Consider the following 55,387-nt stretch of genomic DNA (forward strand, 5'->3'; position numbering starts at 1 on the left):
GGCGCTGCGGGACGTCGCCGCTCGATGGGGCGAGCTCAACGGGCTCACGCCGGAGTTCACGGTCACCGGCCAGGAACGTCCCCTGCACCCCGAGGTCGAGGAGACGCTGCTCCGCACCGCCCAGGAGGCGCTGGCGAACGTCGCCAAGCACGCGCACGCCTCCCGGGTCGGGCTCACCCTGTCGTACATGGAGGATGTGGTCACCCTGGACGTACGCGACGACGGCATCGGATTCGACCCCCAGCTCACCGCGTTCGGGCTGACCGCGATGCGCAAGCGCGTGGACCGGCTGGCCGGCACGCTGGAGGTCGAGTCGGAGAGCGGCGCGGGCACCGCGATCTCCGCCAGCCTGCCGGCGGTGGCGCGTGGCTGAGCGACCGATCCGGCTGCTGATCGCCGACGACCACCCCATCGTCCGCGACGGCATCCGCGGCATGTTCGCCGGCGATCCCGGCTTCGAGGTGCTCGGCGAGGCCGGGGACGGCGCGCAGGCCGTCGAGCTGGCGCGGGCGCTGGACCCCGACGTGATCCTCATGGATCTGCGCATGCCGGGCACGGACGGCGTCACGGCCATCAAACGGCTCGCCGAGCTGGGGATCGGGGCTCGGGTGCTGGTGCTCACGACGTACGACACCGACCGGGACGTCCTGCCGGCCATCGAGGCCGGCGCGACCGGCTACCTGCTCAAGGACACCGGCCGTGACGAGCTGACGCGGGCGGTCCGCACCGCGGCGCGCGGGGAGGCCGTGCTGTCGCCGTCGGTCGCCACCCGCCTGCTCGGGCAGGTGCGTACGCCCGCCGACCCGCTGAGCGCCAGGGAGCTGGAGATCCTGCGGCTCATCGCGGACGGCGCCACGAACCGGGAGGCGGCGGCCCGCCTGTTCATCAGCGAGGCCACGGTCAAGAGCCACGTGCTGCACATCTACGCCAAGCTCGGCGTCAACGACCGCGCCGCCGCCGTCGCGACCGCCTTCCGCCGCGGCCTGCTGACCCTCGACGACGGCCGCTGAGCGCGCGTCCAGCAGAATGTGGCGCATGCATGCTCACGGGGGTGAGCGGGTGCGGGCGCGCTCGCTCGGGGTCGTCGTCGGCGCGCTGCCGACCGGCCCGCTGAACGCGATCACCGACGTCCCTGGCGTCCTGGTGGGGCACACGACCGTGGACGACGGGGCGGACCTGCACACCGGGGTCACCGCGATCGTCCCCGAGTCCCTGGCCGGGGGCGGGCTGCCGGCGGCGGTCCACACCGGCAACGGGTACGGCAAGCTGGTCGGCTCCACCCAGGTGGACGAGCTCGGCGTGCTGGAGTCGCCGGTCGTGCTGACCGCCACGCTGTCGGTGTTCCGCGCGGCCGACGCGGTCCTGACCTACCTGATGGGCCGCCGCCCGGACGGGGTGTCGTTCAACCCGCTGGTGGGGGAGACGAACGACGGCTTCCTGTCCGACATCCGGCGCCGGCCGATCACCGAGCGGCACGTGCTCGACGCGCTGGAAGGGGCGGCCGGCGGGCTGCCCGCGGAGGGGTGCGTGGGCGCGGGCACCGGGACGACGGCGCTCGGCTTCAAGGCGGGCATCGGCACCTCCTCGCGCCGCGTGACGGTGGGCGGGAACGTGGCGGCAGGCGGGAGCGGGGGGACGGGCGGGAGCGAGGTGACGGTCGGTGCGCTGGCGCAGGCCAACTTCGGCGGCCTGCTGACCGTGCGGGGCGTTCCCGTGCCGGTCGAGGAGGTCGTCCCCGGGGCCCGGCGGCCGGAGCCTCCGGGGAACTCGTGCATGATCGTGGTGGCGACCGACGCGCCGCTCGACGCGCGCCGGCTCGGCCGGCTCGCCCGCCGGGCCGTCTTCGCCATGGGACGGGTGGGGGCGTCGTACGCGCAGGGGAGCGGCGACTACGCGATCGCCTTCAGCACCGCGCCGCCCGGCGCCCCGGCGGTGCCGGACCCGGCGCTCGACCCCTTGTTCGCCGCCGTCATGGACGCGGTCGAGGAGGCGCTGCTCAACTCGCTGTTCATGGCGACGACGACCACGGGGTTCGCCGGCCGTACGGCGCACGCGGTGCCGTACGACCGGCGTTACCTGGGCTGAGTCACTCGGTGCGGCAGACGGTGCCGTTCAGGGTGAAGACGGCTGGCAGGACGTTCGGGCCGCTGTAGTTGCCGACGTACCCGACCGTGACCGTGGCGCCGGTCGCGAGCGTGGGGCTGGCCGGGTCGTTGACGACCTTGACCTGCGAGCCGGTCTCGGTCCATCCGGCGCCCCAGCCGCTGCCGAGGCTCTGCCACGGCCGGGGCCAGGCGAAGCTGAGCGTCCAGCCGTTGAGCTGGGCGCCGCGGTTGGTGATGTCGAGGCTGCCGACGTATCCGCTCGCCCAGTCGGTCTGGTTCGTCAGGCGGACCGAGCAGGAGCTGGTCGCGGGCGTCCCGGTGGTGAACGTCAGCGGCGGCGAGGACCAGGACAGGCCGCCGCCGGTGTCGCGGGCGATCACGTTGACCGTGTAGCGGGTGCCGGGGGTGAGGTTGCCGACGGTGAACGAGGTGCCGGGCGTCTCGCCGAGCTGCTCGGTGATGGCGCCGTTCTGGCGGTGGACCTCGTACTTGGCGATCGGGCGGGTCCCGGGGGAGGCGGCGGGCCAGGTGATCGTCGCGGCCTGGTCCGTGACGTTCGTGGCCTTGGGCCGGCCTGGCGCGCCGGGGAGGCCCGCCTGCGAGGTGGCCGGGCGCAGCACGAGCGTGGTGAGGGAGAGCGGCGGCAGGGTCTGTGCCGTCGCCGTCCCCGACGTGGCGGTGGTGATGGCGGTCGCGCCGTTGGTGTGCGTCAGCACGGTCGGCGCGCCGGAGGCCGGGCGGTAGCCCGCGTAGCCGATCGTGACCGGGTACGAGGTGTCCGACGAGGCGTTGACGAGCATGACCGCGAGGTCGCCGTTGGGGCGTCGGGCGGCGTGCGCGGTGACCTTCGGCTGGTCGGTGGCCGCCCTGACGAACTGGTCGCCTGGCCGGGCGAACTTGCTCACCATCTGCAGCGCGTAGTAGGGCGCGAACGGGGTGTTCAGCGCCGGCTCGCACACCGAGCCGTCGGCGGTGCACGTGCCGCTCGACAGCAGGCCGAAGTCGCCGTAGTCGGTGTGGCCCTCGACCTCGGTGACCGTGCCGATGCCGTTGTGGACGTTCCACCAGTCGACCGTGAACACGCCGTTCGCCAGCAGCGTGGCGTAGGCGTCGGCGGCGGCCAGCGCGCCGGGCTGGGTGTTGGTGCCGTTGCTGCTGGTGCCGGTGTTGAACTCGGTCATCGCGATGCCGATCCGGTCGGCGCCCGCTCCGGCGTACTTGGCGAGCTGCTCGCGGGTGAGCCGGATCATGTCGGGAACGTGGCCCGCTCGGTCGAGCGCGCCCGGATACCAGTGCAGGATGACGAAGTCGATCTTGGAGCCGGCGGCGGACAGGACGACCTTGTTCCAGCTCCCGTCGTCGCCCTCGCCCACGATGGCGTCGGGCCAGTTCGCGGGGGTGGTCAGCACGGCGCCGATCTTGATGGTGGGGTCGACGGCCTTCATCGCGTCGGCGTAGGCGACGACGTGGCGGGCGTACTCGGCCGGGCTCTTGTCGGCGTGGTCGTCGGCCTCCCAGGCGCTGCCGTAGTGGCCGTTGCCGTAGTTCTCGTTGCCGATCTCCCAGTACTTGATGCCGTAGCCCTTGGTGACGTTGGCCTGGCGGACCCAGGCGGCGGCCTCGGCGGCGGTGCCGGTGCCGTAGTTGGCGGTCACCATCGCCTGCGCGCCGGTGCGGCGCACGCCGCGCATGAACGTGTCGAAGTCGGTGTTCGGGGCGACGTACCCGCCGGGGGCGGTGTGCGTCTCCCAGTGGTAGATGTCGGAGTAGGAGCCGCCGGGGTAGCGCAGCAGCTTCACGCCCGCGGCCTTCAGCGTGTCGGCGGTGGCGTCGGTGCCCAGGTTCGAGTCCCAGATCGCGTGGTTGGTGCCGATGCCGGTCTCGGGGACGGTGGCGAGGGCGGCCCGCGCGTTGACGGTCACGGCGACGGGGGACGGATCGGCGGCGGTCGCGGACGGTTCGGCCCGCGCGGGGGGCGCGTTGAGCACGGTCAGCGCCAGCAGGACTGCGGACGCGGCCGGTAACAGGGATCTCGGCATCGAAGCACCTCGCCACGGATAGCGGTCATCACTCGACGCCCCCTCCTGACCAGGAGGCATGAGGATCATGTGGCGCGGCGTCCGGCCCGGTCAACCGGACGTGAAACTTTCACGGCCCCCCTACGATCACGTTCATGCCCTTCGACCACAACGATCACTATCACCGGACGTTGCTGCGTCGGGTGCCGCCGGGCTGCGCGCGGGCGCTCGACGTCGGCTGCGGCGCCGGGCGGTTCGCCCGGCGGCTGGCGGCGCGCGGCATCGAGGTCGACGCCGTGGACCCGGCGGCGGAGGTGATCGAGGCGGCGCGGGCGGCCGGCGGCGGGCCCCGGTTCCTGCACGCGGACATCACGGACATGGAGCTGCCCGAGGGGCACTACGACTTCGTCTCGTGCCTGGCGAGCATCCATCACGTGCCGTTCGCGACGGTCTCCCGGCTGCGGCGCGCGCTGGCGCCCGGCGGCGTCCTCGCCGTCCTGGGCTGCTACCGGGAGACGTCGGCGGCGGACCTCGCGTGGAGCCTGGCCGCCGTCCCGGTGAACGCGGTGGCGCGGGCCGCCGTGACGGTGCGCGAGCGCGGAGGCGAGTCCGGTGTGCGGGCTCCGGTGCGGCAGCCGGAGATGTCGCTGGCGGAGATCCGGGGGGAGGCGGCCGGGCTGCTGCCCGGGGCGCGGATCAGGCGGCTGCTGTTCTGGCGCTACCTGCTGGTCCACCGCGAGCCCGCCTAGCCGCTCCCCGCGGGGCTCAGTTGTACCTGTAGAGCTGGTCGGCGACCCGGTGGCCGCCGTTGAAGACGGCGGCCCGGTACATGCTGATGGCGAGCTCGCCGTGCTCGGCCTTGCCGCACGTATCGGTGCCCGCGAGCTGGCGGATCTCGAAGCGGGCCGTCGGGTCGCCGCCCACGAAGTACTCGGCGCGGGCCTGGTACTTGTCGGCCCGTACGTCACAGGCGAGCACGTACGCGGACCCGCGCTCGGCGAAGCAGGTCATGGCGGCGCCGCGGGTGGTGGTGCAGAGCTTGGCGCGGGCGCGGGCGGTGGCCGGGGTGATCCGGGTGTCCCGCTTAATTGGATATTTGGCGATATTCTGCACGGTCTTCCAGCGGCCGTGCTTGACCAGGCGGTCGCCACGGTAGAGCGCGACCCGGAAGGTGACGACCTTGCCGATCTCCCGGTTGCCGCGCACCTGGCCCTTGCCCGCGAGATTGTGGATGACGTACTGGGTGCCGAGGTAGCCGTGCTGGTAGTACTCGACGGCGGCGTGCAGCCGGTCGCCGGCGGTGTCCTCGACGGTGATGCCCGGCCGGTCGCTGCCGTCCGGGCCGACGCACGCCTTCGCGCCCCTGATCCGTACGCACGACGGCTCGTCGGTGGCGCTCTCGTACGCTCCCGGGGTGACCCGGGTCTCGGCGACCGGTTGCCGGGGTTCGGCCGCAGCCGAGGACGCGGCGGTGGCGGCCACGTCGGTGCCGAGCGCGAGGGCCGCCGCAGCGGCTACCGCGATGAAGATGCGACCTAATGTCACTTATCTCACCAGCCTCACATATGCGCTTGTTGCACCATGTGACGCTGATCACGGATCAGAAGTTCGCCGCCGGTCCCAGAAGGTCAGGAGACCGGGCTCTTCTTCCTCGTGGTCAGGCTGGCCAGCAGGAGCAGCAGCGAGCTCTGGGCGAGCATGCCGGGCGCGAGCGGCGGGGCCGTGCCGACCGTCTTGGTGAGCGCGTACCACCACTGGGAGAGCGGCGAGAGCGTGTCCCACCCGGCGGACGTCGCGCCCATGCCGTGGTTGACCGACACGTGCATGAACACGCCGTACGCCGAGGCGAGCAGCACCACCCCGGCGAGCACCCGCACCGCGGTGACCGCCCGCGGGGACTCGCTCAGGGCGAGCAGCACCAGCGCGACCGCGAGAAGGGCCAGCGCGACCCAGGGGATGAGCTGGACGGGGGAGCGCCAGTGGCGTTCGAAGGCCAGCTCGGACGCGGCTCCCACGATGCCGATCGCGACCAGCGCCAGAAGACCGAGGCGCAGCGAGATCGGGCCTGCTTGAGCGAACCGGCGGCGGTGCGCCGCCCTCTCCGCGGTTGAGGTCATAGTCAGGACCCTGGCCTCGGACGGTCAAAGGAGCCTGTGGAGAATCTGAAGATTAGATGAAAATGTGATTGTCGGCACGTAGAACAATTGTCGGCTCAACTACTGTCAGAACTCGCGCCAGTCCCCGAACCACGCCTCCGCCTCCGACGGCGGGACCCCGGCCCGCTCCGCCAGCACGAAGAACACCTCGCCCGCCTCCTCCCGTCGCAGGGTGTCGATGATCTCGTAGCGCTCCTCGATGCCATTGAGCGTCTCGACGAAGCTCCGCAGGATCGGGCGCGCGTCGGCCACCGCCCCCGGATCGCCGACGTCCAGGGCCGCGATCGCGCGGGACGCCGCCGCGTAGGCCCGGCAGGCGGCCTCGCCGGCCCGCTTGTGGTCGTCCACCCAGTCGCGGAGCGGGTTGTCCAGGTTGGTCGCGAGCCAGCGGTCCGGCTTGGCGCCCCGGATCTCGACGAACACGCCGGCGTCCTCGTAGCGCTGCCGGACGGCGCCGGCCCGGCTGCTCCTGAACCCGTCGACGCGCAGGAGCCGCAGCGGCCCGCCGGGTGCGGGCAGCATCGACGCCTCGACCCCGTAGGCGTCGGCCAGCTCCAGCGTGTGCAGCCGGGGATGGGCGTCGAGCCCGGCCAGGCCGCCGTGCGGCCGGCCCCACCGGACGGACAACCGCTCAAGCCACTCCAGGTCGCCCAAGGACGCGCCGGTGACGTCGCCCGACGCCTCCACCGTCAGCTCGCGAACGCCGCGCAACCCCCGCGGCACCCCCGAGCGGGTGGTGAGCCTGATCCACCGGCCCTCGGCGGCCGCCTCCACCGCCTCAGGAGGCTCGCCTTCCAGCCAGAGCGCCATCAGCCCCGGCGGCAGAGCCACCCGGCGCGGCCCCGCGCCCACGAGGGCCAGCCCGTGGAGGCCGGTCCGGCTCAGGTCGACGCCCTCGGGCGGATCCTCCCAGCGCAGGGCGGTGATCAGCGGCCTGGCCTCCAGCGCCGCCACCAGGCCGCGCTCCGGGCCGCGCCAGGTGAGCTGCGTCAGGCGGGGCAGCGCGTCCAGCCCCGCCCAACGCACGTCTCCCGCGTGGTCACGCAGGTCGAGCGCGGACAGGGCGGCCGGCCTGGTCATCGCCCCGCGCCCCAGGTCGACCTGGACCCTGCCGTGCCCGGCCCGTGCGTACGCCTCCCTGACCGCGCCGGGCACCTCCAGCTCCCAGCGCCGTTGCAGCACCACCTGCAGCCCCATGCCCGACCAGGAGCCGTACGCGGCGGACGTCTCCGGCAGCTCGGACCGGACCGGAAGGCGGCCGAGGTGCACGGCGTCGGCGGGCAGGTGCTCGGCGGCGGGGACGTTGACCACCTCGGGGTCGCCGGACCAGGAGTGGTGGTCGACGCGGAGCGGCCCGGCCGAGCGCAGGTCGTCGAGCGTGGGCACCGCGTCGGAGCGCCAGTCGAGCACGCACACCGTCAGGTGCTCGCCCGCCGCGGTCACCTGACAGGCGCCGTAGCCGCCCAGCGGCAGTGGGACGGCCACCACATCGCCGATCTCCAGCATGTCCGGCACGCTAGCAACCGGCGATGACATTCCCGCCCGCTTCCGGAGGTCAGGGCGCGGGGTCGCCGTGGTGCGCCGGGTCGCCGTGGTGCGCGGGGTCGCCGTGAGGCGCCGCGGCGATCTCGCGCTCCGCGGCCTCCTTGGTGACGCCGAGGTCCGCCAGCGCCCGCGTCAGCGGCCCGTCCTCCAGCCCCAGCACCCCCAGCAGCAGGTGCTCGGTGCCCAGGTGCTCGTGCCCCAGCCGCAGCCCTTCCCGCAGGGTCAGCTCCAGCGCCTTCCTGCTCTGCGCGGCGAACGGCACCTCCCGGGGCCCGGCCGGCTCGGTGCCGGGCCCGAGCACGCGGGTCGCGGCGTCCCTGACCGCCTCGGGCGAGGCGCCGAGCGCGGCCATCGTCCTCGCCCCGAGCCCTTCGGGCTCGGCGGCCAGGCCGAGCACCAGGTGGCCGGGCTCGATGTGGCGGTGCCCGCCGCTCAGCGCGGCGCGCTGCGCCTTCACCACGACGGCCCGCGCCCGATCGGTGTAGCGGGCGAAGACACGCAGGTCGCCGGCCATCGACGGCCCGCCCTCCTTGGGCACGAACCGTTTCTGCGCGGCCTGCTTGGTGACGCCCATGCTGCGCCCGATGTCCGTCCAGGACGCGCCCGAGCGCCTGGCCTGGTCCACGAAGTGCCCGATGAGGTGGTCGGCCACCTCGCCCATGTGCTCGCCGAGCGCGACGGCGTCGGTCAGCTCGCCCAGCGGGTCCCCGTCGGGGTGCCGTTTCCTGATCACGGAGATGAGGTCGTCGAGTCGTACGGTTCCTTCCATGCGTCAACCTTAGGTTGACGCAAGGTGAGCGTCAACCCGGTGTTGACGCTAGAGTGGCCTGTGAACCGGCTCACACCATGTCACTGGCGGAAAGGTCATCTCGTCTCAGAGGGCATGACGAACGCAGAAAAGACTTCAGTGCTCATCACCGGCGCCAACAAGGGACTCGGCCTGGAGACCGCCCGGCGGCTCGGCGCGGAAGGGTGGAAGGTGTTCCTCGGCTCGCGCGACGAGGCCCGCGGGCGGGCGGCGGCCGACAAGCTCGCCGCGGCCGGCGCCGACGTGGTCATGGTCCCGCTCGACGTCACCTCGGACGCGTCCGTGGCCGCGGCCGTCCGGCTCGTCCGCGAGCACACCGACCGCCTGGACGTGCTGGTCAACAACGCCGGCGCGGCCGGCAACGTCACCCCGCCCGCGCAGGCGACCGCAGAGGAGGTGCACGCCGTCTACGACACCAACGTCTACGGGCCGATCCGGGTCACGAACGCGTTCCTGCCCCTGCTCCAGGCGGCGGACAACCCGCGCGTGGTGATGGTCTCCAGCGGTGGCGGCTCCTTCGCGGTCATGGCCGACCCCACCCAGCAGGTCACGAAGATGCACGAGCTCGCCTACAGCTCGTCGAAGGCGGCACTCAACATGATCACCGTCCGGTACGCCCAGGCGCTCCCGCACGTCAAGGTCAACGCCCTCACCCCGGGGGAGGTCGTGAACCACAAGTTCACCGCCACCGACATGAACCACCACACCGGCCAGCTCACCGTCACCGAGGGCAGCGACCCGATCATCGAGCTCGCGACGCTGGGGGAGGACGGGCCGAGCGGGATCTTCATCGACCGCCTCGGCCCCATCGGATGGTGAGCAGGGTCCAGGGCTTCGAGCAGTTCCGTCCACTGCTGTTCTCGATCGCCTACCGGCTGCTCGGCAGCGTGGACGACGCCGAGGACGCGGTCCAGGAGACCTGGCTGCGGTACGCCGACGCCGGCACCGAGCCCGACTCGGTCAAGGCGTACCTGTCGACCGTGGTCACCCGGGTGGCGATCGACCAGCTCCGCTCGGCCCGGGTGCGGCGGGAGTCGTACGTCGGGGAGTGGCTGCCCGAGCCGCTGCTCGAGGATCCCTACCAGGATCCTGAGCGTTCGGCGGAGCTGGCCGAGTCGGTCTCCACGACGGCGCTGCTGATGCTCGAACGGCTGAGCCCGCCCGAGCGGGCGGTCTTCGTGCTGCGTGACGTGTTCGGCTTCGAGTTCCCCGAGATCGCGGCGGCGGTGGGCCGGTCGGAGGCGGCCTGCCGCCAGCTCGCCGTACGGGCCCGCCGGCACATGCACGAGGGCCGTCCCCGGTTCGCGGCAGACCGGAGGGAGCGCGCGGAGCTCGCCGGGCGCTTCTTCGACGCGATCCGCGGCGGCGACGTCGAGGCGCTGCGCGAGGTGCTCGCCGCCGACGTGCGGACGGTCGGCGACGGCGGCGGCAAGGCGCCGGCGATCGCCCGCGTCCTCGTCGGCGCGGACAACGTCGCCCGGGTGTTCGCCCGGCTGGTCCCCTCGCTCCTCGCGATCGGCGGCTCGATCGAGCCGCGCGAGGTGAACGGCGAGCCGGGGGCCGTCTTCCGCGACGCGGAGGGCAAGGTGCTCAACACGGTGTCGCTGGACATCCGCGACGGCAGGATCGCGACGATCCGCGCGGTCGCGAACCCGGACAAGCTACGGCACCTGGGTCCGGTGGCGGACGCTTACAAGGTCAGCCGCGAGGCCCGCGAGGCGATGCGCCCCTGATGCGCCGAGGCAACGTGACCCGATGGCGGGCATCTGGGTCACGTTGCGCGCGTACGACCTCCGTCGCCGCGATCACATGTTGATCATGTGCCCCGCGAGCCCGTGGATGGCCTCCTTGACCGCCTCGCCGAGCGTCGGGTGCGCGTGCACGTTGCGCGCGACCTCGTGCACGGTCAGGTCCCACTGCTGGGCCAGCGTCAGCTCCGGCAGCAGCTCGGTGACCTCGGGGCCGATCAGGTGGGCGCCCAGCAGCTCGCCGTGCGTGTCATCGCTGATGATCTTGACGAAGCCGGCGCTGTCGCCGAGGCCGTGCGCCTTGCCGTTCGCCGTGAACGGGAACTTCGCCACCTTCACGTCGTAGCCCAGGTCGCGCGCCTGCGCCTCGGTGTAGCCGAAGCTCGCCACCTGAGGCTGGCAGTAGGTCGCCCGCGGGATCATGACGTAGTCGAGCTCCATGGTCTCGGCCCCGCCGATCGTCTCGGCCGCGATGATGCCCATGGACTCGGCGGCGTGCGCCAGCATCAGCTTGGCCGTGACGTCGCCGATGGCGAAGATGTGCGGCACGTTCGTACGGCAGCGGCCGTCCACGGCGATCGCGCCCCGGTCGGTCAGGGCCACGCCGGTCTTCTCCAGGCCGTAGCCGTCGACGCGCGGCTGGAAGCCGATCGCCTGCAGGACCTTGTCGGCCTCCAGCACCTGCTGCCGGCCGTCCTTGGTGACGGTGACCTTGACGGAGGAGCCGGTGTCCTCGATGCCGTCCACGCGGGTCGAGGTCAGCACCTCGATGCCGAGCCGCTTGTAGCGCTTGGCCAGCTCGGCCGAGACCTCCTCGTCCTCCAGCGGCACGACGCGGTCGAGGAACTCGACGATCGTCACCTTGACGCCGTAGTTGTGCATCACGTACGCGAACTCCACGCCGATGGCGCCGGCGCCCGCGATGATGACGCTGCCCGGCAACTCCTCGGTGAGGATCTGCTCCTCGTACGTCACCACCCGCTCCGACAACTGCGTGCCCGGGATCAGCCTGGTGGTGGCCCCGGCCGCGATGATGCAGTGGGAGAAGGTGATGGTCTCGCCGTTCACCTGGAGCGTGTTGGCGTCGAGGAAGGTGCCCCGGCCGTCGTACTCGGTGATGGCGTTCTTCTTCATCAGGTAGTGAACGCCCTTGACCCGGCCGTCGGCCACCTTGCGGCTGCGCTGGAAGGCCGCGCCGTAGTCGAAGGTGACCTCGCCGCTGATGCCGAAGGTCTTGGCCTCTTTGGTGAAGATGTGGGCCAGCTCGGCGTTGCGCAGCAGCGCCTTCGACGGGATGCAGCCCACGTTCAGGCAGACGCCTCCCCAGTATTTCTCCTCGACGACCGCGGTGCGCAGCCCGAGCTGGGCGGCGCGGACCGCGGCCGTGTATCCTCCCGGACCCGCGCCGAGAACGACGACGTCATAGTGAGTGCTCATGAGTCGGACCATACCGCTCGCCCGGAACCACCCCTGACGCTAGACCTCCACCTGGTAAGGAAGGCTCAGCTCATCGGCGGGCACCCCGCGAATCCCCCAGTTGACTTGCGGCATCTCGATGATCGTCAGCTCGATGTCCTCGGGGTCGTGCGGCCAGCGGGCGTAGAGCTCCCGGATGAGCGCCCGCTTGGCGTGGTCGCTGCGGCCGGTGAAGCAGACGACCTCCACGATGAGGTAGCGCTCGCTGCGCTGAGGGCAGACGAAGTCGTCGGGGTCGAGCAGCAGGAAACGGTGGAACCGCTTGTCCTCCGGCAGGCCCCACGCGCTCACCAGGCACTCCTGCAACAGGTCGGAGACCTCCCGCTGCCGCCCGGCCCACACGTCCCTGCGTCCGTACACCTTCACCTGCGCCATACGCGCCACTATAGAAGGCGTGATCCGCATTCTCCTCGCCGACGACGAGGCCATGATGCGCGCCGGGGTGCGCGCCATCCTCGCCTCCGACCCCGAGCTCGACGTGGTGGCCGAGGCGGGCGACGGGCGGCAGGCCGTCGACCTGGCCATCAGTCACCACCCGGACGTCGCGCTGCTCGACATCCGCATGCCCCTGCTCGACGGGCTGGCCGCCGCCGCCGAGATCCGCAGGGCCGCGCCGGGCACCGCCGTGGTGATGCTGACCACGTTCGGCGAGGACGACTACATCGCCAAGGCGCTCGACGTCGGCGCGGCCGGGTTCCTGCTGAAGTCGGGCGACCCGCGCGAGCTGATCGCCGGGATCCACGCCGTGGCCGAGGGCGCCGCCTACCTGGCGCCCCGAGTCGCCCAGCGGGTCATCGCGCAGCTGTCAGGCGGGCGCATGGCGCGCGGCGCGCGGGCGCGCGACCGCATCGAGGCGCTGACCGAGCGCGAGCGGGAGGTGCTGGCCCTGGTCGGGGCGGGACTGTCCAACGCGGAGATCGCGGGCAGGCTCCACATCGTCGAGGGCACGGTCAAGGCGTACGTGAGCGCCATCCTGACCCGGCTCGACGTACGCAACCGCGTACAGGCCGCGATCATCGCCCACGAGGCCGGGTTGGTAGCCTGACCCGTGATGTATCGCCTCGTGTTCACGCAGGTCTTGCGGCGTTTCGACGCCGAGGCCGTGCACCGTCTGACCGTGAGCGCCCTCGCGCTCCTCGCCCGCCTGCCGCTGCTCAAGCGGCTCCTGCACCGGGCGTTCGCGCCGCACGACCCGGTCCTGCGGATCACCGCGTTCGGCGTGCACTTCCCCGGCCCGCTGGGGCTGGCCGCGGGCTTCGACAAGGACGCCGCCTGCGCGGAGGCCGTCGCGGCGCTCGGCTTCGGCCACGTCGAGGTCGGCACCATCACCGCGCACGCCCAGCCGGGCAACCCGCGCCCGCGGCTGTTCCGGCTGGTGCCGCAGCACGCGGTGATCAACCGGATGGGCTTCAACAACGACGGCGCCGCGGCCGCCGCCCGCCGGCTGCGCCGCCCGCGCGGCGTGCCGGTCGTGGTCGGGGTGAACATCGGCAAGACCAAAGTCGTCCCCGAGTCCGGGGCCGTCGCCGACTACGTCGCCGGCGCGAAGAAGCTGGCGCCGCTGGCCGACTACCTGGTGGTCAACGTCAGCTCGCCCAACACCCCGGGGCTGCGCGACCTGCAGGCGGTCGAGCTGCTGCGCCCGCTGCTCACGGCGGTCAAGGAGGTCGCCGACGCCACGCCGCGCCGCACGCCGCTGCTGGTCAAGATCGCGCCCGACCTCGCCGACGAGGACGTCGACGCGGTCGCCGACCTGGCCCTGGAGCTGGGCCTGGACGGCATCGTCGCGACCAACACCACGATCAGGCACGGCGGCGAGACCGGCGGGCTGTCCGGCCGTCCGCTGAAGGAGCGCTCGCTGGAGGTGCTGCGCCGGCTGCGCGCCCGCGTCGGCGACCGGCTCGTGCTGGTGTCGGTGGGCGGCGTCGAGGACGCCGACGACGTCTGGGAGCGCGTGCTCGCCGGCGCGACCCTGGTGCAGGGCTACACCGGCTGGATCTACGGCGGCCCGCTGTGGGCGGCCGGCATCCATCGGCAACTCGCCCGCCGGGTCCGCCGCCACGGCATGAAGAGCATCACGGAGGCCATCGGCCGCACCGCCTAGGCCGCTCGCCGTAATGGGAGTCGCCGGGGCCGTCGGTCGCGCCGCCTAGGACGCTCGCCCTCCAGGTCGGCCTCGCGGGAGTCGCCGGGGCCGTCGGTCGTAGGGTGGGGGAGTGATCGAGACGGTAGCACTCCCCGACGGCGTCGTCCTGCGCCCGCTCACCGAGCAGGACGACGAGGCCCTGCTCCGTGCCTACATCCGCAACCGCGACCACCTGCGCCGCTGGGAGCCGCGGCGCCCCGCCGAGTTCTACACCCTCCCCGGCCAGTCGCTCCGGCTGAAGGACCTGCTGCGGCAGCGGGCCGAGGGCCGGACCGTGCCCTGGGTGCTGGCGGACGGCGACGAGATCGTGGGCGCCATGACGCTCAACAACGTCGTCCGCGGCCCGTGGCTCAACGCCGACCTCGGCTACTGGACCGACGCCCGCTACACCGGCCGCGGCCTGACCACCACGGCCGTGCTGGAGGTGTGCCGGCTGGCCGACCAGGTGCTCGGCCTGCACCGGATCGCGGCGGCGACCCTGCTCGACAACGCGGCCTCGCAGAGCGTGCTCCGCAAGGCCGGTTTCGAGCAGTTCGGCACCGCGCCCCGCTACCTGGAGATCGACGGCCGCTGGCAGGACCACCGGCTGTTCCAGCGGATACTCAACGACCGCCCCGCCTTCACGTTCTGAGCCGGCTCACGACACGCTCGGCCTGGTGGACTCCGGGTCGTGGGTCAGGGCCTCGATGCGGGCCATGAGCTCGGTGACCGGCACGGGGCTCGCCCGGTGCGGGCGGCGCCGCTGCCACGGATGCGGCCCGGCGAGCGGCCGGTACTCCACTCCGAGCGCGTCCAGCCGCCCCAGGTGCTCGGCCAGCCGCCTGTCGAAGCCGTCCTGCGCGGTGCCGGACCAGGCGACCTCGGCCAGCGCGCAGGCCCGGGGCCACAATTTGTAGTCGGCGGTGCGGGCGTCGGGGACGCGCTCGGTCCAGAGCTGCGCCTGCGCGCCCAGCACGCGGGCGCGCTCCTCGTCCGTCCACTCCTCCGGGGCGGGCACGAACGCGGCCACGTCCGCCACGGTGATCGCATCGGCGATCGCCTGCGGCTCGTCCGGCGAGGACGTCTCAGCGTAGTCGAAGTAGAGCGGGAACACCGGCGTCGCCACCACGTCGTGCCCGGCCGCCGCCGCGCGCCGGCCCACGCCCATGCCGCGCCACGGCATGACCACCGTGTCCTGCCGCAGGCCGCCGCTGACGAACGCCTCGTCCCACACCACGGCCCGCGTCCCCCGCTCGGCCAGCGCGTCGGCCAGCCGGCGCAGGAACCACGCCTGCAGCTCGTTGACGGTGGCGAGGCCCAGGGACTCCCGGTACGCGGTGATCTCCGGGGAGGCCGCCCAGTGGTCGAGCACGACCTCGTCGCCGCCGATGTGCACGTACGGGGTCTCGCCGAGCGCGCCGATCACCTCGTCGAAGACCGTGGTCAGGAACTCCACGGTCGGCGGCAGCGGTGACAGGATCGCGGGGGAGATGCCCCACCGGTCCAGCACCTCGTACGGCTCCCCGGTCGCCCCCAACGCCGGATAGGCGGCGAGGATCGCCGAGGCGTGCCCCGGCACGTCGATCTCCGGCACGACCGTCACGCAGCGCGCCCGTGCGTACGCCCCGATCTCGGCCAGGTCGTCCAGCGTGTAGTAGCCGCCGTGCGGCACCTCGTCGTAGGCCACGGGCTCCCCGTGGGGGTGGACGGCGGTGCGCGGCCGGTGCGAGGAGACCTCGTGCAGCAGCGGGTACGCCCGGCTCTCCACCCGCCACCCCTGGTCGTCCACCAGGTGCAGGTGGAGCCGGTTGAGCTTGTGGAGCGCCATGAGGTCGATGAGGCGCAGCACCTCGCGCTTGGGGAAGAAGTGCCTGGCCACGTCCAGGTGCAGGCCGCGCCACGGGAAGCGGGGCGCGTCCTCCACGCGCACGCCGGGCACGGGCCAGGACGCCCGCTCGGTGTGCCGGTAGGAGGCGGCCGGCAGGAGCTGGTGCAGCGTCTGCGCCGCGTAGAACGCCCCCGCCCGCCCGCCGGCCACGATCTCCACGCCCCGCGAGCCCACCGTCAGCCGGTACGCCTCCGCGCCCAGCTCAGGATCGCGCCGTACGTCGATCTCGCCGGTGTCGCCGGGACGCGGGTCCAGGCGGGGAAGGGCGAGACGGACGGCGTCCACGAAGTCGCCGGAGACGGTCGCGCCGATGGTCAGCTCGTACGAACCGGACAGGTGGGAAGAAAGTACGGGACGAGGGATCATGTCCCCAAATAGTGCTGCAATCCGTTCGCGAGCGCCACCGCGATCCGCTGCCGGAACGCCGGGCTCGACAGCTTGGCCGCGTCGCCCGCGTTGCGCATGTTGCCGGTCTCGATGAAGATCTTCGGCACCGTGGACAGGTTGAGCCCGCCGAGGTCCTTGCGGTAGTCGAGCGCGTTCTTGCCGATGTAGGTGGAGTAGGGGATGCCGGTGCCCTTGCGGTAGGCGTCCCGTACGTCGATGCCCAGCCTGGACGACTTGTCCACGACCTTGTCCACCGGGCCGTTGATCTTCTTCGGCATGATGACGTGGAAGCCGTGGTCCCTCGGGCCCGCGCCGTCGGCGTGGATGGAGATTGCGGCGTCCGCGCCCGCCTTGTTGCCGATCGCGGCCCGCTCGGTGATGCAGGGGCCGACGCCGGTGTTGTTGCTCCTGGTGAGCTTGACGGTCGCGCCGCGCTCACGCAGGATCTTGGCCAGCCGGGTGGAGACGTCCCAGGTGAAGGCGGCCTCGCTGAAGCCGTTGTTGGTCGAGGTGCCGGTGGTGTCGCACGCCTTCTTCTCGGTCAGCACGTCGACCGGGCGGTTGATGATCTCCGGGTGGCGGTAGTTGTTGCCGTTGTGGCCCGGGTCGAGGACGATCACCTTGCCCTCCAGCGGCTTGGCCTTCGGCGGCGACTGCTTGCCGGGGCTCTGCTCGGCCGGCGTGGTCTCCTGCCGCGCGGGCCCCTGCGCCGTGTCGGCGGTCGCGGGAGCGGCCTGACCGGTCGCGGCGCCGTTGCCGGAACCGGCGCCGCCGCACGCGGAGGCGATCAGGCCGCAAGCGGCGAGGACTGAGGCTGCTAGAGCACGCATGGCGTCCAACTTACGTCAATGAGCGTGCTCAAACCCCGCATACGGCGTGTCCGGCGCGTTACCAGACGTGCTCGCCGACCTCCTGGCGCTCCAGCAGGGCGGCCAGCTCCCGCGCGTCCTCGGCGTCCAGGCCGAGCACGACGCGGGGACGGCCCCACGGGTGGTCGAGGGAGTGGGCGACGTAGCTGGCGACGGATTCCGCACCGCCGTCGGCGCCCCGCCCCCTGTTCGTGCGCCAGTGCCCCCAGGCGCGCTCGAGCTCGGCAGCCGCGCGCTGGGCGCAGGACACCAGTTCCGGATCACGCATGACTGTTCCCCCGGATCAGATCGTGGCCGGAACGGATCCGGCCACCAATAGCATGACGCTGCCGAGTTAACCGCCGTGCGGCCGCGCCGCCGCACGGCTTGACCCAGCCTTGGTGCTTTTCAGACGCGACCCGTGCTCCGCCTCACGATCAGCTCCGGCCGCACCTCGCGCAGCCGCGCGCCCTTGCCGGGATCGCCGATCCGGTCGCTCAGCAGCGCCGCCGCCGACCGCCCCATGGCCCGCCTGGCCTGGTCGACGGAGGTCAGCGAGACGTGGCTGGAGGCCGACATCTGGGTGTTGTCGTAGCCGACCACGGACAGGTCCTCGGGGACGCGCAGGCCCAGGTCGGCGGCGGCGGACAGCACGCCCAGCGCGACCACGTCGTTGGCGGCGAAGATCGCCGTGGGCCTGGGGTCGCGGGTCAGCAGCGCCGTCGCCGCCTCCCGGCCGCCCTCCTCCGAGGCGTCCGCCGCCTCGACCATGATGTACGGCGCCAGCGAGTGCCTGCGCATCGCCACGAGGTATCCCTCGCACCGTGACGAACGCGGCCCCTCGATGTGCGCGATGCGCTTGTGCCCCAGCCCGACCAGGTGGTCGATGGCCAGGCGGGCGCCGAGCTGGTCGTCGTCGACCACGATGTCGACGCCGTCGAGCTCGATGTCACGTTCCCCGACGACCACCGTCGGCGTGTACGCGGTCGCCTCGATCAGCGTCTCGCTGGTCGGGGCGATGCCCAGCAGCACCAGCCCGTCGACCCGCAGCTCCAGGAACGCCTCGACGGCCTCGTCCTCGAAGGCGGGGTCCCACTGGCTGTTGCCGATGAGCATGCGTAAGCCGTCGCCGTGCAGGCTCTCCTGCAGGCCGTCGAGGAACTCGGCGTAGAACGGGTTATGCAGGTCGGCGACGAGCGCGCCGACGAGGTGGGTACGTCCCTCGACCAGGCTGCGCGCGACCGCGTTCGGGCGGTAGCCCAGCTCGCGGGCGGCCTGCAGCACGGCCTGGCGCCGGTGCTCGCTCACGTGCGGTGAACCACGCAGCACGAGTGAGACCAGCGATTTGGAGACGCCGGCTCGCTCGGCGACGTTCCTGATGGTCGGTCTGGGCCGAGGCAAGGCATCTACCTCTCTCAGCTCAGTGATCGTTGAAGTTTTGACGGGCGGTCCTGACATGTGTCTCCCCCGCGATGCGGATATGGGCACCTGTCTCACAAAACGATCGAGTTCCCCGCAGGGTACGGCCTCCATCGCGGTTTGACGGACAGAAGTGGACCTTGACCGGAAACGCACAGGCCAAGGGGTCGGCTACCGTACAGGGGTGACATCCGGGAAGTCAGCCGAGACGGCACGGCCGGCACGGCGCAGGCTGAGCGTGGACCGTCGTCGCGAAGAGCTGATGGCGGCGGCTCTGGAGCTGTTCAGCACCCGCGACGCGGAGGATGTCTCGATCGACGACGTGGCGTCGGCGGCGGGCGCCTCGCGCGCCCTGGTCTACCACTACTTCGGCGGCAAGCAGGAGCTCTACGTGGCCGCGCTGAAGAGCGCGGCGGAGCAACTGGAGTCGCGGCTCCGGCCGCAGGACGGCGGCCGGCCGCTGGACGACCTGGCCTCCGGGCTCGGCCGCTATTTCGACTTCGTCGAGGAGCACGCGGCCGGCTTCGCGGCGCTGCTGCGCGGCGGCCCCGCCAATCGTTCCGGCGAGGTCGGCGAGATCGTCGACGGCGTGCGGCGCCGGTTGTTCCGCCTCATCCAGGAGCAGATGGGGGTCGAGGAGCCCGGCCCGGTGCTGCGCGCGACCCTGCGCTCGTGGATCGCATCCGTGGAGACGGCCGGCCTCGACTGGCTGGAGCACCGCGATCTCGAACGCCCCGCGCTCGAACGCATGCTCGTGGACCAGATGGTGGCGCTGCTCGGGGTCGCGGCCGCCTACGACGCCGACGTGGCCGCCCTGCTGGAGCGGCTGACGTAGGACGCCGGCGGCCCGGCGGGCCGGGCAGGCCGGACGAGAAGGGCGGCGCCGGACGCGCGGCGCCTCCTCGTCGAGGTGGACCGGGCCCCAGTGCCGGCCTGGCCCACCCTTCACCCCCCTGAGGTTCGTGAGTGCGTGACGACCCCTCGGTTACTCGGAACGCTGCTGCGGAATCCCCGCGAGCAGTGCCCGGACCTCCGTCTCCCGGTAACGCCGATGGCCACCGAGCGTGCGGATGGACGTCAACTTGCCCGCCTTGGCCCACCGCGTGACGGTCTTGGGGTCGACCCTGAACATGGTGGCGACCTCAGCGGGCGTAAGCAGTGGCTCGGCCTCGGGTGTACGAGCTGACATTTGTGCGGCCTCTCCTCCGTGTGGACCGGCTTCGCGATCCTGTGACTGCCGTTTGCGCGTGTCACGGATGTCCGCCTATGGCGCAGAGCGTGCGGCTTTTCTAAGCCATATGCGGCATCACCCGATGTGACCATACCGCCACGCAGAGCGATTGGCGAGCCCTTCTTTGACCCAACTGCCCGCCCCCCGTGGCCATGTCACGCTCGGTGATTCTAGCGACACGTTTCGTGGTATCGCAGTGAAAACGGCAAACTACTCAGTTCGCAGAAGAGAGCAGCCGCGAGCCGTGACCTACTCATGCAGGTCAGACGGCCGTATTGGGGCTCAGTTGGCAGATTCCAGCTGTTGCATTGACTTCCACCGCAGGATGACCCGCTGATACATGGCGTAGGCAAGTTCTTCTTGACCCGTGTCCAGGCCCGTCAGGGCCGCCGCCATCTCCGCGACCGACTGGTCGGCCTGCAGCGCGTCGTCGTCCATGAGGTGCACCAGCCCGCCGTAGTCCAGCTCGACGAGGGAGTGCGGATGGAACTCCTCCAGCCACCGGGCGATCTCCTCCACCTCGAAGCCGGCCGCGAGGTCGCCGAGGTGCTTGCGCAGGACGTTGAGCGCCCGCGCCGCCCGCCTCCTGGCCTGCGCCATGGAGGTGACGTAGATGAGGTTGCGCCCCGTAGCGGTCGTCTTCACATCCTGTCCAGGAACGGAGGAGCCGAGCACCAGCCAGCGCTCGTTCCCATCAAACGGCACGAACCACGACGGCGGGACGTGCCACGCCGTGGTGCGGATGTGCGTACGCAACGCCGACGATCCGGCCTTCCGTTTGAACCGGTCGAAGTCGTCGGCGACGCGGTCGGCGACGTTGCGCGGGACGAGGTGGTCCATCAGCTTCTGCGGAGTGGCCCCACGCCGCCGTGAGAAGGCCAGCCAGGAGCGCAACCGGGTCTGCCAGGGGCAGACGTACAGGCGGTCCTCAACGCGCCGTAGATAGGCGTTGGGGCTCTCCTGGGCGGGAACGGGTTGAGGGGGCATGCCGAGCAGGCGCATCACCGACTCGTCGTGCTCCGCACTGAGCGCGTTGGCTCGGCGCGGGCGGTCACGTGAGTCGGCGTAGTCGGCCCACACCTTGCGCTCGGACTCGGCGAACGCGGTCAGTGGCTCATAGACGCGGAGGTAGGCGGCATAGGGCAGCACGGAGGAATCGTGTCACGAAGCGAACCTCCATCGCATCGTTGTGCCGTCACTACAGTGTCAGTGTGATCTCCGTCGCGAAGAAGCGGCGGACCGGACAGGGAGTCACCACCGTGACCGACGTCTTCGGCTCGTCCCACAAGGACGTGCATGAGCAGGTCGTCTTCTGCGCCGACGAGCAGAGCGGCCTGCGCGCCATCATCGCCATCCACAACACCGCGCTCGGGCCGGCGCTGGGTGGCACACGTTTCTATCCCTACGACAGCGAGCAGGCGGCCCTCACCGACGTGCTCAACCTGGCCAAGGGCATGGCCTACAAGAACGCCCTCGCCGGCCTCGACCACGGCGGCGGCAAGGCCGTCATCATCGGCGACCCAGCCAAGGACAAGAGCGAGGCGCTGCTGCGCGCGTACGGCAGGTTCGTCGAGTCGCTGGGCGGGCGCTACTACACCGCCTGCGACGTCGGCACCTACAGCGAGGACATGGACGTCGTCGCCCGCGAGTCGCGCTTCGTGACCGGCCGGACCGTCGCGCACGGCGGCGCCGGCGACTCCTCCATCCTCACCGCTTACGGCGTCTTCCAGGGCATGCGCGCCTCCGCCGAGCTCGTCTACGGCACGCCGTCCCTGCGCGGCCGGCGGGTGGGCGTCGAGGGCGTGGGCAAGGTCGGCCACCGCCTGGTCGAGCTGCTGCGCGAGGACGGCGCCGAGGTCGTGGTCTGCGACGTCAACCCCGAGGCCGTCGAGCGGGTGCGCCTGCGCCACCCCGAGGTCGAGGTGGTGGCCGACGCGGCGGCGCTGACGGCGGCCGACCTCGACGTCTTCTCGCCCTGCGCGCTGGGCGGGGCGCTCGACGACACGACGGTGGCCGCGCTGCGCGCCAGGATCGTCTGCGGCGCGGCCAACAACCAGCTCGCGCACGCCGGCGTCGAGAAGCAGCTCGCCGAGCGCGGCATCCTCTACGCGCCCGACTACGTCGTCAACTCGGGCGGCGTCATCCAGGTGTCCGACGAGATCGGCGGCTTCGACATGGAGCGGGCGCGGGCCAAGGCGGCCCAGATCTACGACACGACTTTGAAGATCTTCCGAATCGCTGCGGATGAGGGAGTTCCCCCGGCCGTCGCAGCGGATAGGCTGGCGGAGCGCAGAATGTCGGAAGTCGGGCGTATTCGGGCCATTTGGCTCGGCCAGTGACGCCCCCCGCCCATCCGACGTACCGAGCTGGGCACAAAACAGGTACGGTAATAGGCGAACGATAGGCTGACGTCCAAAGTCAGGCGGCGTCAGTGTGTGGTGCGTTAGCGACGAGGGGTCGGGGACGACCCCGACGAGGGGGTCGAGCCAATGGGGCGCGGCCGAGCAAAGGCCAAGCAGGTCAAGGTTGCTCGCCAGCTGAAGTACAACAGCGGTGGCACGGATCTTGACCGTCTTCGCGACGAACTCGGGGTCGGAGACTCCAGCAATGACGACGCCGACGACCGCAACGACGAGCTGGCGGATCGCTATGCCGATTACGCCGACGACTACGGCACCGATGACGACGATCGTCCGTCCGGCCGCCGATAGGCGCACTCTGGTTACATGATCGAGGGCCCGGCGTTCGCGCCGGATCCTCGACTCATGCGCGTCGGGCCCCACGGGTGACCGTGGGGCTTCGTCATGCCCGCTTGTTGTCGGCGTCGACTTCGTCGGCGTCGAGTTCGCCGAGGAAGCGGGCGATCAGCGGGGCGATCTCCGGCAGCCTCTCCTCCAGCGCGAAGTGCCCGGTGTCCAGCACGTGCACCTCCGCCTCCGGCACGTCCCGCCGGTAGGCGTGCGCGCCGGCCTCCGGGAAGATCGCGTCGCCCCGCCCCCAGAGCACCAGCGTGGGCGGGCGGTGCTCGCGCAGCCACGCCTGCCAGGCGGGATACAGCTTCACGTTGTTCCGGTAGTCGTGGGCGAGCGCGAGCTGGGCCTCCTTGCGCCCGGGCAGGTCGAGAAAGTGCTGGTCGAGGGTCCAGCCGTCGGGCGACACGCGTGACGGGTCGGCGGTGCCGTCCTCGTACTGCGAGCGCGTGACCGCGAGGGTGAACAGCTCCGCGGGCGGCTCGGCGATGGTCTTTCGGGCCAGGTCCGACAGGCCCTCCTCGTAGGCGTTGGCGTTCTGGACGATGAGCGCGGCGATCCACTCGGGATGCCGCTGTGCCACCCGGAAGCCGACCGGGCCGCCGAAGTCGAAGGCGTACCAGGCGAAGCGGGTCAGGCCGAGCGCCTGGACGAAGCCCTCCACGACGTCGGCGAGGCCGTCGAAGGAGTGGACGAAGCCGTCGGGGACGCGCGTGTGCCCGAAGCCCGGGTAGTCCGGGGCGATCAGCCGGAAACGGCCGCCCAGCGCGTCCATGAGCCGCCTGTACTGGTGCGAGGCGGACGGGAAACCGTGCAGCAGGAGCACGGGCAGCGCGTCGCGCGGGCCCGCCTCGCGGTAGAAGACCTGGACGCCGGCCACGTCCACGAACCCGTGCCGCACCTCGGGGATTTCCATAACTAATGCCTCTTTCGCTCGAAGATGCATTAGTTATAGCCATGCGGCCACTAACGGGTCAATGGCCGCAGGTAGCATTAGGTCGTATGGAGCTGCTGATCGGTGAGCCGCTGGCGCTGGACCTGCTCAACACCCGCACCCACGACCTCGACGTCCTCGACACGCCCGGCGACTTCCAGACATGGCTGGCCCGCCAGGCCGGGCGGCTCGACCCGCCGTCCGGGCCGCTCACGCCGGAGGGGCTGGCCGCCGTACGACGGCTGCGCGGGCACGTGGCGGCGGCGCTCGACGCCGTGCGCGCGGGAGACCCGCCCCCTGACGCGGCGCTCGCCGCGATCAACGAGGCCGCCCGCGCCGCCCCGGCGCACCGCGTGCTGGAGTGGCGCGACGGCGGCCCGCGCGTGCGTGCGGAGCGTGACGGCGAGGCCCCGGCCGCGCTGCTCGCGCAGCTCGCCGAGGCCGCCGTGGACCTGCTCGCGGACCCGGCCGCCCGCCGCGTGCGCGGCTGCGAGGGGCCCGGCTGCCTGCTGCTCTTCCTGCCCGCCCACCCGCGCCGCCGCTGGTGCTCGCCCGACCTGTGCGGCAACCGGGTGCGGGTGGCCCGGCACTACCGCCGGCACAAGGAGGCGTGACCCCCGCCGCTCAGCGGCAGCGGGCGGTCAGCGGTGGCCGGCCGGGCCGGGCGGCGGTGCCGGGCCGGGCGGTGGTGGCGGGCCTGGCGCTGCTCAGCGGTAGTGGGCCTGGCCCGTGCCCTCGACGATCTCGCCCAGCACCCAGGCCGGCAGCCCGCGCCCGGCGAGCAGGCGGAGCGCCGCGTCGGCCGCGTCGGGCGCGACCACGGCGGCCATGCCGACGCCCAGGTTGAACGTACGGTCCATGTCCTCCTGCGCCACCCGGCCGTGGCCCGCCAGCACCTCGAAGATCGCCGGCGGCGTCCAGGACGAGCGGTCGAGCACCGCGTCCAGGCCGGACGGCAGCGAGCGGGACAGGTTGCCCTCGACGCCGCCCCCGGTGATGTGCGCGTAGGCGTGGACCTCGACGGAGCGGGCCAGCTCCAGGCAGTCGAGCGAGTAGATGCGGGTCGGCTCCAGCAGCTCCTCGCCGAGCGGACGGCCCAGCTCGGGCAGCTCCGCGTCGAGCGACAGCCCGGCCTCCCGCAGGACGTGGCGGACCAGCGAGTAGCCGTTGGAGTGGACGCCGGAGGAGGCGAGGCCCAGCACGACGTCGCCCGCGCGCACGCGGTCGGGGCCGAGCAGCGCGTCGGCCTCCACGACGCCCGTGCCGGCACCGGCGAGGTCGTACTCGTCGGCGTCCATCGCGCCCGGGTGCTCGGCCGTCTCGCCGCCCACGAGCGCCGCCCCGGCCAGCCGGCAGCCCTCGGCGACGCCGCCCACGATCTCGGCGACCCGCTCGGGCACCACCTTGCCGCAGGCGATGTAGTCGGTCATGAACAGCGGCTCGGCCCCGCACACCACCAGGTCGTCGAGGACCATGCCGACGAGGTCGATGCCGATCGTGTCGTGCTTGCCGTACTGCTGGGCGATCATGACCTTGGTGCCCACGCCGTCGGTCGAGGTGGCGAGCAGCGGCCGCCGGTAGCGCAGCAGCGCCGAGGCGTCGAACAGGCCGGCGAAGCCGCTGGCGTCGTCGACGACCTCGGGCCGGCGCGAGCGCGCGACCTTGTCCTTCATCAGCTCGACGGCCCGCTCGCCGGCGGCGATGTCGACGCCCGCGGCCTCGTAGGTGCTCGCTCTGCGCTCGCTCACGCCTTGCTCTCCAAAACGAACTTGCCGACGTTGTCCTGGTCGATCGCGATCGGGTAGTCGCCGGTGAAACAGGCCCGGCACAGGCGCTCGGCCGGCAGCGTGGTGGCCTTCGTCAGGCCCTCCAGCGAGATGTAGCCGAGCGAGTCGGCGCCGAGCGAGGCCCGGATCTCCTCGACCGTCAGCGAGCCCGCGATCAGCTCGGCCCGGGTGGCGAAGTCGATGCCGTAGAAGCACGGCCAGGCGACCGGCGGCGAGGAGATGCGTACGTGCACCTCGCGCGCCCCCGCCTCGCGCAGCATCTTGACGATGGCCCGCTGGGTGTTGCCGCGCACGATCGAGTCGTCCACGACGACCAGGCGCTTGCCCTCGACGACCTCGCGCAGCGGGTTGAGCTTCAGCCGGATGCCGAGCTGGCGGATGGTCTGCGACGGCTGGATGAAGGTGCGGCCGACGTAGGAGTTCTTGACCAGGCCCTGCCCGTAGGGGATGCCGCTCTCCTCGGCGTAGCCGACGGCGGCGGGGGTGCCGGACTCGGGGGTGGGAATGACGAGGTCGGCCTCCACCGGGTGTTCGCGGGCCAGCACCCGGCCCACCTCGACCCGGGTGACCTGGACGCCGCGCCCGGCGATCGTGGTGTCGGGGCGGGCGAGGTAGACGTACTCGAACAGGCAGCCCTTGGGCTCGGCCAGCGCGAAGCGGCGCGAGCGCACGCCGCGCTCGTCGATGGTGAGCAGCTCGCCCGGCTCGATCTCGCGGACGAACGTGGCGCCCACGATGTCGAGCGCCGCCGTCTCGGAGGCGACCACCCAGCCGCGCTCCAGGCGGCCGAGCACCAGCGGGCGGATGCCCTGCGGGTCGCGGGCCGCGTAGAGGGTCTTCTCGTCCATGAACACCAGCGAGTAGGCGCCCTTGACCTGCGGCAGCAGCTCGGCGGCGGAGTCCTCGATGCTGCGGGTGCGGTCCTGCGCGAGCAGCGTGGTCAGGACCTCGGTGTCGGTGGTGGCCCTGGTGGACCCCGGCGCGAGGCGCTCGGCCAGCACCGGGGTGTTGATCAGGTTGCCGTTGTGTGCGAGCGCGAGCCCGCCGACCTCCGTGGAGCTCAGCGTGGGCTGCGCGTTCTCCCACACGCTCGATCCGGTCGTGGAGTAGCGGCAGTGGCCGATGGCCAGGTGGCCCCGCAGGGTGCCCAGCACGGACTCGTCGAAGACCTGGGAGACCAGACCCATGTCCTTGTAGACGAGTATGCGGCTGCCCTCACTGGCCGCGATGCCCGCGGACTCCTGGCCGCGGTGCTGCAACGCGTACAGCCCGTAGTAGGTGAGCTTGGAAACTTCCTCGCCTGGTGCCCAGACGCCGAAGACGCCGCAGGCGTCTTTCGGCGCGCGGTCGTGGGGGTCCAGGTCATGGCCGAGCCGGCCGTCGCCCTTCAGCACATGGTTCAGTCTAGGTCGGCGTCTTCCGTGCTCGCGCATCCGGGTACGCCATCACACCGCGTGCGATGACCTGCCCGCATTCGAACCGTCGCGGACCAGCTCGCCCGTGACGTTGCGGTTGGCGGCCGAGCCGAGGAAGACGATCAGGGCGGCCATGTCCTCGGCCGTGGACAGGCGGCGGCTCGGCGTGCGGGCGGCGATCTCGTCGAGCACGGCCTGGGGGATCGGCCGCCGGGAGTCGGTGAGCGTGAGGCCGGCGACCGCCACGTTGACCAGGATGCCGTCCCGGCCCGCCTCCCAGGCGAGGGCGCGGGCCATGCCGTGCAGGGCCATCTTGGCGGTGCCGTACGGGCCGGGGCCCGGCACGCCCTCCTCGGCGACCCCCGACGAGACGAACACGATCCGGCCGAACCCGCGCCGCCGCATCTCCGGCAGCACCGCCTGGACGAGCAGCGCGTTGCCGACGACGTTGGCGTGCAGGGCCGCGGTCCACTCGGCGGCGGGCACGTCCTCGAACGGCATGCTGCCCGGCATGACCCCGCCCCAGCGGACGGCGTTGGCCACCAGCGCGTCCACGGGCCCGGCCTGGGCGACGGCGGCGGCGATGGTGGCGTGGTCCGAAAGGTCGAGGCGGACGGCCGCCGCCTCGCCGCCTTCGGCCTCGACGCGCTTGACGACCTCGGCCGCGCGGTCGGGGCCGGTGTTGTAGGTGAGGGTGACGCGGGCGCCGGTCCTGGCGTACGCGAGAGCGGTCGCGGCGCCGATGCCGGACGATCCGCCCGTGATGAGGACGTGCATTTGGGGGCTCCTTCAGCTCAAATTAGCCGACTAATTAGCCAGCTAACCAGAAGAGGGCGCACCGGGGCAAGCTGGACTCGTCCAGGGCCCGCGAAGCGCACAGGAATCAGCGCCGGCGAGACCTCGTTCACGCCTGCATGACGACCTTCGTTCTCGTCCCCGGCGGCTGGCGCGGCGGCTGGTACTTCTCCGGCCTGGCCGACCGGCTCCGCACAGCCGGACACCGGGCGCTGACCGTCACCCCCACCGGCGTCGGCGACCGCGCCCACCTGAGCTCCGCCAACGTCAATCTCGACACGCACATCGACGACGTGCTCGCCGTGCTCGCCGTCGAGCAGGTCGGCGACGCCGTTCTCGTCGGGCACAGCTACGGCGGCATGGTGATCACCGGTGCCGCCGACCGTGCCCCTTCCGGTGTGGTGCGCCGCCTGGTCTACGCCGACGCCTACGTACCCAAGGACGGCCAGTCCTGTTGGGACCTGACCACCGATGCCTACCGCGCCCTGTTCCTGGACGGTGCGGCGGCGGACGGATATGCGGTCCAGCCGCCTCCCGGCCGAGACCCGCGCGTGACCGCGCATCCACTGGCCTCCTTCCTCCAGCGGATCCGGCTGGACGCGGCCGGCCTGCGTGACGTCAAGACCCGGGACTACGTGTATCTGTCCGGCTGGGACGGCACGCCGTTCACCGCCGTCCGTGACCGCCTGGCCGACGACCCGAACTGGCGGGTCCACACCCTGGACAGCGGCCATGACGTGTGGAGGGATGCTCCGCAGGAGTTCCTGGAGATCCTTCTGCTCGGCGAGTAGCCACGGCTAGCCACGACATCGGTGCGGCCGGCCGCGGCAGGTCAGTGGCACCGGGCGCGGATCAGGCGCGACAGGACGTCGCGTTCGGTGGCGTCCAGGTCGCGCTGCAGGTCCTCGTCCAGCTCGTGCCAGATCCGCTCCACGGGGTCGCGCAGGGCCCTGCCCGCCTCGGTCAGGTGCACGCGGATGAGCCGCGGGCGGCCGGGGTCGGGGGAGCGGCGGACGAAACCGGCGCGTTCGAGCCGCTGGAGGGTCTTCGTGACCGTGGGCGGCTCGACGCCGAGGCGGGCGATCAGCTCGCTCTGCGTCAGGCCGTCCTCGCGCCAGAGCTGGTTGAGCAGCATCTCCTGTCCCACGTGCAGCCCGAGCGGCACCAGGGCGGCGGCGAGCTGGTTGCGGTGCCGTTTCATGAGCGTGATCAGCGCGTACGACAGGGTCTCGTCCAGCATGCCCTCATCTTGCCCGCCGCGTGCCGGTTGGGCGCATGGTGACCCAAGGATGAGCGCCCTTTTGCCGTGTCGCGTGGTTTAGCGAACGGCCTCCGCGAAAGGGTGAAGTGTCCGGATAGCAGACCGGTCGGGAGGCGCAGACGTGACGACATCCGGCGATCCGAACGAGCCCGGCCAGGGGCGGGACGTGCCGCGGCGCGAGGAGGGACCCGACGCTCCCGAGCCGTCGCGTGAGCGGCCCGGGCCGTACGAGGGGGAGGAGCCCATCGCCCCCGCGCCGCCCGTCGTGCCCCCGCCCCACGAGCCGCCCCACGAGCCCCCGCCCCGGCCCGGCCCCGGACCGGTGGGGGAGCCCCAGCACCCCGACCTGCCCACGTCACCCGAGACCCCGAGCCCGTCCGTGGGCGCGGAGGGACAGGGCGCGGAGGGACCGCGCCCGGAGGGACAGGGCTCGGAGGGACCGGGCGCGGAGGGACCGCGCCCAGAGGGAGCGGGGCCGGAAGGGGCGAGGCCCGGGGAGGACGCCGAGGAGACGCAGGCGTTCCCCGTCGTGCCTGGCGCGACGCCCGCCTACCCCGGCTGGGAGAGCACCCCGCAGGAGGAGCCCCCGCCCAAGCCCACACCCTCCCGGTACGAGCAGCCGCCCGAGGACACCCAAGGCCCCCACTTCGCCTCGCCCGGAGGCACGCCCTCAGGCCCGCAGCACCCTTACGGCGGCTACGGGCCCCCGGGCGGGGGCGGCGGCGAGGTCCCGCCGGCCGTGCCGCCGCCACCGGAGTCCGTCCCCGGCACCAGCCCGTCCAGCCCGTACGGCGGCCCGCCCGGCTACAACCCGCCCTCCTACGGCTATCCAGGCGCCCCTTACCAGTACGGCGGCCCGCCTCCACCGCCGGACCGGACCGGCAACGGCCTGGCCACGGCCTCGCTCGTGCTCGGCGTGGCCAGCCCTTTCCTGGTGTTCGTCTGCTTCACCGGCGTGATCACCGCGATCCTGTCGATCGTGTTCGGCTGCGTGGCCCTCGCGCGGAAGGCGGGCAAGGGCCGGGCCGTCGCCGGGATCGTGATCAGCGTGCTGTCCCTGATCCTGTTCGCGATCGTGGCGGTCTGGTTCTGGAACGTCGTGCAGGACTGCGCTCATCTGACCGGCCCGGCGGCCGACCGCTGCTTCGAGGAGCGTTTCCCCTGGATGAACGGCAGCCGGGGCTGACCGCAGGCTAGTTCTCCAGGGGCAGGTGCGCCGACAGGTCGGCGCGGGAGCCGCTGGCCGAGACCGCGCCCTTGGCCACGGCCTCCTCCCATGTCAGCCGCCCGACGGCGAGCTCGATCCAGGTGCGCCCGTCGGTCTCGACCACGTTGGGCGGCGTGCCCCGGGTGTGGCGGGGGCCGGGGATCGCCTGGACGGCCGCGTACGGCGGCACGCGTACCTCGACGGTCCGCCCGGGGGCGGCGGTGGCCAGGCGGTCGAGGAGGTGGCGCACGGCCTGCCTGGCGGCGTCGCGCTCGGGGGTGAGCCCGCGGTCGTAGGCGGCCAGCACGGCCGCGACGAGCGCGCCGGGCAGGGCGGCGGCGGGCCCGTCGTACGGCGGCTCGTCCAGGGCGACGAGCTGCGCGTCGAGGGCGGCTCTCAGTTTCTCCGGGTCCAGCTTGCGAGGTGGCACTTCGTCATTGTCTCCCGAGGTCACTGTCTCCCGAGGTCACTGTCTCCTGAGGTCACTGTCTCCCGAGGTCACTGTCTCCCCGAGGTCACTGTCTCCCGAGAGCGTTCATCAGGACGGAGGTCGTCGTTCACCTGAGGTTTCGTCGCCGACCGTAGCCTCCGGACCGTAGTTACGCGCACACTCTTGGAGGATTTGTGGCGAACCAGATCGGGGGCGGGCGGCGACCGCTGCTGCCGCTTCTCTCCACCCCGCACAAAGGCGGCCGTTCCGCGTTGACCTGCCGGTTCCGATGTGGGGACGCGTGCGCGCACGACGTGGCCAACACCTCGGACAACGTCTACTTCGGCGACGTGGTGCGAGAGGCGATCTCGCGCCGCGGGGTGCTGCGGGCGGGCGCGCTCGGCGCTCTGGTGGCCGGCGTGGGCGTGGCGGGAGCGGCTCCGGCCTTCGCCGACCGGCCGGTGCACGCCCCAGGACCGAACGGCGGCGGCAACGGCGGTCTTGCCTTCGCCCCCGTCGCCCCGAACACCGAGGACGCGCTGACGATCCCCGCCGGCTACCGCTCCTCCGTGGTCGTCCGCTGGGGCGACCCGGTGCTGCCCGACGCGCCGGCCTTCGACTTCGACAACCAGACCGCCGAGGCGCAGGCCAAGCAGTTCGGCTACAACTGCGACTACGTGACGGTGCTGCCGCTCGGCCACGACCGCGCGCTGATGTGGGTGAACCACGAGTACACCGACGAGAGCCTGATGTTCCGCGGCTACACGGGCGGCGCCGCCGCGACCGAGGAGCAGATCAGGATCGCCCTCGCCGCGCACGGCGGCTCGGTCGTGGAGCTCGAGCGCGCGGGCGGCACCGGCGAGTGGAAGCTGGTCACCAAGGGCCGTCGCCGCTACAACCGGCGCATCACCGCTCAGACGCCCATGAAGTTCTCCGGCCCGGCCGCGGGCAGCGACCTGCTCAAGACGGCCGCCGACCCCAAGGGCGTCCAGCCGGTCGGCATGCTGAACAACTGCTCGGGCGGCACCACCCCGTGGGGGACCGTGCTGACCGCCGAGGAGAACATCGACCAGTACTTCGTCAACGGCGACAAGGTCCCCGAGGCGCAGAAGCCGTACATCACCCGCTACACGATCACCACCGGCACCCCGTCGAGCAACCGGCGCTTCGACCGCGTCGAGGAGCGCTTCGACCTGGCCAAGCACCCGAACGAGGCCAACCGGTTCGGGTGGATCGTGGAGATCGACCCGTTCGACCCGGACTCCACCCCGATCAAGCGCACGGCGCTCGGCCGCTTCAAGCACGAGGCCGCCACGACGACGCTGTCCCGCGACCGGCGCCTGGTGGTCTACATGGGTGACGACTCGCGCTTCGAGTACATCTACAAGTTCGTCTCGAAGAACCGCTACAACCCGGGCAATGACCGGCACAACCGGACGCTCCTGGACGAGGGCACCCTGTACGTCGCCAGGTTCACCGGCAACAGCCCGGCCGCCGAGCTCGACGGCTCCGGCAAGCTGCCCGCCGACGGCGCGTTCGACGGCTCCGGCGAGTGGATCCCGCTGGTGTCGGGCGACCGGTCGTACGTGGAGGGCATGACCGCCCAGGAGGTGCTGGTCTACACCCGCGTGGCTGCCGACAAGGTGGGCGCGACGAAGATGGACCGCCCCGAGGACATGGAGCGCAACCCGGTCACCGGCGGCGTCTACGTGGCGCTCACCAACAACAGCAACCGCACCGCTGCCCAGGTGGACGAGGCCAACCCGCGCGCGTCCAACAAGCACGGCCACGTGCTGGAGCTGGTGGAGAAGCGGGACGACGCCGCCGCGACGACGTTCGCCTGGTCGGTGCCGCTGGTCTGCGGCGACCCCGCCGACCCGGCGACGTACTTCGCGGGCTACGACAAGAGCAAGGTCTCGCCGATCTCGTGCCCGGACAACGTCACCTTCGACCGCGAAGGCAACCTGTGGATCTCCACGGACGGCAACGCGCTCGGCTCCAACGACGGCCTGTTCGTCATGCCGGTGCGCGGCAAGGAGCGGGGCCACCTGCGGCAGTTCCTGACCGTGCCGGTCGGCGCGGAGACCTGCGGTCCGCTGGTGACCGAGGACCAGCGCAGCGTCTTCGTGGCCGTGCAGCACCCGGGCGAGCTCGACGGCGCCACGCCTGACAAGCCGGCCAGCCGCTGGCCCGACGGCGACCAGCCGCGCCCGGCCGTGGCGGTCGTCTGGCACGGGAAGAACAAGAAGATCGGCGCTTGACCTCAACATAACTTGAGGCAATAGCGTCCCATGCCATGAGCATGGAGATGACGGCCTGGCACCAGCTGTACTCGATGAACGACCAGCGGGAGCGTCGCCCACTGTCGCGGGCGACGCTCCGGCGCATCGGCGGCTTCGCCCGCCCCCACCGGGCCAAGCTCGCGCTGTTCGTGCTGCTCAGCGTGGTGCTGGCGGGCCTCGCGGTGGCCTCGCCGCTGCTCGCGGGCCGGGTCGTGGACGCGATCTTCAACGCCGAGCCGTTCGGCGTGGTCGGCGTGGTGGCGGTGGCCATCGCCGGGATCGCCGTCGCCGAGGCGGGGCTCGGGCTGGTCAACCGGTGGCTGTCGGCCGGCATCGGCGAGGACCTGATCCTCGGGCTGCGCACCGCCGTCTTCGACCACGTCCAGCGGATGCCGATCGCCTTCTTCACCAGGACCCGTACTGGCGCGCTGGTCAGCAGGCTCAACAACGACGTGATCGGGGCGCAGCGGGCGTTCACCGACACCCTGTCCGGCGTGGTCGGCAACGTCGTGACGCTGGCGCTGACGCTCACCGCCATGATCGGCATCTCGTGGCAGATCACGCTGCTCGCGCTGCTGCTCCTGCCGGTGTTCGTGCTGCCCGCGCGGCGCATGGGCACGCGCGTCGCCCGGCTGCGCCGCGAGGCGGCCGACCACAACGCCGCCATGGGCACCCAGATGACCGAACGTTTCTCCGCGCCGGGCGCGACGCTGGTCAAGCTGTTCGGCCGGCCCGACCGCGAGTCGGCCGAGTTCGCCGCGCGGGCCCGCCGGGTGCGCGACATCGGCGTGCGCTCGGCCATGACCCAGTCGGCCTTCGTCACCGCGCTGACCCTGGTCTCGGCGCTCGCCCTGGCCCTCGTGTACGGCCTCGGCGGCTTCTACGCCCTGCGCGAGCAGCTCCAGCCCGGCGCGGTCGTCGCGATGGCCATGCTGCTCACCCGTCTGTACGCCCCGCTGACCGCCCTCGCCTCCGCCCGCATGGACATCATGAGCGCGGTCGTCAGCTTCGAGCGCGTCTTCGAGGTCCTGGACCTCAAGCCGCTCATCCAGGAACGGCCCGGTGCCCGCGAGGTCCCGGCCGGGCCGGTCGCGGTCGAGTTCGACGACGTGCGCTTCGCCTACCCCTCGGCGGACAAGGTCTCGCTGGCCTCGCTGGAGGCGGTCGCCGTGCTCGACTCGCGCGGCGGCGAGGAGGTGCTGCACGGGATCTCGTTCCGGGCCGAACCCGGACAGGTCGTCGCCCTCGTCGGCTCCTCGGGCGCGGGCAAGTCCACGATCGCCCAGCTCCTGCCCCGCCTGTACGACGTCGACTCCGGCGCGGTCCGGCTCGCCGGCGTGGACGTGCGGGAGCTGTCCTTCGACTCCATCCGCGACACCCTGGGCCTGGTCACCCAGGACGGCCACCTCTTCCACGAGACGATCAGGGCCAACCTGCTGCTGGCCCGCCCCGAGGCCACCGAGGACGAGCTGTGGGACGCGCTCACCCGGGCCCGCCTCGCCACCCTCATCGCCTCGCTGCCCGACGGCCTCGACACGGTCGTGGGCGAGCGCGGCTACCGCCTGTCGGGCGGCGAGCGCCAGCGGCTCACGATCGCCCGCCTGCTGCTGGCCCAGCCCAGGGTGGTGGTCCTGGACGAGGCCACGGCGGCGCTCGACGCGACCTCCGAGGCCGCCGTGCAGGACGCGCTCGGCGAGGCACTCGCGGGCCGTACCGCCGTGGTCATCGCCCACCGCCTGTCCACGATCCGCGCCGCCGACCTCATCCTGGTCGTCGAGGACGGCCGGATCGTCGAACGCGGCACCCACGCCGAGCTCCTGGCCGCCGGCGGCCGCTACGAAGAGCTCTACCGCACCCAGTTCGACGACCCCACGACCGCCGAGGCGTTCGCCTAGACGTCTCAGACGGCGCCGTGCCCGGCGGTCGCGGGGGCGGCGGCTCGGGGCTCCTCGACCGCCGGGGTGCGGCGGACACGGAGGGCCCAGAGGGCGATCGGGATGGCGGCCAGCATCACGACCGCCGCGATGACCAGCGTGAACCGGTACGCGTCGAGGAAGGCGGCCAGCGCGGGCAGGCCGCTCGCGCTCTGCCGGGAGCTGAGGATCGCCCCCAGGACGGTGATGCCGAGCAGGCCGAAGACCTCGCGGGAGACGTTCAGCATGCCCGAGGCCACGCCCGAGCGTCCGGTGGGCATGCTGTTCAGCACCGCCGCGGTGAGCGGCACGAGCAGGCCCGCGCCGAGGCCGTACAGGATGAGCCACGGGCCGACGTCGGCGTAGCCGGCGTCCCCGCCGACGCCGGAGAGCAGGTAGACCGCCGCCCCCATCAGGGCCAGGCCGAGCGCGACCGTCGGGCCGAGGCCGAGCAGCCGGCTCGCCCGCTGCGACAGCAGCGCGACGACGGCCGTGACCAGGGCCATCGGCACGAACGACGCGCCCGCCTCGGTGGGGGAGAAGCCGAGCACGTTCTGCAGCCACAGGGCGCTGAAGAAGTAGATACCGAACACCCCGAACGACCAGATCCCGCTGGTGAGCAGCCCGCCGCTGAACACCCGCGACCGGAACAGCGACAGCACGAGCATCGGCTCGGCCGCCCGGGACTCGATCACCAGGAACGCCACGGCCGCCACCGCGGCCACCCCGAACGCGGCCAGGATCCCCGGCGAGGTCCATCCGGCCGCGTCGCCCTCGATCAGCCCGTACGTCAGCGCGACCAGCGCCAGCGCCGAGGTCACCAGCCCCGGCAGGTCCAGGCTGTGCCGCCGGCCCCGGGGGGAGGGCTTGATCGCCCAGAGCGCGAGCCCGACCGTGGCCACCCCGATCGGCACGTTGACCAGGTAGATCCAGCCCCAGTGCAGGTTCTCGCTGATGAACCCGCCGGTGACCGGCCCGAGCGCCATGGACAGCGCGCCGGTCGCGCTCCACACGCCCACGGCCCGCCCGCGTTCGCCGGGGTCGGGGAAGATCTGCCCGATCAGCGCCAGCGCCGTGGGGGTGAGCAGCGCGGCCCCCACGCCCTGCGCGGCCCTGGCCGCGATCAGCATGCCGCCGCTCGTGGCCAGCCCGGCGGCCAGCGACGAGGCGGTGAAGACCGCGAGGCCGGCCAGGAACACCCGCCGCGCCCCGAACACGTCCGCCAGCCGTCCCCCGGCCAGCATGAGCCCGGCGAAGACCAGGATGTACGAGCTCACGATCCACTCCAGCCCGGAGACGGTCAGCCCGAGCTCCCGCTGGATCGTGGGCAACGCCACATTGCCCACGTTGTTGTCCAAATAGGTCATGAAGGTGCCCAGAGTCACCGCGACCAACGCCCACCATCGCATGGCGATGCCTTCCTGTACGCCGTACTTGTACGGCGTACAGTTGAACTTGTACGGCGTATAGTTGTCAACCGTGATGGGAAAACTGACCGCTCAGGCGATCGCGGCGCGCGCCCTGGAGATCGGCGACGCCGAAGGACTCGACGCCGTGACGATCAGGCGTCTCGCCACCGAGCTGGGCGTGACCCCGATGGCCCTCTACTGGCACTTCAAGAACAAGGACCAGCTCCTCGCGGGCATGGCCGACCACCTCATCGCCGGCTTCGCGCCGAAGCCCGCCGACCGGCGCCCGTGGCAGGAGCAGCTCCGCGACCTCATGGTCGGGCTGATCCGCACGCTGCGCGCGCACCCCTGCGCCAGGAGCGTCATCGAGCAGGTGGACGTCATCACCGTCCCGAACTTCCTGGCCATCTGGAACCAGGCGCTCGGCGTCGGCCGCGACGCCGGCTTCAACCGTGACGAGAGCTGCCTCATCAGCCGCTACCTGCTCAACAGCGCCATCGCCATCGCCGACGCCCCCGCGCACCACCGCGCGGGACGCGAGAACGCCTCCGCCGTCCGGGCCAAGCTCATCGGCCTGCAGTCGGTGCCGCCCGAGACCTATCCGCACATCGTGGAGATGGCCGTGCCGCTGGTCGAGGGCCCGGACCCGGAGCTCTACGACACCTTCGGCGTCGACCTCGTCCTGGCGGGCATCGAAACGCTGGCCTGCCGGCGGCTAGGGTCCTCTTCGTGACCTTCGAGCTGATCTGCGAGATCGAACCCCCCACCAAACCCGATCTGAAGCACGTCAGGCACCAGATCGGCACCATGAGCACGATCGCCCACTCCTTCCTCATCCCCGACAACCACATCGGCCGCGCGACCGTGTCGAGCGTGGCCGTGGCGCACGAGGTCGAGGCGATGGGCGGGCGCGGCATCGCCTGCCTCAACTCCCGCGACCGCAACCTGCTCGGCTTCCGGCGCGACCTGCTGACCGCCGCCGCCTACGGGGTCGAGCAGTTCCTGTTCGTCTACGGCGACAAGCCGACGAGCGGCAACCGGACCAGCGACCTCACCGTGCGCTCGATGATCGAGGAGGCGCGGGCGTTCTCGCCGGACCTCCGGCTCGGCGCGGCGGCCGGGCTGCGCTCCCTGCCCGCGTGGAAGCACGCGGCCGACTTCCTGTTCCTCCAGGTCAGCTACTCGGTGGAGGACCAGCTCCGGTGGCGTGACGAACATCCGGCGGACCTGCCCGTCTACGCCGGGGTCATGGTCCTCGCCAGCGAGCGCCACGCCCGCACCCTGTCCGCCGCGATCCCCGACATCGGCATCCCCGACGATCTCGTCCGGCGGGTGGCGGCCGACCGCATGGCGGGCGTCGAGGCGGCCTGCGAGCAGGTGCTCGCGCTGCGCGAGTCCGGCGCGTTCGCCGGGGTGCACCTCGTCCCGGTCTCCCGCTACCGCGACGTCGAGTCCAGGCTCTCCGCCGCCCTCTGACCGCGCGCCAGCGCCGCCAGCAGCGCGCCCGCCACGGCGACCGCGAACAGCACCGCGTACGCCCGCTGGAAGCCGTCCATGAGCTGCCCGACGGCCACGGGCGAGAGCGTGGACAACGTTCCGGCGTACACCTGGGCGCGCAGCTCCGGCCCCACGGAGGCGGTCACCACGCTGAGCGACAGCCCGACGCTGATCACGACCCCGACGTTCATGATCATGATGCGGAAGCCGTTGACCACGCCCAGGCTGCCGCTCGGCAGCGCCGCCATGACCTGCGTGGTGTTGCCGGTCAGGAACGTCCCGCTGCCGCACCCGGCCACGAACAGGCCGATCCCGGTCACCCAGTACGGCGTGCCAGGATCGGCCGTCAGCACCAGCGTCCCGAGCCCCAGCGCGCTGAGCGTCGCCCCGCCGATCGACAGCGCGTACGGCGACACCCGCCGCCCCAGCAGCCCCACCAGCGGCGAGGCCAGCCCGATCCCGACCGGCACCGGCAGCACGCTGAGCCCCGCCGCGAACGCGTCCAGCCCTCGCGCGGCCTGGAAGTACAGCGCCACCACGAGGATCAGCGCCGAGCGCGCGAGCGCGTTGCAGAACGAGGCCGCGTTCGCGTACGCCAGCAGCCGCCCGCCGAACAGCCGCAGGTCCAGCACCGGGTTCGAGGCCCGCCGCTCGGCCAGCACGACGAGCGGCACCAGCACCACGAACACCCCGGCCCCGGCCAGCACCACCGGGCTGGTCGGCCCGCGCGAGCCCGCCTCCGACAGCGCCAGCAGCAGCGCCGACAGCGCGGCGAACAGCAGCACGTTGCCCGGCGCGTCCACCGGGCTGCGCGGCCCCCGGGGCATCCTGCGCAGGATCGCCGCGCCCCAGCCGAGCGCGAGCAGCCCGGCGGGGACGTTCACCCAGAAGATCCACTGCCAGCCGGCGGTCGCCGCGATGAGGCCGCCGACCGTGGGCCCGGCGAGCTGCGCCACCGAGAGCGTGCCGATGTAGACGCCCATGCCCTGGCTCAGCCGCTCGGGCGGGAAGGCGTCGGTGATGATCACGGTGCCGTTCGCCAGGATCATCGCCCCGCCGACCGCCTGCACCACGCGCATCGCGATCAGGAACCACACGTCCGGCGACAGCCCCGCGAGCAGCGAGGCCAGCGTGAACAGGGCGAACCCCGCCAGGTAGACCTCCCGCCTGCCCAGCAGGTCGGCCACCCGGCCGAAGAACACCAGGCTCGCCGTGTTGACCAGGAGGTACGACAGCAGGATCCAGCCGGACTCGGTCGGCCCGGCCGCGAAGTGCCGCACGACGGTCGGTAAGGCCACGTTGAGCGTGCTGCCGGCGATGCCGATGAGGACGAGCCCCAGGCTGGTGACCGAGCACGCCTTCCAGGCGTAGCGGAGGCGGCTGTCGTCTTGGGGGGTGACCGCGACCATGCTCCCACTATGACGTACGACGTACGTCCGATTCGGTGGGAGGGTTACCTGGCGCGCTTCCTGAGGCCGTCGAGGTCGTGGATGACCACCCGCCGCCGCCCGGTCTCGATCAGCCCCCGGTCGCGCAGCGTGCGCAGCGCCTTGCTGACCGCCTCCCGCGACGCGCCGGTCCAGCCCGCCAGCTCGTCCTGCGACAGCGGCAGCGCCACGCGCACCCCGCCGTTGGTCTTCTCGCCGTACCGCTCGGCCAGCTCGATCAGCCGGGTCGCGACCCGGCCGGTCGTGTCGTAGGCGCCGTACTCGACGCGTTTCCTGTCGGAGTCGCGCAGCCGGCTGGTGACCAGCTTCATGAGCAGCACCGCGATCCGCCCGTGGGCCTCCAGGAACGCCGGGAAGTCGCGGACCACGATGCCGCTGATCGGCTCCAGCGCGGTGACCGTGGCCGAGCGCGGCGAGCCGTCGATGGCCGACATGTCGCCGAGCAGCCCGCCGGGGCCGCGTACGGCCAGCACCACCTCGGTGCCGCCGCTCGTGTGGGAGGACACCTTGACCCGGCCGTCGAGCAGCACGAGCACCCAGTCGGAGAGATCGCCCTCGTTCATCACGGCGGTGCCGCGATCCCAGCGGCGCAGCCGCCCGGCGGCGCGCAGGGCCTGCGCCTCCTCGTCGGTGAGCATGGACAGGAACTCGCCTGGCTCTGGGTCCATGCGCCCGATTATGTCGGCAGGAGCCCCGCCCATCTACGTCAAACCCGTCAGAACGTACGCCGCGACGAGCTCTTCCTTGCCCTTCAGGCTCAGCCGCCCCAGAGGGCTGACCGCCGCGCCCTCGCCGAGCTGCTTGAGCGTCGTCCCGCCGATGACGACCGTGCCCGGCTCGGCGATGCCCTCCAGCCGGGCGGCCACGTTGACGCAGTCGCCCATCGCGTTGAAGCCGCGCAGCTCGGGGCTGCCGATGTTGCCGACGAGGGCGGGGCCGGTGTTGACCCCCACCCGGAACGTCGGCCACGGCACGTCGTCCACCCGTTTCCACGCCATCTCCTCGGCCACCTCGGCCGCGGCCTGCTGCATCGCCAGCGCGGCCCGGCAGGCGGCCCGCGCGTGGTCCGCCTGCGCGGCCGGGGCGTTGAACAGCGCGAGCAGCGCGTCCCCGACGAACTGCACGATCGTGCCGCCGTTGTCGAGGATGCACGGCACGGCGGCCGTGTGGTAGCGGTTGAGCATCTCGACGATCTCGCCCGGCGTGACCCTCTCCGAGAACGTCGTGAAGCCCTTCAGGTCGGCGAAGAGCGCGGTCAGCTCGCGCAGCTCGCCGCCGAGCGCCGCCTGCGCCGGATCGGCCAGCAGCGCGTGCGCCACGTCCGGCGACATGTACTGGTGGAACAGCGTGTGCAGCTCCCGGTAGAGGCGGGCGTTCTCCAGCGAGAGGCTGAGCTGGCCGGCGAGCGTGGCGGCCAGCGCCTCGTCCTGGCCGGTCCGGCCGATCGGCACCTCCAGCACGCCCGCCAGCCTGTTCTTGACGGTGAGCGGGAAGGCCAGCAGGTGGTCGCGGCGGATCGGCTCGTCGCCGGTGAAGGCGTACTCGCGCGAGCCGATCTGCGTCCGGCCGTCGGCCACCAGCCCGATCTTGACGTCCCCGTACGCCTGCCGCACCCGCTCCAGCGACGAGGACAGCAGCTCGTCCTCCGGCAGGCCGACCTTGGTCCGGGCGCTGACGTCCACCAGGGCCGCCAGCCGGGCCGACAGCTCGCGCTCGTTCGCGAGGGCCGCGCCCGCCCGGTCCAGCACCGCGGCCTGGCTCTCGTTGAGCCGGAACTTGCCCGACAGGCGGGTCGCGGCCAGCGGCTCGCCCCTGCGTACGGCCTCGACCAGCTCCTCCAGCGCCCGGTCGTAGTCCTGCGTGATCCGCCGTACGGTCGCCGCGAGCGTCACCGAGTCGAACAGTCCCGCGCTCGACCCCTCGCGCCGGAACTGCAGGTAGGCGCTGTAGGCCACGAAGACGAAGGCCAGGGTCAGCAGCAGGTGCCACTCCCACCACGACAGGTGCCAGTTGAGCTGCGACATGCCGGCCACCATCGACTCGGCCAGCAGCGCGTACGCGGTGATGAGGCTGATCAGCATGGCCGACGGCCGCCGCCGGTGGATGAGGAACATCATCACGCTGGCGGCGGCGTACAGCAGCAGGCCGGGGATCGAGCCCCAGGCGAGCCAGGGCACCGGCGTCAGGGAGGGCGGTTCGCTGAGCGCGGTCAGCCCCGGCACCAGCGAGGCGACGCCCCACACCACCATGAAGCCGAGCAGCGCCGCGCGGATGACGTGCTGCGCGCCCAGCACCCGTGCGGCGGCCCGCGCGCCGAGCGGCAGCGCCGAGGCGAAGGCGAACACGGCGGCGACCGACAGGCCCACCTGCTGCCCGATGTCGAAGCCGAGCGAGCCCGTGTGCAGGATGATCATCGGTGTGGCCAGGCCGTGCATGAAGAAGAAGCCGGCGCTGCTCAGGAAGACCATGGACACGAGGAACAGGCGGGCGTCGCGGCGGCGGCGCGAGGCCTCGCTGATCATCAGGCCGAGCGCCACGTTGACCCCGGCGACCGCGACGATCAGCCAGAAGTGGCTCGGGTTGTGCTGCCAGGGGATGTTGACGGAGTCGTTGGCCAGCAGGAGCCAGAGGCCCAGCATGGGCAGGACCAGGTGGATCGCCCAGACCACGCCGCGGACCGGCTGGGTGGCCGGCGGCAGGTAGGGGGCGGGATCGGCGCTAGGCACAAGCCGATTATCCACGCGAGGCCGATGCCGGGACTGTGCCGTTTTACTCACCCGAGTCACCGACAATCGGTCAACCTGGTAAGTAACGCTTTGCAGTGTGACAAATACGTTATGTAGTTTCTGCCAACCTCTGGACCGTTTGAAACGTGCTTCTCATGCATCCCTTAAGCATCATCAGTCGCTGGAAGGACAGTCGTGGCTATCAAGATCCGCGGTGGGCGTGCGCTCACCCTCGCCACTGTCGGAGCGCTCGCCGCCTCGCTCCTCGCCGTCGGTGGCGTCGCCACCGCATCGTCGGCGAGCAACGAGGTCACCGCCTGCGTGCACAAGAAGACCCGCTACGCGCGCATCGTGAACCCGACCACGAAGTGCCGCGCCACCGAGATCCGCGTGCTCATCGGCGGCGGCAGCGAGGCCACCACGAACTCCGTCACCGTCGGCCCCAAGGGCGACACGGGCGCGCAGGGCCCGAAGGGTGACACCGGCCCCCAGGGCCCGCAGGGGCGTCCCGGCCTGAAGGGCGCGACCGGCCCGCAGGGCCCGAAGGGCGACACGGGCCCCGCCGGCCCCCAGGGCCCGCAGGGCCCGAAGGGTGAGGACGGCAAGAACGGCCAGGACGGCAAGGACGGCCTCCCGGGCAAGAACGGCCAGGACGGCAAGAACGGCCTTCCGGGCAAGGACGGCCTCCCCGGCAAGCAGGGCGAGCGGGGCCCTGCGGGCCCGCAAGGCCCCGCCGGTCCGGCCGGCCCCCAGGGCCCCGCGGGCAAGGACGGCAAGGACGGCAAGGACGGCGGCGGCACCTACACGACCTACGTCAAGACCGCCTCGCTGAACGGCCTCGGCTCCACCACCGCCTCCTGCAGCCAGGGCGGCACCGCCACCGGCGGCGGCTTCAGCTTCGGCGTCCTGAAGAACGCGGTCGTCATGGCCAGCGCCCCGAGCGGCAGCGGCACCGGCTGGACCGTCACCGTCGCCAAGGACGACAACGGCGGCGGCAACGACAACCCGGGCCACGGCGGCGGCAACGGCACGTCCGTCAACGGCACGGCCTACGTCGTCTGCCTGAAGAAGGCGTAACCCCTACGCGCGCGAAAGGGCCGGTACGGGAAACCCCCGTACCGGCCCTTCTCTCGTCCAGGGTCAGCCGAACAGCGCGGGCAGCACCGCCCGGTGCCTCTCCCGCAGCTCCTCGACCGGCACCTCGAACACGTCCTCGATCACCAGCGACGTCCCGCCGGTGACCCCGAGCCCGTAACACGGCACGTCGTGCCGCCCGCACAGCGAGGCGAACTCGTCGTACGCCTCCGGCCGCACCACGACCAGCGCCCGCGCCGCCGACTCGCTGAACAGGTCGACGAAGGGGTCGCCGGACAGCGTCACCTTCGCCCCGACGCCCCGGGCCAGGCACGACTCGGCCAGCGCCACCGCGAGCCCGCCGTCGGACAGGTCGTGCGAGCCCTCCAGCAGCCCGCGCCTGGCCGCCTCCACGAGCACCGCGCCGAGCGCCTGCTCGGCCTCCAGGTCCGCCTGCGGCGGCAGCCCGCCCAGGTGACGGTGGACGACGTGCGCCCACTCCGAGCCGCCGAACTCCTCGCGCGTGTCGCCGAGCAGCACCACGCGCAGCCCCTCGGCGACGAACCCGGTGGGCACCCGCTTGGCGACGTCCTCGATGACGCCGAGCACGCCCACGACCGGGGTCGGGTTGACGGCGGTCGCGCCCGTCTGGTTGTAGAAGGAGACGTTGCCGCCGGTCACCGGCACGCCGAGGGTCCGGCAGGCGTCGGCGAGGCCGCGCGTGGCCTCGGCGAACTGCCACATGACCTCGGGGTCCTCGGGGGAGCCGAAGTTGAGGCAGTTGGTGACGGCCAGCGGCTCGGCCCCGGTCACGGCGACGTTGCGGTAGGCCTCGGCGAGCGCGAGCTGCGCCCCCGCGTACGGGTCGAGCTTGGCGTAGCGGCCGTTGCCGTCGGTGGCGAGCGCGATGCCCCGGGTCGTCGGCTCTGCGCCGGCGATGGCCTCGGAGATGCGCAGCATGCCGGCGTCGGCCGGCTGCGCCAGCACCGTGTTGGACCGGACGTAGCGGTCGTACTGGTCGGTCACCCACTCCTTGGAGGACAGGTTGGGCGAGCCGAGCAGCCGCAGCAGCGTCTCCCGCAGGTCCGTGGGCCGCTCCAGGCGGTCGGGGGTGTCGGCGTTGAGCGCGGACTGCCCGGCCGGCTCGTGGTAGGGCCGCTCGTAGACCGGCCCCTCGTCGGCGGCCGTGCCCGGCGGGATGTCCACGATGATCTCGCCGTCCCACGTCATGACGAGCCGGCCGGTGTCGGTGACCTCGCCGATGACGGTGGCGGGGACGTCCCACTTGGCGCAGATCTCCATGAACGCCGGGATGTCGTCCGGCCGGACCACGGCCATCATGCGCTCCTGCGACTCGCTCATGAGGATCTCCTCGGGGCGGAGCGAGGGGTCGCGGAGCGGCACCAGGTTGAGGTCCACCCGCATGCCGCCGGTGCCCTTGGCGGCCAGCTCGGTCGTGGCGCAGGAGACGCCGGCCGCGCCGAGGTCCTGGATGCCGACGACCACGTCGGCGGCGTACAGCTCCAGGCAGCACTCGATGAGCAGCTTCTCCATGAACGGGTCGCCCACCTGCACGGCGGGCCGCTTGGCCTGCGACTCGTCCTCGAACGTGGCGCTGGCCAGCACGCTCGCCCCGCCGATGCCGTCGGGGCCGGTGGACGCGCCGAACAGCACGACCTTGTTGCCGGGGCCGGGCGCGGTGGCGAGCTTGATCTGGTCCTTGCGCAGCAGGCCCACGCACAGGGCGTTGACCAGCGGGTTGCCGAGGTAGCAGGGGTCGAAGACGACCTCGCCGCCGATGTTGGGCAGGCCCAGGCAGTTGCCGTAGCTGCTGATGCCCTCGACCACGCCGGGCAGCACCCGGCGGGTGTCGGGCGCGTCGGCCGCGCCGAAGCGCAGGGAGTCCATGACGGCGATCGGGCGCGCGCCCATCGACATGATGTCGCGGACGATGCCGCCGACGCCGGTGGCCGCCCCCTGGTGGGGCTCGACGTAGGACGGGTGGTTGTGCGACTCGATCTTGAACGTGGCCGCCCAGCCGTCGCCGATGTCGACCACGCCCGCGTTCTCGCCCATGCCGACCAGCAGCGCCTCGGACTTGGGCGCCTTGGTGGCGAACTGCTTGAGATGCACCTTGGACGACTTGTAGGAGCAGTGCTCGGACCACATGACGCTGTAGATGGCCAGCTCGGAGCCGGTCGGGCGGCGACCGAGGATCTGCTTGACCCGGTCGTACTCGTCCTGCTTCATGCCGAGCTCGGCGAAGGGCATCGGCTCGTCGGGCGTCCCTGACGCCCGCTCAACGGTGTCGGTCATGCGTTCACCAGGCTCTTGAGAATGGAGGTGAAGAAGCCGAGGCCGTCGGTGCTGGGCGCGCCGACGAGGTCCTCGACCGCGTGCTCGGGGTGCGGCATGAGGCCGACGACGTTGCCGGCCGCGTTGCTGATGCCGGCGATGTCGTTGAGCGAGCCGTTGGGGTTGCCCAGGTAACGCAGGATCACCTGGCCGCCCGCCTCCAGCTCGGCGAGGGTGTCGGCGGAGGCGACGTAGCGGCCCTCGCCGTGCTTGATCGGCAGCGTGATCTCCTGGCCCTCGGCGAAGGAGTTGGTCCAGGAGGTCGAGACGCGCTCGACGCGCAGCCGCTGGTCGCGGCAGACGTAGTGCAGCGAGGCGTTGCGGGTCAGCGCGCCGGGCAGCAGGTGCGCCTCGCAGAGGATCTGGAAACCGTTGCAGGTGCCGATGACCGGCAGCCCGGCCTTGGCGGCCGGGATCAGCTCGTCCATCAGCGGCGCGAAGCGCGAGATGGCGCCGCAGCGCAGGTAGTCGCCGTAGGAGAAGCCGCCGGGCAGGAACACGGCGTCCACTCCCTTCAGGTCGTGGTCGGCGTGCCACAGCGGCACCGCCTCGGCGCCCACGAGGCGCACGGCTCTGGCGGCGTCCTGGTCGTCGAGAGTTCCTGGAAACGTGACTACGCCCACACGGGCAGCGCTCATGACAGTCGTCCCCTCCGAGGATGCGCACGCGCGCGCCACCGTCGATGCGGGGTGACGGTGGTCTGCGGCGGTCACTTCAGCGTATCGGAGGCGCCCAGATGCGCGGTATCGCGGTCAGACGGCGGCGAGCTCCCGAGGGCAGGCCGCGGCCTCTTCGTCCCAGTCGAGCGATTTGCGCAGGTGAACGGTGGTGCCACGGCCCGGCGTGACGCCGAACGAGATCTCGTCCACGACGGAGCGCATGATCAGCAGCCCGCGGCCGTTCTCGGTGTCGGGAGGGGGGAAGCCCGGCGGGATCGACGGCACGCCCGTGCCGCTGTCCGCCACCCGCACGTCGCACTGGCCGTAGCCGATCGACGCGGTCACCTCGTAGCGGTTGGCGGGCCCCCCGTGCCGAACCGCGTTTGAGCATGCCTCGGAGACGGCGAGCAGCATGTCGGCGATGCAGGTCTCGCTCACGTTGAGCGACCTCATGGCATCGCCGAGCACTCGCCTGACCATCGGTATGCCGATCGCATCCCGAGGCAGTGCCAACGAGAACTCAATATCCACCGGACTCCTCCGGGCGCCAGAATGTCACCTGGAGTAGATTTCCCTGTGAAAACGGGGCTAACCGCAAAATCACGCTGTTGTTATTCACTGTTGGTGACCCCGTGGCATTGTGGCACGTCAGAACCCGGCTTTAAGCGGCCACGAGGAAAACAGGACGCCAAATCTCCCTACTGCTCCTCGACCCGGACGGCGTAGTCCTCGATCACGGTGTTGGCCAGCAGGGTCTCGGCCATCTTGCGGACCTCGTCCAGCGCCGCCGCGTCGGCCGGGCCGTCCAGCTCGACCTCGAAGCGCTTGCCCTGGCGGACCGACGAGACGCCGGAGAAGCCGAGACGGGGCAGCGCCCGAGCGATCGCCTGGCCCTGCGGGTCGAGGATCTCGGGCTTCAGCATGACCTCGACGATGACGCGCGCCACTGTTCCTCCTGCGTGCGACGGGGTTGGGAAAGCCAGCCTACCGGGGGCGTGTGGCCGACGGCACAACGGGAACGGGGGAGAGATGGGGCTTGCGCGGAGGGCTGTGACGTCTGCCACGATGTTCCCAAACGCGTACGAACCACCACCAGTTGGTTCATCGCCAAGAAGGCTGGCCCAAGGTGGCAACCCCGTCCGGACCAGCCCCGACGCACAGGAGAGTGGCACGTGACACTCGACGCCTCTCGCGGTGCTCAACAAGAAGCACCTCCGGAGCTCGTCCAGCTGCTCACCCCCGAGGGGGAGCGGGTCGAGCACCCTGACTACGACGTCGATCTCACCCCGGAAGAGGTCCGGTCGCTCTACCGCGACCTCGTGCTGGTCCGGCGCATCGACCTGGAGGCCGTGGCGCTGCAACGCCAGGGCGAGCTCGGCATCTGGGCCTCGCTGCTCGGCCAGGAGGCCGCCCAGATCGGCTCGGGCCGCGCGCTGACCGACAGCGACATGGCCTTCCCCACCTACCGCGAGCACGGCGTGGCGTGGTGCCGCGACGTCGACCCGGTCAAGCTGCTCGGGCTGTTCCGCGGCGTCAACCACGGCGGATGGGACCCCCAGGAGCACAACTTCCACCTCTACACGATCGTCATCGGCAGCCAGACCCTGCACGCCGTCGGCTACGCGATGGGCATCCAGCGCGACGACGCGAGCGCCGCCACCATCGTCTACTTCGGCGACGGCGCCACCTCACAGGGCGACGTGAACGAGTCCTTCATCTGGGCCAGCGTGTTCAACGCGCCGATCGTGTTCTTCTGCCAGAACAACCAGTGGGCCATCTCCGAGCCGCTGGAGAAGCAGACCCGCATCCCCCTCTACCGCCGCGCCTCCGGCTTCGGCTTCCCCGGGATCCGGGTCGACGGCAACGACGTGTTCGCCTGCCTCGCCGTCACGCGCAAGGCCCTGGAGGCGGCGCGCACCGGGCAGGGGCCGACGCTCATCGAGGCGTTCACGTACCGGATGGGCGCCCACACCACGACCGACGACCCGACCCGCTACCGGGTCGCCAGCGAGCTGGAGGCGTGGAAGCTGAAGGACCCCATCGAGAGGGTGAAGGCTTACCTGTTCAAGAACGAGCTGGCCGACCAGGAGTTCTTCGACTCCGTCGACGAGGAGGCGGCCCAGCTCGGCGCCGACCTGCGGCGGCGCTGCCTGGCGCTGCCCGACCCCCAGCCGCTCGACATCTTCGAGCACGTCTACCGCGAGCCCCACGCGCTGATCGACCAGGAGCGCGCCCAGTTCGCCGGGTATCTGGAGGGGTTCGAGAAGTGACGGTTCTGAGCTTGTCGAAAGCCCTGAACGAGGGCATGCGCAAGGCCATGGAGGACGACCCCAAGGTCCTCATCATGGGCGAGGACGTCGGCAAGCTGGGCGGCGTCTTCCGCGTCACCGACGGCCTGCAGAAGGACTTCGGCGAGGACCGCGTCATCGACACGCCGCTCGCCGAGTCCGGCATCATCGGCACCGCGATCGGCCTGGCGCTGCGCGGCTACCGGCCGGTGTGCGAGATCCAGTTCGACGGCTTCGTCTTCCCGGCCGCCGACCAGATCATCACGCAGCTCGCCAAGATGCCCATGCGGTCGCTGGGCGCGATCAAGCTGCCGGTCGTCGTACGCATCCCCTGCGGCGGCGGCATCGGTGCGGTCGAGCACCACAGCGAGTCCCCCGAGGCGTACTTCACCCACACCTCCGGGCTGCGCGTGGTCGCCTGCTCCAACCCGGCGGACGCGTACACGATGATCCAGCAGGCCATCCGCTGCGACGACCCGGTGGTGTTCTTCGAGCCCAAGCGCCGCTACTGGGAGAAGGGCGACATCGACACCTCCTCGTCCGACTGGTGGGCGCCGTTCGACGCGGCCAAGGTCGTACGGCGGGGCTCCGACGCCACGCTGCTGGCGTACGGGCCGATGGTGAAGACCTGCCTGGAGGCCGCGGCGGCGGCCGAGGAGGACGGCCGCTCCCTGGAGGTCGTGGACCTGCGCTCGCTCAACCCGCTGGACGAGGCGGTGATCATGGAGTCGGCGCGGCGCACCGGCCGGGTCGTGGTCGTCCACGAGGCGCCCGTCTACAACGGCTTCGGCGCCGAGCTGGCCGCCCGCGTCACCGAGCAGTGCTTCTACCACTTGGAGGCCCCGGTCCTGCGGGTCGGCGGGTTCTCCACCCCCTACCCCCCGTCGAAGCTGGAGGAGCACTACCTGCCCGACCTGGACCGGGTGCTCGACGCCGTCGACCGGGCCTTCGGGTTCTGAGAGGGGGGTTCATGCGACGCGAGTTCAGGCTCCCCGACGTCGGGGAGGGGCTGACCGAGGCCGAGATCGTCCGCTGGCACGTCCAGGCGGGCGACGAGGTCAAGGTCAACCAGATCGTGGTCGAGATCGAGACCGCGAAGTCGATCGTGGAGCTGCCGATCCCGTGGGACGGCGTGGTGTCCGGCCTGCTGGCCGACGAGGGCCGGACGGTGGAGGTGGGCCGGCCGATCATCGCCGTGGACACGGCGGAGGAGCCCGGCGAGACCCCCTCGCCCGCTGAGGCGGAGAGCCAGGCGAAGGCCCTGGTCGACGACCTGGTGCCCAAGCCCCCGGCCGAGGGCGCGGTCGAGCCCGGCGCCCACGGCAGCCCCGCCCCGAAGGAGGAGCGCCAGTCGGTGCTGGTCGGCTACGGCGTCAAGACCGGCGCCACCAGACGCCGCCCCCGCAAACGCCCCGACACCACCACCGAAGGCCCACCCCCGGCAGCCCCTTCCGCAGGCGCTCCGGCCGCTGAGGAGCCACCCACCACGATCCCGGCCGAGCCGGTGGCCAACCCGAAGCGCGTGGAGGTGGCGGCCGCACCCGTCCATGAGGCGCCCGGCCCGATCACGGTGCTGGCCAAGCCGCCGGTCCGCAAGCTGGCCAAGGACCTCGGCGTGGACCTCACCACGGTCACGGGCACCGGCCCGCAGGGCTCCATAACGCGGGACGACGTGCACGCCGCGGCGGCCGCCCAGGCCCCGGTTCCGGAGACGGCCCCGGCCCCGGCCGCCCCCGGGCAGCGGGAGGAGCGCGTCCCGATCAAGGGCGTGCGCAGGATGATGGCCCAGGCCATGGTCGCCAGCGCCTACACCGCCCCGCACGTCACGGAGTTCCTCCAGATCGACGTGACCGGCACCATGGAGGCCGTCAGGCGGCTGCGCGCCCTGCCGGACTTCGCCGAGGTCAAGGTGAGCCCGCTGCTGCTGGTGGCCAAGGCCGTCCTGACGGCGGCCCGCCGGCATCCGATGGTCAACTCCTCCTGGGACGAGCAGGCCCAGGAGATCGTCGTCAAGCACTACGTCAACCTCGGGATCGCCGCCGCCACCCCCCGGGGCCTGGTGGTGCCCAACATCAAGGACGCGCACACGCTCTCCCTGCCCGACCTGGCCCGGAGCCTCGCCGAGCTGACGGAGACGGCCCGCGCGGGACGTACGCAGCCGGCCGAGATGGCGGGCGGGACGATCACGATCACCAACGTCGGCGTGTTCGGCGTGGACACCGGCACCCCCATCATCAACCCGGGCGAGGCCGCCATCCTCGCCTTCGGCCAGGTGCGGGACCTGCCGTGGGTGGTGGACGGCGAGCTCGCCGTACGCAAGGTGACGACGTTGTCGCTGTCGTTCGACCACCGCATCGTGGACGGCGAGCTGGGCTCGCGTTTCCTGCGCGACGTCGGCGACATGCTGGAGGACCCGCTCCGCATCATGGCGTGGAGCTGAAACAAGGGAGCTGAAGAACGGATGATCGCCGGGAGGACCCCTCTCCCGGCGATCGCCCGTACGAGGCAGGCCACACGGTTGCCTTCATGACGTCGGAGACGCCGCCCGCCGGTTCTGATACATCCTCCGCGTACTGTGGTTTCCCGCACCCTGGAACGGCCGTCCGCCTCATGGTGGCCGTACGCCGGCCGTTCCTAGTCTCTGGCGTATGACGGAATGGCTGATCGACCTGATGGAAGTGCTCGGCGCGCCGGGAGCCGGGATCGCGATCGCGCTGGAGAACCTCTTCCCGCCCCTGCCCAGCGAGGTGATCCTGCCGCTGGCCGGCTTCACCGCCTCCCAGGGGGAGATGAACCTGGCCGCCGTGCTGCTGTGGACCACCGCCGGTTCGGTGATCGGGGCGCTGATGCTGTACGCGGTGGGCGCGATGCTCGGCCGGGAGCGCACGCTGGCCCTGGCCGCCCGGATCCCGTTGCTGAAGGTCTCCGACATCGCCAAGACGGAGGCGTGGTTCCTCAAGCACGGGCGCAAGACGGTGTTCTTCGGCCGGATGATCCCGATCTTCCGCAGCCTGATCTCCGTCCCCGCCGGGGTCGAGCGCATGCCGCTGGGCGTCTTCACGCTCCTGACCACGGCCGGCAGCCTGCTCTGGAACACCGTCTTCGTGCTGGCCGGGTGGATGCTGGGCGAGAACTGGGAGCTGGTGGAGACCTACGTCGGCGTGGGCACCAACGCGGTCATCGCCGCGGTGGCGCTGGCGGTGCTGGTCTTCGTGGGCACGCGGCTGACCCAGCGGCGCAAGGGGCGGCATGCGGTCGGTGCTTAGCGGGCCGAGGCTCGTCGGGGCGGTGGCGGCCGGCGCGGTCACCGCCCTCGTGGGGTTGCTGTTCGTCCTGGTGGCGGCGCCGTTCGCGGACCGTCCCGCCGTCCGGGCGGTGGCCGCCCGGCTGACCCGGCTCGAGCTGTGGCGGCTGCGCCTGGACCTCCCCGGCAGGAACGAGGAGGGCGAGCTGCGTTACCTCGCCGCCCGGACGCCGGTGGGGGTGCTGGGCGGCATCGTGGTGCTGCTGCTCGTGATCGGCCTCGGCGCGGCGGCCATGCTGGCGTGGTCGTGGGGGCGCGGGGAGGCGTTCGACGGCATGCTGCCCACCGTGCCGCTGGTGGCCTACATGTCCCTGTCGGGCTGCGTGCTGCTGTTCCTGGACGTGTGCGGCCTGATGGGGGTGGAGGCGCTGGAGCGACGGCTGGCCGTACGGTTCCTCGCCCCCGACCCGATGGAGGCGCTGCGGCGGCGGATCGACGAGTTGACCGTGAGCCGGGCGGGGGTGGTCGCGGCGGTCGACGCCGAACGGCGGCGCATCGAGCGCGACCTCCACGACGGGGTGCAGCAGCGGCTGGTGGCGCTGTCCATGCTCGCGGGACGCGCCCGACGGGGCCGCCCCGAGCTGCTGGAACAGCTGCACGAGCAGGCCCAGCAGGCGCTGGTGGAGCTGCGCGAGGTGGCCTGGCGGGTCTACCCGTCGGGGCTGGACGCGGACGGCCTGGCCGAAGCGCTGGCCGGGGTGGCCGAGCGGTCGCCGGTCGCGGTCAAGGTGACCTGCGAGCTGCCGGAGCGCCCCCCGGCGGCGGTGGAGGCCGCCGCCTACTTCGTGGCCAGCGAGGCGGTGACGAACGCGGCCAAGCACTCCAGCGCCACCCTGGTGACCATCGACGTACGCCGGCAGGCCACCATGGTCGTCGTACGAGTGGAGGACGACGGCGTGGGCGGGGCCGACGCCACTGGCGGCGGGCTGACCGGGCTGGCGCAGCGGGTGGCCGCGCTGGACGGCCGGTTCACCCTGACCAGCCCGCCCGGCGGGCCGACCGTGATCGAAGCGGAGTTGCCGTGCGCGTGATGCTGGCCGAGGACTCGGCCCTGCTGCGGGAGGGCCTGGTGCGGCTGCTGAAGGAGGAAGGTCACGAGGTGCCGGCCGCGGTGGGCGACGCCGACGCGCTGCTGCGGGCGGTGGCCGACGAGCGGCCCGACGCGGTGGTCGTGGACGTACGGATGCCGCCCACCCACACCGACGAGGGCCTGCGCGCCGCCCTGGAGATCCGGCGGCGCTGGCCGGAGGTCAAGGTGCTGGTGCTGTCGCAGTACGTCGCGAAGAAGTACGCCACCGAGCTGATGAGCGGCAGCATCGACGGCGTCGGCTACCTGCTGAAGGACCGCGTGGCCCAGGTGGGCGACTTCCTGGACGCGCTGGACCGGGTGGGCGCGGGCGGGACGGCGTTCGACCCGGAGGTGGTGCGCCAGTTGCTCGCGCGCACCAGCCACGCCGACCCGCTGGCCCGGCTCACCGCCCGCGAGCGCGAGGTGCTGGAGCTGATGGCGCAGGGCCTCACCAACGCCTCCATCGCCCAGTCGCTGCACGTGTCGCAGAGCGCGGTGGAGAAGCACGTCAACGCCCTGTTCGACAAACTCGCGCTGTCGCACACCACCGGCTACAGCCGCCGGGTCCTGGCGGTGCTGCGTTACCTCGGCTCCTGAGCCGGCGTCGGTAGGGTTCTCCCATGATTCGCCACATCGTGCTGTTCACCTGGACCGACGACGCGACCGACGAGCAGAAGGCGACGGTGACCGCCGAGCTGCGCAAGCTGCCGGACGCCATCCCGGAGCTCCGCTCCTACACCGTCGGCCCCGACGCCGGCATCAACCAGGGCAACCACGCCTACGGGGTGGTCGCCGACTTCGACTCGGCGGACGACTATCTCGTCTACCGCGACCATCCGTTGCACCAGGCGGTCATCGCCGAGCACATCAAGCCGATCCTGGCCGCCCGCGCCGCCGTGCAGATCGAGGTCTAGGGCCTAGATCTCCGGAGGGTTGTTCTCGCGGTGCATCAGGCGCCCGTCCGACGTGCGGCCCCGCCTCGGGGCCAGCACGATGCTCAGCACGACGCCCACGCCGCCCACGATCATGAAGATCAGGCCGATGACGTCCATGTGGACGCTCTTGCCGAAGACGTCGGGCTCGATCGCGAACTTCAGGATGGCGCCGAGCGTGAGGAAGAAGATGCTGACCCCGACACCCATGACGAGCCTCCCTGGTAAACGGCGGGTACGCCCACGGTCATACCCGGTCAACGACGATCACACCCTCCGCCGGGCCGGGCCGTGAACGACGGAACGCCCGCACGTACGTGCGGGCGTTCCGTGCATACCGAGGGAACTAGAAGGCCTCCTCCGGGAGCTCCATGAGCTCCTGGCCGGTGGAGTCGAGGACACGCCGCTCGGCGGCCAGGCGCGGCAGCACGGTCTTGGCGAAGAACGTGGCCGACGCGACCTTGCCCTGGTAGAAGGCGTCCTCGCCGTCCGCGAGCCGGGCCAGCGCCACCTCGGCCTGGCGCAGCAGCAGCCAGCCGATGACGAGGTCGCCGAGCGCGAGCAGCAGCCGGGTGGTGTTGAGCCCGACCTTGTAGACCTCCTCCGGCTTCTCCATCGAGCCGAGCGCCCAGGTCGCCATCGTGTCGCCCATGGCCTTGACGTCGGCGGCGGCCTCGGCCAGCAGCTCGCGCTCCTCCTTCAGCCGCCCGTTGCCGGCCTCGGAGGCGGCGAAGGCGTTGATCTCGGCGAGCAGCGCGCCGACGGCCGCGCCCTGGTTGCGCAGGATCTTCCTGAAGAACAGGTCCATGCCCTGGATGGCGGTGGTGCCCTCGTACAGGGAGTCGATCTTGGCGTCCCTGATGTACTGCTCGATCGGGTAGTCCTGGAGGTAGCCGGAGCCGCCCAGGGTCTGCAGCGAGCGGGCAAGCAGCTCGTACGACCGCTCCGAGCCGACGCCCTTGACCAGCGGCAGCAGCAGGTCGTTCATCGCGTGCGCGTGCCGGTCGGACGGGTCGATCATGACGGCGTCCTGGAAGGTGGCCGTGTAGAGGACCAGGGCGCGCATGCCCTCGGCGTACGCCTTCTGCAGCATCAGCTCGCGGCGCACGTCCGGGTGGTTGAGTATGGTGACGCGCGGGGCGGTCTTGTCGGTCATCCGCGTGAGGTCCGCGCCCTGGACGCGGGACTTCGCGTAGTCGAGGGCGTTGAGGTAGCCGGTCGAGAGCGTGGCGATGGCCTTGGTGCCGACCATCATGCGGGCGTGCTCGATGACCATGAACATCTGCTTGATGCCCTCGTGCACCTCGCCGACCAGCCAGCCGACCGCCGGGTGCTTCTCGCCGAAGGTGAGCTCGCAGGTCGTGGAGACCTTCAGGCCCATCTTCTTCTCGACGTTGGTGACGTAGACGCCGTTGCGCTCGCCGAGCTCGCCGGTCTCCAGGTCGACGTGGTGCTTCGGCACCAGGAACATCGACAGGCCCTTGGTGCCGGGGCCGTGACCCTCGGGGCGGGCCAGCACCAGGTGGAAGATGTTGTCGGCCATGTCGTGCTCGGCGCTGGTGATGAAGCGCTTGACGCCCTCTATGTGCCAGGTGCCGTCGGGCTGGCGTACGGCCTTGGTGCGGCCGGCGCCGACGTCGGAGCCGGCGTCCGGCTCGGTCAGCACCATGGTCGCGCCCCAGTTGCGCTCGATGGCCAGCTCGGCGAAGCGCTTCTGCTCCTCGGTGCCGACCTGCCACAGGGTGTAGGCGAAGTTGGGTCCTGCGGCGTACATGTAGAGCGCCGGGTTCGCGCCCAGCACCATCTCGGCCGTGGCCCAGGCGAGGCTGCGCGGGATGCCGGGGCCGCCCAGCTCGGCGGGCAGGTCGAGGTGCGCCCAGCCGCCGTCCACCAGCGCCTTGTAGGACTTCTTGAAGCCTTCGGGCATGGTGACCGAGCTCGTCGCGGGGTCGAAGACCGGCGGCTTCCTGTCGCCCTCCTCGAAGGAGTCGGCGAGCACGCCGGTCGCCAGGCGGTTGACCTCTTCCAGGATGCTGCGCGCGACGTCCTCGTCGACTTCCGCAAAGGGCCCTGCGCCGAGGATCTCGCGTCGCCCGAA

General features: G+C 71.8%; 56 protein-coding genes (2 of these 56 only partly in view). 27 read left to right on the plus strand and 29 right to left on the minus strand.

The features are described 5' to 3' along the window. The 3 genes in view from BMW85_RS15490 to BMW85_RS15500 are tightly spaced (at most 25 nt apart) and all read left to right on the plus strand, a layout consistent with a single transcriptional unit that may run on beyond the window. A protein-coding gene (locus tag BMW85_RS15490) for a sensor histidine kinase (protein ID WP_091081767.1) crosses the window boundary here: on the plus strand, positions 1-373 show its 3' portion. 785 nt of this gene lie to the left of the window's left edge; only the last 373 of its 1,158 coding nucleotides appear in the window; the start codon falls outside the window, past its left edge; it ends in the stop codon at positions 371-373. Continuing rightward, the gene (locus BMW85_RS15495; RefSeq protein ID WP_020544254.1) at positions 366-1,010 is read left to right on the plus strand and encodes a response regulator; all 645 of its coding nucleotides are present in this window, start codon (positions 366-368) and stop codon (positions 1,008-1,010) included. Before BMW85_RS15490 ends, BMW85_RS15495 begins: the two co-directional genes overlap by 8 nt. A gap of 25 nt (positions 1,011-1,035) precedes the next feature. Beyond that, a complete protein-coding gene (locus BMW85_RS15500) occupies positions 1,036-2,085 on the plus strand; it encodes a P1 family peptidase (protein WP_177240697.1) in 1,050 nt (349 codons plus the stop codon). A 1-nt stretch (position 2,086) separates the two neighbouring features. On the opposite strand, the gene BMW85_RS15505 is transcribed toward BMW85_RS15500, so the two are convergent. Beyond that, on the minus strand, positions 2,087-4,144 hold the full coding sequence (locus BMW85_RS15505) for a cellulose binding domain-containing protein (protein WP_091081768.1): 2,058 nt from the start codon (positions 4,142-4,144) through the stop codon (positions 2,087-2,089). Between the two features lie 134 nt (positions 4,145-4,278). Here BMW85_RS15505 and BMW85_RS15510 point away from each other — a divergent pair, with 134 nt between their 5' ends. Next, positions 4,279-4,872, plus strand: coding sequence for a class I SAM-dependent methyltransferase (locus tag BMW85_RS15510; protein WP_091081770.1), 594 nt, complete (start codon positions 4,279-4,281; stop codon positions 4,870-4,872). Positions 4,873-4,888: 16 nt separating this feature from the next. Here the strand turns inward: BMW85_RS15510 and BMW85_RS15515 are convergent, their stop codons facing one another. The 4 genes from BMW85_RS15515 to BMW85_RS15530 all read right to left on the minus strand — a co-directional run bounded on the left by BMW85_RS15515 (position 4,889) and on the right by BMW85_RS15530 (position 8,593). Beyond that, entirely contained in the window at positions 4,889-5,668 is a 780-nt protein-coding gene (locus BMW85_RS15515; RefSeq protein WP_091081772.1) for a hypothetical protein, read from the minus strand. Between the two features lie 83 nt (positions 5,669-5,751). Continuing rightward, entirely contained in the window at positions 5,752-6,240 is a 489-nt protein-coding gene (locus tag BMW85_RS15520) for a hypothetical protein (protein ID WP_245774802.1), read from the minus strand. Between the two features lie 105 nt (positions 6,241-6,345). Beyond that, positions 6,346-7,785 (minus strand): hypothetical protein, encoded by a 1,440-nt coding sequence (locus BMW85_RS15525; protein WP_091081957.1) that lies wholly within the window; start codon positions 7,783-7,785, stop codon positions 6,346-6,348. A gap of 49 nt (positions 7,786-7,834) precedes the next feature. Next, positions 7,835-8,593 (minus strand): Clp protease N-terminal domain-containing protein, encoded by a 759-nt coding sequence (locus BMW85_RS15530; protein WP_091081774.1) that lies wholly within the window; start codon positions 8,591-8,593, stop codon positions 7,835-7,837. Positions 8,594-8,707: 114 nt separating this feature from the next. Between BMW85_RS15530 and BMW85_RS15535 the strand changes: the two genes are divergently transcribed. Continuing rightward, entirely contained in the window at positions 8,708-9,451 is a 744-nt protein-coding gene (locus BMW85_RS15535) for an SDR family NAD(P)-dependent oxidoreductase (RefSeq protein WP_091081775.1), read from the plus strand. Beyond that, entirely contained in the window at positions 9,448-10,365 is a 918-nt protein-coding gene (locus tag BMW85_RS15540; protein ID WP_091081958.1) for an RNA polymerase sigma-70 factor, read from the plus strand. Before BMW85_RS15535 ends, BMW85_RS15540 begins: the two co-directional genes overlap by 4 nt. Positions 10,366-10,437: 72 nt before the next feature. Here BMW85_RS15540 and lpdA read toward each other — a convergent pair whose 3' ends face one another. Next, positions 10,438-11,817, minus strand: a complete 1,380-nt coding sequence (gene lpdA, locus BMW85_RS15545; RefSeq protein WP_091081960.1) for a dihydrolipoyl dehydrogenase — start codon at positions 11,815-11,817, stop codon at positions 10,438-10,440. Positions 11,818-11,856: 39 nt separating this feature from the next. Further along, positions 11,857-12,231, minus strand: a complete 375-nt coding sequence (locus BMW85_RS15550) for a tautomerase family protein (protein ID WP_091081776.1) — start codon at positions 12,229-12,231, stop codon at positions 11,857-11,859. Between the two features lie 19 nt (positions 12,232-12,250). On the opposite strand from BMW85_RS15550, the gene BMW85_RS15555 reads away from it, so the two are divergent. From BMW85_RS15555 to BMW85_RS15565, 3 genes are all read left to right on the plus strand, one after another. Continuing rightward, positions 12,251-12,901 carry a response regulator gene (locus BMW85_RS15555; RefSeq protein ID WP_091081778.1) on the plus strand — a complete coding sequence of 217 codons (651 nt, stop codon included), beginning with the start codon at positions 12,251-12,253 and terminating at the stop codon, positions 12,899-12,901. A gap of 6 nt (positions 12,902-12,907) precedes the next feature. Further along, positions 12,908-13,960, plus strand: a complete 1,053-nt coding sequence (locus tag BMW85_RS15560) for a quinone-dependent dihydroorotate dehydrogenase (protein ID WP_177240698.1) — start codon at positions 12,908-12,910, stop codon at positions 13,958-13,960. 112 nt (positions 13,961-14,072) lie between these two features. After that, positions 14,073-14,633 (plus strand): GNAT family N-acetyltransferase, encoded by a 561-nt coding sequence (locus tag BMW85_RS15565; protein WP_091081781.1) that lies wholly within the window; start codon positions 14,073-14,075, stop codon positions 14,631-14,633. A 6-nt stretch (positions 14,634-14,639) separates the two neighbouring features. Here BMW85_RS15565 and BMW85_RS15570 read toward each other — a convergent pair whose 3' ends face one another. From BMW85_RS15570 to BMW85_RS15585, 4 genes are all read right to left on the minus strand, one after another. Next, on the minus strand, positions 14,640-16,235 hold the full coding sequence (locus tag BMW85_RS15570; protein ID WP_091081783.1) for a beta-N-acetylhexosaminidase: 1,596 nt from the start codon (positions 16,233-16,235) through the stop codon (positions 14,640-14,642). Further along, positions 16,232-17,086: an N-acetylmuramoyl-L-alanine amidase gene (locus BMW85_RS15575; protein WP_245774803.1), complete on the minus strand. Its 855-nt coding sequence runs from the start codon at positions 17,084-17,086 to the stop codon at positions 16,232-16,234. The genes BMW85_RS15570 and BMW85_RS15575 overlap by 4 nt, the downstream gene beginning before the upstream one ends. Before the next feature lie 58 nt (positions 17,087-17,144). Next, the gene (locus tag BMW85_RS15580) at positions 17,145-17,393 is read right to left on the minus strand and encodes a hypothetical protein (protein ID WP_091081786.1); all 249 of its coding nucleotides are present in this window, start codon (positions 17,391-17,393) and stop codon (positions 17,145-17,147) included. 119 nt (positions 17,394-17,512) lie between these two features. Further along, a complete protein-coding gene (locus tag BMW85_RS15585) occupies positions 17,513-18,562 on the minus strand; it encodes a LacI family DNA-binding transcriptional regulator (protein WP_350770445.1) in 1,050 nt (349 codons plus the stop codon). A gap of 145 nt (positions 18,563-18,707) precedes the next feature. Between BMW85_RS15585 and BMW85_RS15590 the strand changes: the two genes are divergently transcribed. After that, positions 18,708-19,358, plus strand: coding sequence for a TetR/AcrR family transcriptional regulator (locus BMW85_RS15590; RefSeq protein ID WP_245774804.1), 651 nt, complete (start codon positions 18,708-18,710; stop codon positions 19,356-19,358). Between the two features lie 150 nt (positions 19,359-19,508). Here the strand turns inward: BMW85_RS15590 and bldC are convergent, their stop codons facing one another. After that, the gene (gene bldC, locus BMW85_RS15595; protein ID WP_013133571.1) at positions 19,509-19,712 is read right to left on the minus strand and encodes a developmental transcriptional regulator BldC; all 204 of its coding nucleotides are present in this window, start codon (positions 19,710-19,712) and stop codon (positions 19,509-19,511) included. 324 nt (positions 19,713-20,036) lie between these two features. Continuing rightward, positions 20,037-20,903 (minus strand): DUF8083 family protein, encoded by an 867-nt coding sequence (locus BMW85_RS15600; protein WP_091081791.1) that lies wholly within the window; start codon positions 20,901-20,903, stop codon positions 20,037-20,039. Between the two features lie 110 nt (positions 20,904-21,013). Here BMW85_RS15600 and BMW85_RS15605 point away from each other — a divergent pair, with 110 nt between their 5' ends. Both BMW85_RS15605 and BMW85_RS15610 read left to right on the plus strand, forming a co-directional pair. Next, entirely contained in the window at positions 21,014-22,093 is a 1,080-nt protein-coding gene (locus BMW85_RS15605) for a Leu/Phe/Val dehydrogenase (protein ID WP_091081961.1), read from the plus strand. A gap of 150 nt (positions 22,094-22,243) precedes the next feature. Next, positions 22,244-22,465: a DUF3073 domain-containing protein gene (locus tag BMW85_RS15610; RefSeq protein ID WP_091081793.1), complete on the plus strand. Its 222-nt coding sequence runs from the start codon at positions 22,244-22,246 to the stop codon at positions 22,463-22,465. Between the two features lie 91 nt (positions 22,466-22,556). On the opposite strand, the gene BMW85_RS15615 is transcribed toward BMW85_RS15610, so the two are convergent. Further along, complete coding sequence (locus BMW85_RS15615; protein WP_091081795.1) at positions 22,557-23,420, minus strand: alpha/beta fold hydrolase; 864 nt, start codon at positions 23,418-23,420, stop codon at positions 22,557-22,559. Positions 23,421-23,506: 86 nt separating this feature from the next. Between BMW85_RS15615 and BMW85_RS15620 the strand changes: the two genes are divergently transcribed. Further along, positions 23,507-24,052, plus strand: a complete 546-nt coding sequence (locus BMW85_RS15620; protein ID WP_091081796.1) for a CGNR zinc finger domain-containing protein — start codon at positions 23,507-23,509, stop codon at positions 24,050-24,052. Positions 24,053-24,145: 93 nt separating this feature from the next. On the opposite strand, the gene purM is transcribed toward BMW85_RS15620, so the two are convergent. The 3 genes from purM to BMW85_RS15635 are packed head-to-tail and all read right to left on the minus strand — an operon-like array spanning position 24,146 to position 27,417. Next, positions 24,146-25,186 carry a phosphoribosylformylglycinamidine cyclo-ligase gene (gene purM / locus BMW85_RS15625; protein WP_091081798.1) on the minus strand — a complete coding sequence of 347 codons (1,041 nt, stop codon included), beginning with the start codon at positions 25,184-25,186 and terminating at the stop codon, positions 24,146-24,148. Then, the gene (purF, locus tag BMW85_RS15630; protein WP_091081799.1) at positions 25,183-26,619 is read right to left on the minus strand and encodes an amidophosphoribosyltransferase; all 1,437 of its coding nucleotides are present in this window, start codon (positions 26,617-26,619) and stop codon (positions 25,183-25,185) included. Before purF ends, purM begins: the two co-directional genes overlap by 4 nt. Positions 26,620-26,670: 51 nt before the next feature. Next, the gene (locus BMW85_RS15635) at positions 26,671-27,417 is read right to left on the minus strand and encodes an SDR family NAD(P)-dependent oxidoreductase (protein ID WP_091081801.1); all 747 of its coding nucleotides are present in this window, start codon (positions 27,415-27,417) and stop codon (positions 26,671-26,673) included. A 137-nt stretch (positions 27,418-27,554) separates the two neighbouring features. Here BMW85_RS15635 and BMW85_RS15640 point away from each other — a divergent pair, with 137 nt between their 5' ends. Then, positions 27,555-28,226 carry an alpha/beta fold hydrolase gene (locus BMW85_RS15640; RefSeq protein WP_091081802.1) on the plus strand — a complete coding sequence of 224 codons (672 nt, stop codon included), beginning with the start codon at positions 27,555-27,557 and terminating at the stop codon, positions 28,224-28,226. 41 nt (positions 28,227-28,267) lie between these two features. On the opposite strand, the gene BMW85_RS15645 is transcribed toward BMW85_RS15640, so the two are convergent. Then, positions 28,268-28,675, minus strand: a complete 408-nt coding sequence (locus BMW85_RS15645; RefSeq protein ID WP_091081803.1) for a MarR family winged helix-turn-helix transcriptional regulator — start codon at positions 28,673-28,675, stop codon at positions 28,268-28,270. 142 nt (positions 28,676-28,817) lie between these two features. Between BMW85_RS15645 and BMW85_RS48460 the strand changes: the two genes are divergently transcribed. Continuing rightward, on the plus strand, positions 28,818-29,882 hold the full coding sequence (locus BMW85_RS48460; protein WP_143082299.1) for a DUF4190 domain-containing protein: 1,065 nt from the start codon (positions 28,818-28,820) through the stop codon (positions 29,880-29,882). 7 nt (positions 29,883-29,889) lie between these two features. Here the strand turns inward: BMW85_RS48460 and BMW85_RS15655 are convergent, their stop codons facing one another. Further along, entirely contained in the window at positions 29,890-30,333 is a 444-nt protein-coding gene (locus BMW85_RS15655) for a sterol carrier family protein (RefSeq protein WP_091081806.1), read from the minus strand. 194 nt (positions 30,334-30,527) lie between these two features. On the opposite strand from BMW85_RS15655, the gene BMW85_RS15660 reads away from it, so the two are divergent. Both BMW85_RS15660 and BMW85_RS15665 read left to right on the plus strand, forming a co-directional pair. Continuing rightward, positions 30,528-32,594 (plus strand): PhoX family protein, encoded by a 2,067-nt coding sequence (locus BMW85_RS15660; protein WP_091081808.1) that lies wholly within the window; start codon positions 30,528-30,530, stop codon positions 32,592-32,594. A 35-nt stretch (positions 32,595-32,629) separates the two neighbouring features. Further along, entirely contained in the window at positions 32,630-34,510 is a 1,881-nt protein-coding gene (locus BMW85_RS15665; RefSeq protein WP_091081809.1) for an ABC transporter ATP-binding protein, read from the plus strand. Positions 34,511-34,515: 5 nt separating this feature from the next. Here the strand turns inward: BMW85_RS15665 and BMW85_RS15670 are convergent, their stop codons facing one another. Then, positions 34,516-35,937: an MFS transporter gene (locus tag BMW85_RS15670; protein ID WP_091081811.1), complete on the minus strand. Its 1,422-nt coding sequence runs from the start codon at positions 35,935-35,937 to the stop codon at positions 34,516-34,518. 73 nt (positions 35,938-36,010) lie between these two features. On the opposite strand from BMW85_RS15670, the gene BMW85_RS49590 reads away from it, so the two are divergent. Further along, positions 36,011-36,670: a TetR/AcrR family transcriptional regulator gene (locus BMW85_RS49590; protein WP_245774823.1), complete on the plus strand. Its 660-nt coding sequence runs from the start codon at positions 36,011-36,013 to the stop codon at positions 36,668-36,670. Continuing rightward, positions 36,667-37,413, plus strand: a complete 747-nt coding sequence (locus BMW85_RS15680) for a 5,10-methylenetetrahydrofolate reductase (RefSeq protein WP_091081812.1) — start codon at positions 36,667-36,669, stop codon at positions 37,411-37,413. Before BMW85_RS49590 ends, BMW85_RS15680 begins: the two co-directional genes overlap by 4 nt. Here the strand turns inward: BMW85_RS15680 and BMW85_RS15685 are convergent. Genes BMW85_RS15685 through BMW85_RS15695 form a run of 3 tightly spaced genes read right to left on the minus strand, consistent with a single transcriptional unit; the run spans position 37,374 to position 41,608 of the window. Further along, positions 37,374-38,843, minus strand: coding sequence for an MFS transporter (locus BMW85_RS15685; RefSeq protein ID WP_091081814.1), 1,470 nt, complete (start codon positions 38,841-38,843; stop codon positions 37,374-37,376). The two genes, BMW85_RS15680 and BMW85_RS15685, sit on opposite strands and share 40 nt — an antisense overlap. A gap of 44 nt (positions 38,844-38,887) precedes the next feature. Then, on the minus strand, positions 38,888-39,550 hold the full coding sequence (locus tag BMW85_RS15690; RefSeq protein WP_091081815.1) for a Crp/Fnr family transcriptional regulator: 663 nt from the start codon (positions 39,548-39,550) through the stop codon (positions 38,888-38,890). Between the two features lie 33 nt (positions 39,551-39,583). After that, positions 39,584-41,608 (minus strand): adenylate/guanylate cyclase domain-containing protein, encoded by a 2,025-nt coding sequence (locus BMW85_RS15695; RefSeq protein ID WP_245774806.1) that lies wholly within the window; start codon positions 41,606-41,608, stop codon positions 39,584-39,586. 195 nt (positions 41,609-41,803) lie between these two features. Between BMW85_RS15695 and BMW85_RS51925 the strand changes: the two genes are divergently transcribed. Next, the gene (locus tag BMW85_RS51925) at positions 41,804-42,685 is read left to right on the plus strand and encodes a collagen-like domain-containing protein (protein ID WP_218155792.1); all 882 of its coding nucleotides are present in this window, start codon (positions 41,804-41,806) and stop codon (positions 42,683-42,685) included. A gap of 63 nt (positions 42,686-42,748) precedes the next feature. On the opposite strand, the gene purL is transcribed toward BMW85_RS51925, so the two are convergent. The 4 genes from purL to purS form a co-directional block, all read right to left on the minus strand. After that, positions 42,749-44,998, minus strand: a complete 2,250-nt coding sequence (purL, locus tag BMW85_RS15705) for a phosphoribosylformylglycinamidine synthase subunit PurL (protein WP_091081817.1) — start codon at positions 44,996-44,998, stop codon at positions 42,749-42,751. Continuing rightward, positions 44,995-45,675: a phosphoribosylformylglycinamidine synthase subunit PurQ gene (gene purQ, locus BMW85_RS15710; RefSeq protein WP_091081818.1), complete on the minus strand. Its 681-nt coding sequence runs from the start codon at positions 45,673-45,675 to the stop codon at positions 44,995-44,997. The genes purL and purQ overlap by 4 nt, the downstream gene beginning before the upstream one ends. A gap of 114 nt (positions 45,676-45,789) precedes the next feature. Further along, the gene (locus tag BMW85_RS15715; RefSeq protein ID WP_091081820.1) at positions 45,790-46,176 is read right to left on the minus strand and encodes an ATP-binding protein; all 387 of its coding nucleotides are present in this window, start codon (positions 46,174-46,176) and stop codon (positions 45,790-45,792) included. 218 nt (positions 46,177-46,394) lie between these two features. After that, the gene (gene purS, locus BMW85_RS15720; RefSeq protein WP_020544216.1) at positions 46,395-46,643 is read right to left on the minus strand and encodes a phosphoribosylformylglycinamidine synthase subunit PurS; all 249 of its coding nucleotides are present in this window, start codon (positions 46,641-46,643) and stop codon (positions 46,395-46,397) included. Positions 46,644-46,868: 225 nt separating this feature from the next. Here purS and pdhA point away from each other — a divergent pair, with 225 nt between their 5' ends. The 7 genes from pdhA to BMW85_RS15755 all read left to right on the plus strand — a co-directional run bounded on the left by pdhA (position 46,869) and on the right by BMW85_RS15755 (position 53,271). Next, a complete protein-coding gene (gene pdhA, locus BMW85_RS15725) occupies positions 46,869-47,966 on the plus strand; it encodes a pyruvate dehydrogenase (acetyl-transferring) E1 component subunit alpha (RefSeq protein ID WP_091081821.1) in 1,098 nt (365 codons plus the stop codon). Next, the gene (locus BMW85_RS15730; RefSeq protein WP_091081823.1) at positions 47,963-48,943 is read left to right on the plus strand and encodes an alpha-ketoacid dehydrogenase subunit beta; all 981 of its coding nucleotides are present in this window, start codon (positions 47,963-47,965) and stop codon (positions 48,941-48,943) included. Before pdhA ends, BMW85_RS15730 begins: the two co-directional genes overlap by 4 nt. An 11-nt stretch (positions 48,944-48,954) precedes the next feature. Further along, positions 48,955-50,424, plus strand: coding sequence for a dihydrolipoamide acetyltransferase family protein (locus tag BMW85_RS15735; protein ID WP_091081825.1), 1,470 nt, complete (start codon positions 48,955-48,957; stop codon positions 50,422-50,424). Between the two features lie 208 nt (positions 50,425-50,632). Next, complete coding sequence (locus BMW85_RS15740) at positions 50,633-51,250, plus strand: DedA family protein (RefSeq protein WP_091081827.1); 618 nt, start codon at positions 50,633-50,635, stop codon at positions 51,248-51,250. After that, positions 51,234-52,319 (plus strand): sensor histidine kinase, encoded by a 1,086-nt coding sequence (locus BMW85_RS15745; protein WP_091081829.1) that lies wholly within the window; start codon positions 51,234-51,236, stop codon positions 52,317-52,319. The genes BMW85_RS15740 and BMW85_RS15745 overlap by 17 nt, the downstream gene beginning before the upstream one ends. Then, the gene (locus BMW85_RS15750) at positions 52,310-52,954 is read left to right on the plus strand and encodes a response regulator (protein WP_091081830.1); all 645 of its coding nucleotides are present in this window, start codon (positions 52,310-52,312) and stop codon (positions 52,952-52,954) included. The genes BMW85_RS15745 and BMW85_RS15750 overlap by 10 nt, the downstream gene beginning before the upstream one ends. A gap of 23 nt (positions 52,955-52,977) precedes the next feature. Further along, the gene (locus tag BMW85_RS15755; protein WP_091081832.1) at positions 52,978-53,271 is read left to right on the plus strand and encodes a Dabb family protein; all 294 of its coding nucleotides are present in this window, start codon (positions 52,978-52,980) and stop codon (positions 53,269-53,271) included. Between the two features lie 3 nt (positions 53,272-53,274). Here BMW85_RS15755 and BMW85_RS15760 read toward each other — a convergent pair whose 3' ends face one another. Together BMW85_RS15760 and BMW85_RS15765 are read right to left on the minus strand one after the other, a co-directional pair. Beyond that, the gene (locus BMW85_RS15760) at positions 53,275-53,499 is read right to left on the minus strand and encodes a hypothetical protein (RefSeq protein WP_091081834.1); all 225 of its coding nucleotides are present in this window, start codon (positions 53,497-53,499) and stop codon (positions 53,275-53,277) included. 136 nt (positions 53,500-53,635) lie between these two features. Beyond that, a protein-coding gene (locus BMW85_RS15765) for an acyl-CoA dehydrogenase (protein WP_091081836.1) crosses the window boundary here: on the minus strand, positions 53,636-55,387 show its 3' portion. The gene runs 54 nt beyond the window's last position; 1,752 of the gene's 1,806 nt are visible here — the last part of the coding sequence; its start codon lies off the right edge, out of view; the stop codon is at positions 53,636-53,638.

Origin of the sequence: Nonomuraea wenchangensis, from assembly GCF_900111685.1 — a bacterium.
Taxonomy (GTDB): domain Bacteria; phylum Actinomycetota; class Actinomycetes; order Streptosporangiales; family Streptosporangiaceae; genus Nonomuraea; species Nonomuraea wenchangensis.

Coding starts and splice junctions, on each gene's coding strand:
- BMW85_RS15570 (WP_091081783.1), bottom strand. CDS start 16,235: ATGATCCCTCGTCCCGTACTTTCTTCCCACCTGTCCGGTTCGTACGAG.
- BMW85_RS15690 (WP_091081815.1), bottom strand. CDS start 39,550: ATGGACCCAGAGCCAGGCGAGTTCCTGTCCATGCTCACCGACGAGGAG.
- BMW85_RS15550 (WP_091081776.1), bottom strand. CDS start 12,231: ATGGCGCAGGTGAAGGTGTACGGACGCAGGGACGTGTGGGCCGGGCGG.
- BMW85_RS15735 (WP_091081825.1), top strand. CDS start 48,955: ATGCGACGCGAGTTCAGGCTCCCCGACGTCGGGGAGGGGCTGACCGAG.
- BMW85_RS15535 (WP_091081775.1), top strand. CDS start 8,708: ATGACGAACGCAGAAAAGACTTCAGTGCTCATCACCGGCGCCAACAAG.
- BMW85_RS15610 (WP_091081793.1), top strand. CDS start 22,244: ATGGGGCGCGGCCGAGCAAAGGCCAAGCAGGTCAAGGTTGCTCGCCAG.
- lpdA (WP_091081960.1), bottom strand. CDS start 11,817: ATGAGCACTCACTATGACGTCGTCGTTCTCGGCGCGGGTCCGGGAGGA.
- BMW85_RS15500 (WP_177240697.1), top strand. CDS start 1,036: ATGCATGCTCACGGGGGTGAGCGGGTGCGGGCGCGCTCGCTCGGGGTC.
- BMW85_RS15525 (WP_091081957.1), bottom strand. CDS start 7,785: ATGCTGGAGATCGGCGATGTGGTGGCCGTCCCACTGCCGCTGGGCGGC.
- BMW85_RS15505 (WP_091081768.1), bottom strand. CDS start 4,144: ATGCCGAGATCCCTGTTACCGGCCGCGTCCGCAGTCCTGCTGGCGCTG.
- BMW85_RS49590 (WP_245774823.1), top strand. CDS start 36,011: ATGGGAAAACTGACCGCTCAGGCGATCGCGGCGCGCGCCCTGGAGATC.
- purL (WP_091081817.1), bottom strand. CDS start 44,998: ATGACCGACACCGTTGAGCGGGCGTCAGGGACGCCCGACGAGCCGATG.
- BMW85_RS15615 (WP_091081795.1), bottom strand. CDS start 23,420: ATGGAAATCCCCGAGGTGCGGCACGGGTTCGTGGACGTGGCCGGCGTC.
- bldC (WP_013133571.1), bottom strand. CDS start 19,712: ATGTCAGCTCGTACACCCGAGGCCGAGCCACTGCTTACGCCCGCTGAG.
- BMW85_RS15670 (WP_091081811.1), bottom strand. CDS start 35,937: ATGCGATGGTGGGCGTTGGTCGCGGTGACTCTGGGCACCTTCATGACC.
- BMW85_RS15760 (WP_091081834.1), bottom strand. CDS start 53,499: ATGGGTGTCGGGGTCAGCATCTTCTTCCTCACGCTCGGCGCCATCCTG.
- BMW85_RS15715 (WP_091081820.1), bottom strand. CDS start 46,176: ATGGTCAGGCGAGTGCTCGGCGATGCCATGAGGTCGCTCAACGTGAGC.
- BMW85_RS15645 (WP_091081803.1), bottom strand. CDS start 28,675: ATGCTGGACGAGACCCTGTCGTACGCGCTGATCACGCTCATGAAACGG.
- BMW85_RS15745 (WP_091081829.1), top strand. CDS start 51,234: ATGCGGTCGGTGCTTAGCGGGCCGAGGCTCGTCGGGGCGGTGGCGGCC.
- BMW85_RS15635 (WP_091081801.1), bottom strand. CDS start 27,417: ATGCACGTCCTCATCACGGGCGGATCGTCCGGCATCGGCGCCGCGACC.
- BMW85_RS15530 (WP_091081774.1), bottom strand. CDS start 8,593: ATGGAAGGAACCGTACGACTCGACGACCTCATCTCCGTGATCAGGAAA.
- BMW85_RS15755 (WP_091081832.1), top strand. CDS start 52,978: ATGATTCGCCACATCGTGCTGTTCACCTGGACCGACGACGCGACCGAC.
- BMW85_RS15520 (WP_245774802.1), bottom strand. CDS start 6,240: ATGACCTCAACCGCGGAGAGGGCGGCGCACCGCCGCCGGTTCGCTCAA.
- BMW85_RS15575 (WP_245774803.1), bottom strand. CDS start 17,086: ATGCGTGCTCTAGCAGCCTCAGTCCTCGCCGCTTGCGGCCTGATCGCC.
- BMW85_RS15585 (WP_350770445.1), bottom strand. CDS start 18,562: ATGTCAGGACCGCCCGTCAAAACTTCAACGATCACTGAGCTGAGAGAG.
- BMW85_RS15620 (WP_091081796.1), top strand. CDS start 23,507: ATGGAGCTGCTGATCGGTGAGCCGCTGGCGCTGGACCTGCTCAACACC.
- purQ (WP_091081818.1), bottom strand. CDS start 45,675: ATGAGCGCTGCCCGTGTGGGCGTAGTCACGTTTCCAGGAACTCTCGAC.
- BMW85_RS15560 (WP_177240698.1), top strand. CDS start 12,908: ATGTATCGCCTCGTGTTCACGCAGGTCTTGCGGCGTTTCGACGCCGAG.
- BMW85_RS15510 (WP_091081770.1), top strand. CDS start 4,279: ATGCCCTTCGACCACAACGATCACTATCACCGGACGTTGCTGCGTCGG.
- BMW85_RS15580 (WP_091081786.1), bottom strand. CDS start 17,393: ATGCGTGATCCGGAACTGGTGTCCTGCGCCCAGCGCGCGGCTGCCGAG.
- BMW85_RS15640 (WP_091081802.1), top strand. CDS start 27,555: ATGACGACCTTCGTTCTCGTCCCCGGCGGCTGGCGCGGCGGCTGGTAC.
- BMW85_RS15665 (WP_091081809.1), top strand. CDS start 32,630: ATGAGCATGGAGATGACGGCCTGGCACCAGCTGTACTCGATGAACGAC.
- BMW85_RS15685 (WP_091081814.1), bottom strand. CDS start 38,843: ATGGTCGCGGTCACCCCCCAAGACGACAGCCGCCTCCGCTACGCCTGG.
- BMW85_RS15740 (WP_091081827.1), top strand. CDS start 50,633: ATGACGGAATGGCTGATCGACCTGATGGAAGTGCTCGGCGCGCCGGGA.